Annotated in this window: 41 protein-coding genes, 3 pseudogenes and 1 riboswitch (1 of these 45 running past the window's edge); of the genes and pseudogenes, 20 read left to right on the top strand and 24 right to left on the bottom strand. The window is 69.6% G+C overall.

Going from position 1 to position 57,671, the window contains the following annotated elements:
• On the bottom strand, positions 1-638 hold the 5' end (the start) of the coding sequence (locus FNF32_RS10915) for an oligosaccharide flippase family protein (RefSeq protein WP_246087789.1). Its footprint begins 694 nt before the window's first position; only the first 638 of its 1,332 coding nucleotides appear in the window; the start codon lies at positions 636-638; the stop codon falls past the left edge of the window.
• Positions 639-739: 101 nt separating this feature from the next.
• On the opposite strand from FNF32_RS10915, the gene FNF32_RS10910 reads away from it, so the two are divergent.
• Complete coding sequence (locus FNF32_RS10910) at positions 740-2,002, top strand: glycosyltransferase (RefSeq protein WP_246087788.1); 1,263 nt, start codon at positions 740-742, stop codon at positions 2,000-2,002.
• On the opposite strand, the gene FNF32_RS10905 is transcribed toward FNF32_RS10910, so the two are convergent.
• The 4 genes from FNF32_RS10905 to FNF32_RS10890 all read right to left on the bottom strand — a co-directional run bounded on the left by FNF32_RS10905 (position 1,999) and on the right by FNF32_RS10890 (position 15,757).
• A complete protein-coding gene (locus tag FNF32_RS10905; protein ID WP_342778054.1) occupies positions 1,999-6,771 on the bottom strand; it encodes a MupA/Atu3671 family FMN-dependent luciferase-like monooxygenase in 4,773 nt (1,590 codons plus the stop codon). The two genes, FNF32_RS10910 and FNF32_RS10905, sit on opposite strands and share 4 nt — an antisense overlap.
• Positions 6,768-7,739 carry a glycosyltransferase family 2 protein gene (locus FNF32_RS10900; protein ID WP_131675435.1) on the bottom strand — a complete coding sequence of 324 codons (972 nt, stop codon included), beginning with the start codon at positions 7,737-7,739 and terminating at the stop codon, positions 6,768-6,770. Before FNF32_RS10900 ends, FNF32_RS10905 begins: the two co-directional genes overlap by 4 nt.
• A gap of 1 nt (position 7,740) precedes the next feature.
• Complete coding sequence (locus tag FNF32_RS10895) at positions 7,741-14,223, bottom strand: type I polyketide synthase (protein WP_281285670.1); 6,483 nt, start codon at positions 14,221-14,223, stop codon at positions 7,741-7,743.
• Between the two features lie 88 nt (positions 14,224-14,311).
• Entirely contained in the window at positions 14,312-15,757 is a 1,446-nt protein-coding gene (locus tag FNF32_RS10890) for a hypothetical protein (protein WP_131675403.1), read from the bottom strand.
• A 124-nt stretch (positions 15,758-15,881) separates the two neighbouring features.
• On the opposite strand from FNF32_RS10890, the gene FNF32_RS10885 reads away from it, so the two are divergent.
• Entirely contained in the window at positions 15,882-16,652 is a 771-nt protein-coding gene (locus FNF32_RS10885) for a WecB/TagA/CpsF family glycosyltransferase (protein ID WP_131675404.1), read from the top strand.
• Here FNF32_RS10885 and FNF32_RS10880 read toward each other — a convergent pair.
• The 6 genes from FNF32_RS10880 to nrdH form a co-directional block, all read right to left on the bottom strand.
• Positions 16,588-17,856 carry a glycosyltransferase gene (locus FNF32_RS10880; protein ID WP_131675405.1) on the bottom strand — a complete coding sequence of 423 codons (1,269 nt, stop codon included), beginning with the start codon at positions 17,854-17,856 and terminating at the stop codon, positions 16,588-16,590. The genes FNF32_RS10885 and FNF32_RS10880 overlap by 65 nt on opposite strands.
• A gap of 107 nt (positions 17,857-17,963) precedes the next feature.
• Complete coding sequence (locus FNF32_RS10875) at positions 17,964-18,614, bottom strand: 4'-phosphopantetheinyl transferase family protein (protein WP_143796633.1); 651 nt, start codon at positions 18,612-18,614, stop codon at positions 17,964-17,966.
• Between the two features lie 39 nt (positions 18,615-18,653).
• Entirely contained in the window at positions 18,654-19,628 is a 975-nt protein-coding gene (nrdF, locus tag FNF32_RS10870; protein ID WP_131674362.1) for a class 1b ribonucleoside-diphosphate reductase subunit beta, read from the bottom strand.
• A gap of 8 nt (positions 19,629-19,636) precedes the next feature.
• Complete coding sequence (gene nrdE / locus FNF32_RS10865; protein WP_131674363.1) at positions 19,637-21,781, bottom strand: class 1b ribonucleoside-diphosphate reductase subunit alpha; 2,145 nt, start codon at positions 21,779-21,781, stop codon at positions 19,637-19,639.
• Complete coding sequence (gene nrdI / locus FNF32_RS10860) at positions 21,763-22,206, bottom strand: class Ib ribonucleoside-diphosphate reductase assembly flavoprotein NrdI (protein ID WP_131674364.1); 444 nt, start codon at positions 22,204-22,206, stop codon at positions 21,763-21,765. The genes nrdE and nrdI overlap by 19 nt, the downstream gene beginning before the upstream one ends.
• A 7-nt stretch (positions 22,207-22,213) precedes the next feature.
• Positions 22,214-22,438 carry a glutaredoxin-like protein NrdH gene (gene nrdH / locus FNF32_RS10855; RefSeq protein ID WP_131674365.1) on the bottom strand — a complete coding sequence of 75 codons (225 nt, stop codon included), beginning with the start codon at positions 22,436-22,438 and terminating at the stop codon, positions 22,214-22,216.
• Positions 22,439-22,570: 132 nt separating this feature from the next.
• Positions 22,571-22,760, bottom strand: a riboswitch (cobalamin riboswitch).
• A gap of 185 nt (positions 22,761-22,945) precedes the next feature.
• Here nrdH and FNF32_RS10850 point away from each other — a divergent pair.
• Together FNF32_RS10850 and kynU are read left to right on the top strand one after the other, a co-directional pair.
• The gene (locus FNF32_RS10850) at positions 22,946-23,992 is read left to right on the top strand and encodes an LLM class flavin-dependent oxidoreductase (RefSeq protein ID WP_131674366.1); all 1,047 of its coding nucleotides are present in this window, start codon (positions 22,946-22,948) and stop codon (positions 23,990-23,992) included.
• Positions 23,993-24,005: 13 nt separating this feature from the next.
• A complete protein-coding gene (kynU, locus tag FNF32_RS10845; RefSeq protein ID WP_131674367.1) occupies positions 24,006-25,265 on the top strand; it encodes a kynureninase in 1,260 nt (419 codons plus the stop codon).
• A 31-nt stretch (positions 25,266-25,296) separates the two neighbouring features.
• Here the strand turns inward: kynU and FNF32_RS10840 are convergent, their stop codons facing one another.
• A complete protein-coding gene (locus tag FNF32_RS10840) occupies positions 25,297-25,938 on the bottom strand; it encodes a TetR/AcrR family transcriptional regulator (RefSeq protein ID WP_131674368.1) in 642 nt (213 codons plus the stop codon).
• 109 nt (positions 25,939-26,047) lie between these two features.
• Here FNF32_RS10840 and FNF32_RS10835 point away from each other — a divergent pair, with 109 nt between their 5' ends.
• The gene (locus FNF32_RS10835) at positions 26,048-26,707 is read left to right on the top strand and encodes a hypothetical protein (RefSeq protein ID WP_131674369.1); all 660 of its coding nucleotides are present in this window, start codon (positions 26,048-26,050) and stop codon (positions 26,705-26,707) included.
• Between the two features lie 31 nt (positions 26,708-26,738).
• Here FNF32_RS10835 and FNF32_RS10830 read toward each other — a convergent pair whose 3' ends face one another.
• The 9 genes from FNF32_RS10830 to FNF32_RS10790 all read right to left on the bottom strand — a co-directional run bounded on the left by FNF32_RS10830 (position 26,739) and on the right by FNF32_RS10790 (position 37,225).
• Entirely contained in the window at positions 26,739-28,292 is a 1,554-nt protein-coding gene (locus FNF32_RS10830) for a DHA2 family efflux MFS transporter permease subunit (RefSeq protein ID WP_131674370.1), read from the bottom strand.
• 13 nt (positions 28,293-28,305) lie between these two features.
• Positions 28,306-29,493, bottom strand: coding sequence for an HlyD family secretion protein (locus FNF32_RS10825; RefSeq protein ID WP_131674371.1), 1,188 nt, complete (start codon positions 29,491-29,493; stop codon positions 28,306-28,308).
• Positions 29,490-29,963, bottom strand: coding sequence for a MarR family winged helix-turn-helix transcriptional regulator (locus tag FNF32_RS10820; RefSeq protein ID WP_131674392.1), 474 nt, complete (start codon positions 29,961-29,963; stop codon positions 29,490-29,492). Before FNF32_RS10820 ends, FNF32_RS10825 begins: the two co-directional genes overlap by 4 nt.
• 89 nt (positions 29,964-30,052) lie before the next feature.
• On the bottom strand, positions 30,053-31,015 hold the full coding sequence (locus FNF32_RS10815; protein WP_131674372.1) for a LysR family transcriptional regulator: 963 nt from the start codon (positions 31,013-31,015) through the stop codon (positions 30,053-30,055).
• A 40-nt stretch (positions 31,016-31,055) separates the two neighbouring features.
• On the bottom strand, positions 31,056-32,729 hold the full coding sequence (locus FNF32_RS10810; RefSeq protein ID WP_131674373.1) for an ATP-binding cassette domain-containing protein: 1,674 nt from the start codon (positions 32,727-32,729) through the stop codon (positions 31,056-31,058).
• Between the two features lie 3 nt (positions 32,730-32,732).
• Positions 32,733-33,608, bottom strand: a complete 876-nt coding sequence (locus FNF32_RS10805; protein ID WP_221930700.1) for an ABC transporter permease — start codon at positions 33,606-33,608, stop codon at positions 32,733-32,735.
• Positions 33,609-33,631: 23 nt separating this feature from the next.
• Complete coding sequence (locus tag FNF32_RS10800; protein WP_131674375.1) at positions 33,632-34,597, bottom strand: ABC transporter permease; 966 nt, start codon at positions 34,595-34,597, stop codon at positions 33,632-33,634.
• Between the two features lie 79 nt (positions 34,598-34,676).
• Complete coding sequence (locus FNF32_RS10795; RefSeq protein ID WP_131674376.1) at positions 34,677-36,269, bottom strand: ABC transporter substrate-binding protein; 1,593 nt, start codon at positions 36,267-36,269, stop codon at positions 34,677-34,679.
• Positions 36,266-37,225, bottom strand: coding sequence for an N-formylglutamate amidohydrolase (locus FNF32_RS10790; RefSeq protein WP_131674377.1), 960 nt, complete (start codon positions 37,223-37,225; stop codon positions 36,266-36,268). Before FNF32_RS10790 ends, FNF32_RS10795 begins: the two co-directional genes overlap by 4 nt.
• 264 nt (positions 37,226-37,489) lie before the next feature.
• On the opposite strand from FNF32_RS10790, the gene FNF32_RS10785 reads away from it, so the two are divergent.
• Positions 37,490-38,161 (top strand): gamma-glutamyl-gamma-aminobutyrate hydrolase family protein, encoded by a 672-nt coding sequence (locus FNF32_RS10785; RefSeq protein ID WP_185961934.1) that lies wholly within the window; start codon positions 37,490-37,492, stop codon positions 38,159-38,161.
• Positions 38,162-38,364: 203 nt separating this feature from the next.
• Here the strand turns inward: FNF32_RS10785 and FNF32_RS10780 are convergent, their stop codons facing one another.
• A complete protein-coding gene (locus FNF32_RS10780) occupies positions 38,365-39,087 on the bottom strand; it encodes a TetR/AcrR family transcriptional regulator (RefSeq protein WP_131674379.1) in 723 nt (240 codons plus the stop codon).
• Positions 39,084-40,304 (bottom strand): acyl-CoA dehydrogenase family protein, encoded by a 1,221-nt coding sequence (locus tag FNF32_RS10775; RefSeq protein ID WP_131674380.1) that lies wholly within the window; start codon positions 40,302-40,304, stop codon positions 39,084-39,086. Before FNF32_RS10775 ends, FNF32_RS10780 begins: the two co-directional genes overlap by 4 nt.
• A 140-nt stretch (positions 40,305-40,444) precedes the next feature.
• On the opposite strand from FNF32_RS10775, the gene FNF32_RS10770 reads away from it, so the two are divergent.
• The 5 genes from FNF32_RS10770 to FNF32_RS10750 all read left to right on the top strand — a co-directional run bounded on the left by FNF32_RS10770 (position 40,445) and on the right by FNF32_RS10750 (position 47,008).
• A complete protein-coding gene (locus FNF32_RS10770) occupies positions 40,445-41,305 on the top strand; it encodes a CoA transferase (protein ID WP_131674381.1) in 861 nt (286 codons plus the stop codon).
• Between the two features lie 11 nt (positions 41,306-41,316).
• Positions 41,317-42,546, top strand: coding sequence for an acetyl-CoA C-acetyltransferase (locus FNF32_RS10765; RefSeq protein ID WP_131674382.1), 1,230 nt, complete (start codon positions 41,317-41,319; stop codon positions 42,544-42,546).
• The gene (locus tag FNF32_RS10760; protein WP_246087787.1) at positions 42,543-44,654 is read left to right on the top strand and encodes a 3-hydroxyacyl-CoA dehydrogenase NAD-binding domain-containing protein; all 2,112 of its coding nucleotides are present in this window, start codon (positions 42,543-42,545) and stop codon (positions 44,652-44,654) included. Before FNF32_RS10765 ends, FNF32_RS10760 begins: the two co-directional genes overlap by 4 nt.
• A gap of 99 nt (positions 44,655-44,753) precedes the next feature.
• Positions 44,754-46,436: an AMP-binding protein gene (locus FNF32_RS10755; RefSeq protein WP_131674383.1), complete on the top strand. Its 1,683-nt coding sequence runs from the start codon at positions 44,754-44,756 to the stop codon at positions 46,434-46,436.
• Positions 46,437-46,663: 227 nt separating this feature from the next.
• Positions 46,664-47,008, top strand: a complete 345-nt coding sequence (locus FNF32_RS10750) for an NAD/NADP octopine/nopaline dehydrogenase family protein (RefSeq protein ID WP_246087786.1) — start codon at positions 46,664-46,666, stop codon at positions 47,006-47,008.
• Between the two features lie 393 nt (positions 47,009-47,401).
• On the opposite strand, the gene FNF32_RS10745 is transcribed toward FNF32_RS10750, so the two are convergent.
• On the bottom strand, positions 47,402-49,429 hold the full coding sequence (locus FNF32_RS10745) for a TonB-dependent receptor domain-containing protein (protein ID WP_131674385.1): 2,028 nt from the start codon (positions 49,427-49,429) through the stop codon (positions 47,402-47,404).
• A gap of 159 nt (positions 49,430-49,588) precedes the next feature.
• Here FNF32_RS10745 and FNF32_RS10740 point away from each other — a divergent pair, with 159 nt between their 5' ends.
• From FNF32_RS10740 to FNF32_RS10695, 9 genes and pseudogenes are all read left to right on the top strand, one after another.
• A complete protein-coding gene (locus FNF32_RS10740) occupies positions 49,589-50,641 on the top strand; it encodes a hemin-degrading factor (RefSeq protein ID WP_131674386.1) in 1,053 nt (350 codons plus the stop codon).
• Positions 50,638-51,483 carry a heme/hemin ABC transporter substrate-binding protein gene (locus FNF32_RS10735; protein WP_131674387.1) on the top strand — a complete coding sequence of 282 codons (846 nt, stop codon included), beginning with the start codon at positions 50,638-50,640 and terminating at the stop codon, positions 51,481-51,483. The genes FNF32_RS10740 and FNF32_RS10735 overlap by 4 nt, the downstream gene beginning before the upstream one ends.
• Positions 51,484-51,557: 74 nt before the next feature.
• Positions 51,558-52,565 carry a FecCD family ABC transporter permease gene (locus tag FNF32_RS10730; protein WP_131674394.1) on the top strand — a complete coding sequence of 336 codons (1,008 nt, stop codon included), beginning with the start codon at positions 51,558-51,560 and terminating at the stop codon, positions 52,563-52,565.
• Positions 52,562-53,392, top strand: a complete 831-nt coding sequence (locus tag FNF32_RS10725) for a heme ABC transporter ATP-binding protein (protein ID WP_131674388.1) — start codon at positions 52,562-52,564, stop codon at positions 53,390-53,392. Before FNF32_RS10730 ends, FNF32_RS10725 begins: the two co-directional genes overlap by 4 nt.
• A gap of 248 nt (positions 53,393-53,640) precedes the next feature.
• Complete coding sequence (locus FNF32_RS10720) at positions 53,641-54,114, top strand: ATP-binding protein (RefSeq protein WP_131674389.1); 474 nt, start codon at positions 53,641-53,643, stop codon at positions 54,112-54,114.
• Between the two features lie 508 nt (positions 54,115-54,622).
• Positions 54,623-54,937 (top strand): recombinase family protein, encoded by a 315-nt coding sequence (locus FNF32_RS10710; protein WP_342778053.1) that lies wholly within the window; start codon positions 54,623-54,625, stop codon positions 54,935-54,937.
• Positions 54,900-55,484 (top strand): annotated as a pseudogene (locus FNF32_RS10705) (site-specific integrase); the annotation flags it as partial. The gene FNF32_RS10710 and the pseudogene FNF32_RS10705, both read left to right, overlap by 38 nt.
• Before the next feature lie 184 nt (positions 55,485-55,668).
• Positions 55,669-56,776: pseudogene (locus tag FNF32_RS10700) on the top strand (DNA modification methylase); the annotation flags it as partial.
• A pseudogene (locus FNF32_RS10695) lies at positions 56,773-57,594 on the top strand (DNA modification methylase); the annotation flags it as partial. The pseudogenes FNF32_RS10700 and FNF32_RS10695, both read left to right, overlap by 4 nt.
• Positions 57,595-57,671 lie beyond the last annotated feature (77 nt).

Raw genomic sequence — 57,671 nt, 5'->3', positions numbered from 1 at the left:
GCGATGCGGAAGCGGTTGCGGTGCCCGGGCAGCCCGACATGCATGACCACGACGCTGAGCGCGGTGCCAAGCACCCCGCCGATCACCAGCGCCCACACCGATTGCCAGATCAGCGCCAGCACCACGGTGATCGCGATCCCGCCCGCCTGCGTCAGCAGTTCGAGCGCCGTCAGCCGCCCGACCAGCAAGTGGCGCAGCGCGGTATCGACGCGGGTGGGCATCAGCCCGCCCAGGATCAGCGACAGCGCCGCGACCGGGAACGCCTCGGCGAAGATCGGCTCGCCGTAGAACCAGGCGACCGGCCAGGCGGCGACCGCCGCAACCAGCCACAGCACCCCGCCGCGGATGGCCTGCACGCTCCACACCGTGTCGAGGAACTCGGGCTCGTCGCCATGCGCGCTTTTCTGGATCGCGGGGCCGGTGCCCATGTCGCTGAACATGGTCAGCCCCATCACCAGCGCGTTGACGAGCGCCATGGTCCCGAACGCCTCGGGCACCAGAAGGCGGGTCAGGATCAGGTTCGACGCAAGCCGCATCGCCTGCGCACCGACATAGCCGAAGGTGGTCCAGGTCGAGCTTCGGAAGGCGCGCCCGCCAAGGCTGTCCTTGCGCCAGAACGTGAACAGTCGGGAAATCAATTGCGCGCAACCCTTCGGCTTTGCATCGCTGCGGGGAAAATCTGCATCTGTATGGACATTGCCCGGCCCCGACGCCAACCTGAAAACGCCCCAGATCGAGGATGACGATGAGTTTCGGCGACCGTCCTGCAACCGGCTCGGCCAACGGGCCTGCGGTCGGCTACGTCGTGAACACCTATCCCCGCCCGTCCCACAGCTTCATCCGGCGCGAGATCCGCGCGTTGGAGGCGGCGGGCTGGACAATCCACCGCTTCGCCATGCGCGGCGACGAAGCCGCGCTGGTCGATCCCGACGACATCGCCGAACACGCGCGGACCGAACATGTCCTGCAGGCGGGCACGGGGCGGCTGGGGCGCGACCTTGCGCGCGCCGCCGCCCGCGATCCGGCGGCCGCGCGCGCCGTGATGGCCGCCGCCCGCGCGGGCGGGGCGCGGCACCTGGCCTATGTCGCCGAGGCGGCGCGGGTGGCCGAACGGGTGCGGGCGCTGGGGATCGGGCACCTGCACGCGCATTTCGGCACCAATTCGACCGACGTGGCGCGCTATGCCGCCCGGCTTGCGGGCATCGGCTACAGCTTCACCACCCACGGCCCCGAGGAGTTCGACGCCCCCCGCGCCCTGCGCCTGGGCGACAAGATCGCGGACGCCCGCTTTGCCGTGGCGATCAGCCATTACGGCCGCAGCCAGCTGTGCCGCTGGGTGGGTCACGGCCACTGGGACCGCATCCACGTCGTTCATTGCGGGATCGAGCCCGCGCGCTTTCCCGCCCCCCCGCCGCTGCCCGCGATGGGGCCGTTGCGGCTGGTCGCGATCGGCCGCTTCGCCGAGCAGAAGGGGCACCTGGCGCTGCTGCCCGCGCTGGCTGTGGCGCGGCGGCAGGCCGACATCCACCTGACGCTGGTCGGCGACGGCGAGATGCGCCCCGAGATCGAGGGGCTGATCGCCGCCCACGGCCTTGGCCCGCATGTCACCCTGACCGGCTGGCTGGACGAGGCGGGCGTGCGCGGGAAGCTCGCCGAAGGCCACGCGCTGGTCCTGCCGAGTTTTGCCGAAGGGCTGCCGATGGTGGTGATGGAGGCGATGGCGCAGGGCCGCCCCGCACTCGCCACCGCCATCGCCGGCGTGCCGGAACTGGTGATCCCCGGCGACACCGGCTGGCTGGTCCCCGCGGGCGACGAGGGTGCGCTGGCCGAAGCGATGGTCGCGCTGGCCGGAACGCCGGTCGAGCGGCTGATCGCGATGGGGCTTGCCGGCCGCGCGCGCGTCCTGGCGCAGCACGATGTGGCGGCCGAGGCCGAGAAACTCGGCCGCCTGTTCAGCGCGGCCTGCGGCCCGGCCGCGCGCGGGCCGCACGCGCAGGCCTAAAGATCCCGCCCCTGCTGGCGCAGCGCCCGCCGCCGCGCCATCGCGTCGGACTGGGTGGAGGCCGCCGGGGCCGGAGCAGCAGCCGCAGCCGGGGCGGGCTGGGAGGGCGCCGGTTGCGGGCCCGGCTGCCCTGTCGCCTGTTGCGGTACCGGCGCCGGTTGCGCGGCGGCCTGCCGGGGCCGCGACGCGCCGCCCACATGGGCGGCAAAGTCGGCCAGCACCGGAAAGCGGAAGATGTCGGTGATCGACAGACGCGGCAGGTCCAGTTCCGACTTCATCGCGCGATGCACCTGCACGGCCAGCAGCGAATGCCCGCCAAGCGCGAAGAAGCTGTCGCGCGGCCCGACCCGGTCCAGCCCCAGGGTGCGCGCCCAGATCGCGCCGACCTGAGATTCGAACGCCGCCGGATCGCGCGGCTGCGGGCCGTCCACCTGCCCCGCGCCATGCGCGGGCGCGGCGGGAACGGCGGGTGCCGTGGCCGGGGCGGGCGTGCGCGGCGCGCTTGCCACCGCCGCCGGCAGGTCCATCCGCGCCAGCGTCTTGCGGTCGATCTTGCGGTTCGGCGTCAGCGGCATTTCCGGCAGCACGACGACGCGCGACGGCACCATCACCTCGGGCAGCACCTCGCGCAGGGCGGTCCGCAGCGCACCGCCGTCCAGATCGCCCGCGCCGGTCGCAAACGCCACCAGCGCCACGAGCCCCGCCTGATCGGTGCGGGCGACGACCACCGCCTCGCGCACCCCCGGCTGGCCTTCCAGCCGCGCCTCGATCTCGCCCAGTTCGATCCGGTGGCCGCGCAGCTTCACCTGGCTGTCCACGCGGCCCAGGAACTCGGGCACGCCGTCGTCGGTCCAGCGGACCAGATCGCCGGTGCGGTACATCCGCGCGCCGCCGCCCGCGAACGGGTCGGGCCGGAACGCGGCGTCGGTCAGGTCGGGGCGGTTCCAGTAGCCGCGCACGACCCCCGCGCCGCCGATCCACAATTCGCCCGCGACGCCCGGCGGCATCAGCCGCCCGCCGTCGTCCAGGACATACAGCGTCGTGTTGGCGATGGGCCGCCCCAGCGTCACCCGCCCGCCGCCGTCACCCAGATCGGCGGTCGTGGACCAGATCGTCGTCTCGGTCGGGCCGTACATGTTCAGGATGCGGGCACGGGTCAGGTCGCGCAGTTCCGCCAGCAGGGCGGGCGGCAGCGCCTCGCCCCCGAGCATCAGCGTCTGCAGCCCGCCGATGGCCCGCGCCGCGGTCGGATCGGCGACCAGCAGACGCGCCATGCTGGGCGTGCATTGCAAATGCGTGACCTTGTGGCGCCGCACCTGCGCGGCGATGGAAAAGTCGTCCTTCGCGGGCCCGGCCTCGGCATTCACCCGCGCGACCACATCGGCCAGCGGCCGCAGCGCGTCCAGCACCGTCGCGGTCGGGATGCCGTAGTCGATCAGACAGGCGATCTCGGTCACGCCGATCTCGCGGATTTCGGCCACGCGGGCGAGCGCGTCGTCCACCGTCCCGAACAGCCCGCTGTCGTTGAAGTAGCGCAGGAAGGCGAAGTCGAGGATCCCCTCCATCTCGTCGTCCGACAGCGCGCTGAGGTCGATGGCGTTCGCATCCTGCACGCCCGCCGGTTTCTTGAACGCGGGAAAGGCCCAGGCGTACTGCTTCACCAGCCCCGCGGCGGCGCGCAGATAGTCCTTCATCGGGCCGCGCGCGGTCTCTTCCGCCTCGTCGCGGGTGGCGGCGAGATAGGTGTGCAGCATCAGCGTGACGGTGAAGTCGGCCGGGTCGTGCCCCGCCTCGCGCAGCGCCGCGTGGTATTCGGTGATCCGCTGCCTCACGTCGGCGACGCTTTGCCCCAGAAGATGCGTGAGGACGTTCGCGCCGTGCCGCCCGGCCTCGGCCCAGGTCTGCGGGCTGCCCGCGACGGTGACCCAGATCGGAACCTCTTTCGACACCGGGCGGGGCTGGGTGACGACGCCGTGCATCGCCCCGGTGGCGGTCGGAAACTCGACCTTTTCGCCGCGCCACAGGCGGCGGATCTGGTCGATGGCCACGAACATCGCTGTCTTGTTCACGGGCGGCGTGTTCTCGGGCCGCAAGACGAAGTCGTCCGGCTGCCAGCCCGAGGCGATGGCGAGGCCGGTGCGCCCGTTCGTCAGGTTGTCGATGACCGCCCATTCCTCGGCGATCCGGGCCGGGTGGTGCAGGGGTGCCACGCAGCTGCCCGCGCGGACCGAGAGGTTGCGGGTAACGGCGGCCACGGCCGCGCCCGTCACCGACGGGTTCGGATAAGGGCCGCCGAAGGCGTGGAAGTGGCGTTCCGGCGTCCAGACCGCCTTGAAGCCATGGGCGTCGGCGAACTTGGCCCCTTCCAGCAGCAGGTCGTACTTGCGCGGGCCGACCCCGTCATCGTTGCCCCAGTAGAACAGGCTGAAGTCCATCGCGCCGCCCGCGCCCGCCCCGTCCGAGGTGCCGCCGACCGCCGCCTTCATCGCGTCGCCCGCCAGCACCACGGTCACGCCGCGCGAGAGGGTCCAGAAGATTTCCAGCACCGAGATGTCGAACGACAGGCTCGTCACCGCCATCCAGACGTCGCCCGCCTTGTGCGGGATGCGGTCGTCCATGCCGGCAAAGAAGTTCGCGGCGTTCCGATGCTCGACCATCACCCCCTTGGGCGTCCCGGTCGAGCCGGAGGTGTAGATGAGGTAGGCCAGGTTCTCGGCCTGCGCGCGATCCTCGGGCGGGGTGGCGGGCGCGGCCGCGACGCTTGCGTCGTCGAACGCGATGACGCGCGCCGCGTTGGCGGGCAGCTGACCGGTCAGGCCCGCGTCCGACAGGATCACCGCCGCGCCGGAATCCGCGATGTAATGCGCGATCCGGTCGGCCGGATAGCCGGGGTCCAGCGGCACGTAGGCGCCGCCCGCCTTCAGGATGCCGATCGCGCCCGCGATCAGGTCAGGGCCGCGCGCGGCGAACAGCCCGACCGGCTGGTCGGGGCCCACGCCCGCCGCGACCAGCGCATGCGCGATCCGGTTCGCCCGCGCGTCGAGCTCGGCGAAGGTGAGCTTGCGATCCTCGAACACCAGCGCGGTGGCGTCGGGGGTCAGCGCCGCCTGCGCCGCAAAGGCCGCGTGCATGGTCTGGGGCTGATGCGCCTTCGCGGTGTCGTTCCAGGGGCCAAGGATGCGGGCGCGGTCCTCGTCCGTCACCAGCTCGGCCGCGCGCAAGGCGGTGCCGCCCGCACCCGCCAGCCGCGCCATCAGCCGACCCAGCGCCGCGACGGTCCGCGCCGACAGGCGGGCCGCGTCAAAGGTCAGGACCAGCCGGTCGGCCGCGCCGTCGGGCAGGTGCAGAACCAGCCCGCGCCCGTCGCCCTTGACACCCGCAGGCGCGACAGCGGCGACCGGACGCGTCATGGCGGCAAGCTCGGGCATTCGCAGCGGCAGGTCCGACAGCCAGCCCGCGCCGTCGAGCGCCTGCCGCGCCTGCGCGACCTGCGCCGCGAGGCCGTCCAGCGTCAGGCCGGCATCGCCCGCATCGACGTGCAGCGGCACCCAGTCCGAGACATAGCCGGGCGCCGGGGTGTGGCGCAGGAGGGCGAGGTCGTGCGCGTCCAGATCGGCCGCCCGCGACAGCGCCGCGGCGAACAGGGCCGTGGCCTCGTCCGCGGACACCGGACGGGGCAGCGCGACCTCGCTGTCCTGCGGGGTGGCGGGGCCGTCATGGGGGGTCGCGTCCAGCACGGCGGCCGTCATCGCGATCAGCCGCTTGCGCCAGAACCCTTCGCGCGCGGCCGCGCCTGCCACCGCGTCGTCAAGCGCCTGCGCCTCGGCCCCGGCGGGTGAGGGCAGCACCCGGCCCGGCGACAGCGACGGCCGATCGTCCCGGCCGTCGGCGGGGACCAGCGCGTCCAGCCGCACCGCGCCGTCCGCGCAGGCGACCACGATCGCCTGATCCTCGCGCGACAGGATCGTGCCCGGCGCGCCTTTTCCCGCCGCGCCCTCGCCCGCCGCGCCATTGCCCGGCACGACCTCGGCCGCGCCGACGGCGATCACCCGCCCGTCCAGCGCGATCTTGGGCGTCAGCAGCGGGTTCGCATAGGGCCCGTGGTCAAGGCCCCGGACCAGCGCGACAAGCTCGGCGGCGGGCCGGCCGAAATCCAGCCGCCCCGCCGCCGCGGGCCGCTTGGCGCGTTCGAACAGGGTGCGCCGCGACAGGTCCTGCGCGGTGCCGGGAGCGTCGGTTTCCAGCAACCCCAGCAGCTCGGCGAAACTGCCCTGCCCCGCCTCCCACGCCTTGGCGTTCAGGGTCAGGGCGGTATCCTCGGCCTCGATGGCGAAGTCGCGCTGGACCAGCACCCGGCCCTCGTCGATCCCGCCCTCGATGCGGTGCCAGGTGATCCCGTGCCGCGTCTCGCCCGCGATCCGGGCCCAAGCGGGCGCGTTCAGCCCCGCATAGGCGGGAAGCGGGCCGTCATGGAAGTTGACCCCGCCCTTGCACGCCAGCCCCAGCACCGCGTCGGGCACCAGGTTCAGGTTGGCGATGCTCAGCACCCAGTCGACCGAGTTGCCCGCCAGAGCCCCGACCAGCGACCCGTCCCGCAGCGCGGCCGGCGCGTGGACCGCGATCCCGGCATCCCGTGCCCAGGCGGCAGTGCCGGCGTGGCGCGTCACGACCGCGGCGATGCGGTGGCCACGGGCGCGCGCGATCTCGCCGCACTCACGGGTCAGGGATTCGTTGCCGATCAGCAGCAGGTCGAGGGGCGTCATGGTCATCTCTTGCGTCGGTTGCCGGGGCCGGAGGAACGTCGAAGCGGAACCAGGCCGCGGCTGGCCACGGCGCGCAGCCCGCCCGCCGGGCGATCGTCGCGCCGCCCCAGCTTGGCGCGCAGCAGGAACAGCCAGCCGCCGCCCAGATGGGCCAGGTTCGCCGCAACCGCGCCGACCGGCCCCAGGTTCTTGCGGAAGTAATACTGCCGCGAATCGTACCAGTAGCCCGGGCGCGGGGTCAGGTCCTTGATCCCGGTCGAGACCGAGCCGATGTGCTCGACCACGCTTTCGGGCACGTAATGCGTGGGCCAGCCCGCATGCGCCGCGCGGCGGCACAGGTCGGTTTCCTCGTAATACAGGAAGAACGTCTCGTCGAAGCCGCCGATCTGGTCCAGCACCGACCGCCGCATCATCAGGCTGGCGCCCGCCGCCCAGTCCACCGGCCCCGCCGTTTCCGGCACCGGCATGCTGACGAGATGGCGGCGCAGGACCTTGGTCACCGGACCCGTGCGCGCCGGCCCCTCGAACTCGCTCGCGACCGAGGGAAAGCGGAACGCGGTCTCGTGCAGCACCCCGTCCTCGCCCATGATCCGGCTGCCCGCGAAGCCCACGCCGGGATGCGCGTCCAGGTAGTCGCGCAGGGCCCGGATCGCGTCGGGTTCGGGAAACGCGTCGGAATTGAGCAGATAGACGTAGTCCGGCACCCGCCCGTCCGACAGCGGGTCGAACATCGCCACGTTGTTGCCCGCGCCGAAGCCGCCGTTGCGCCCCGACTGCACCACCCGCACATCCGCAAGGCCCGCATCGGCGACGTAGCCCGAGATCTGTTCGTAGCTGCCGTCGCCGGAATCGTTGTCGACGACGGTGATCTGGCCCTTGATCCCCTTCATCGCCGCCACCGCGTGGTCGAGCGAGCGGATCGTCATCACCGCCGTGCGCCAGTTCAGAATGATGGTGTGAACGCTGCCCGCCATGTCACGCGGCCCCTTTCAAGATCTTTCGCGCGCCCGCATCGACGGCGGCGAGTTCCTGCGCGATCCGCGACGACAGGATGCGGACCGACGGCTCCAGCACCATCGAGTCGTGATCGCCCGGCACCTCTGACACCTTGAGCTGCGGCAGCCACGGGCCCCAGTCGTTGTCGGCGGTCACATATTCGCGCGCGGTGCTGACCCAGCGGTCGCCCGACACCTTCCAGCGCCGGTCGAGCCGGGGGCGGTACAACGTCACCGGCCCGTCCCAGCGCCGCATCTCGAATCCCGGCAGCCCGGCCAGGAACGCCGCGTGGACCGCGTCGTTGTGGAAGCTTTGCGCGCCGACCTGGGCGGGCGCCTGCGCGCGGCGGCGCAGTTCGCGCTGCCAGTCGCGGCGCTTGCGGATGTATTCCGTCACGAACCCGGCCTTCTGTTCGCGCATCTCGCCCATGCGGATCATCAGCCGGTCGCGCCGCGACAGCGCCGGCCGCATCGGGATCGGCGTGTCGAGCATGACCAGGTGCCCCACCTCGTCGCCCGCGGCCTCAAGCTGCCGCGCGATTTCCAACGCCGTAAGGCCGCCGCCGGAAAAGCCGCCGATCAGCCACGGACCCTCGGGCTGGACCTGCCGCATCTCGGCGATGCAGCTTGCCGCGGCCTCGGCAAAGCTTTCATGCGGCGCGTCCTCGCCGTAAAGCCCGCGCGCCTGCAGGCCATAGACGGGGCGCTGCGCCGACAGCCGCTGCGCCAGCGAGCGCAGGTTCAGGACGTTGCCGAACATGCCCGCGACGATGAAGAACGGCAGCCCGCCGCCGGGGGGGCCTGCGTTCATCGGGACCAGGTGGGTAAAGCGCGACGCGGGCGTGGCGGACACGAGGCGCGGGCGTTCGGGCGCATCCGCGCCTAGGCCTGCGGCCCGTTCTCCAGCAGCCGCCCCCTCGCCCGCCGCCGGGTCGATACCGGTTTCGGCGACGATCCGTTCGGCCAGCCGGGCGATCGTCGCCGCCTCGAACAGGGTCGAAATCGGCAGGTCGGCGCCGTAGCTGCGCCGGATCATCGCAAACAGGCGCACCGCCAGCAGCGAGTGCCCGCCAAGATCGAAGAAGCTGTCCTCGACCCCCACGGCCTGCACCCCCAGCAACTCGCGCCAGTAACCGGCGAGGGCGCGTTCAAGATCGTTTCGCGGCTCGACCATCGCGGTGTCGAGGTCGGGGCGTTCAAAGCTCGCCGCGCCGTCGGTGCCGGTGGCGCGGGTGTCGGCAAGCGCGTCTGCCTCGGCCACCAAGGCGGACAGGTCCATGCTGGACACGGCGACGACGGGGCGGCCGGCGGCCAGCGCGCGGCGCAGCGCCTCGGGCCCGTCGGCGCGGGGGATGCCCTGGGACAGCGCGCGGGCAAGGCGGCGGCGGCCGGGGTCCTGCGCCGCCTCGATGCCGGGGTCGCGGACCAGCTGCCCGGCAGGCGCCGCCGCGTCGAAGCCGCGTTCCAGGCGGCGCAGCGTCAGCCCCTCGGCCTCGACCAGCACCTCGCCCGAGGGCGCGGCGATGGTGATGTCGAAGCGCGCGAACCCGTCCTCGGCGCGGTTGCGGTCGGCGTTGCGGACCCAGCTCAGCACCTCGGCCGGCAGGGGCGCGCGCACCGTGACGCGGCCATAGGAAACCGGCACCCACACGGTCTGCGGTGACCAGCCTTCAATCAATTCCATGGCCCAGCCGGTCGCGATGTCCATCAGCGCCGGGTGCAACAGCCAGCCCGCATCCAGATCGGGCAGCGCGTGGTCGGGCAGCACCAGCCGCGCCAGCCCCTCGCCCTCACCCAGCGCATAGCTGCGAAGGACGCGCCAGCGCGGGCCGAAATCCAGCACCTCTTCCTGCGCCGACCGCATCGGATGGCCGCGATCCGCGACCGTGCGCGGCATCCGCGCGGCCAGCGCCGCCGGGTCGATCCGGTCCAGCGCGCCCGCATCCGCGCCGACGATCCGGCCGGTCGCGGTCCGCAGGCGCACCCCGTCCTCGTCGGTCGCGGCCAGCACGTCGAAACGCCGCCCGTCGCCCTGCGCGGTCAGCGTGACGCGCAGCGCCCGGGGCCGCCCCTCGTCCACGGTGAAGGGGCTGAGGAAGGTCACGTCCTCCAGCGCATAAGGAATGCGGCCGTTTCCGGCCGCGACCGCCTGCGCGGCGAGCTCCAGAACGCCGGTGCCGGGCAGCAGCGCCCCGCCGCCGTCGCGCAGCCGGTGTTCGTCGATGACCCAGTCCGCGGTGGACAGGCTGCCGTCGAAGCTGACCCCTCCCGCCCCGTCGGTGCGGCTGGAAAGAAGCGGCGATCCCGCGACCCTGCTGCGCGCGCCCTCGCCCGCGCCCGCAAGGGCGGCGGCGGCCATCCCGGTGTCGGCCCAGATGCCCCAGTCGATCGCGACCGTGCGCCCGAAGGCGTGCGGCTGGCCCGCGGCCACCGCGTTCAGGTATTCGTTCGCGGCCACGTAATCGACCTGCCCCGCCGGCGCGATCGCCGTGCTGGTGGACGAGAACAGGACCGCGAGCGTCAGCGGTTTCGCCGCGAACACGTCCATCAGCGCGCGGGTGCCGTGCAGCTTTGCGGCCAGCACGTCCTCGACCCCGCGCTCGGTCTTGGTCAGCAGCGGCGCGTCGTCCACCAGCCCCGCCGCGTGCAGCAGCACGTCGATCCGGCCCAGGCGGCGCTCGACCTCGGCCACGGCGGCGGCGAGGGATTCGCGGTCGGCCACGTCGCCCGCGACCGCCACCACCTCGGCCCCCTCGGCCCGAAGATCGCGCAGCGCCGCCAGCCTGCGCCCGGTCGCCGACAGCGGATCGGTGGCGATGACGCGGTCCCAATCGGCCTCGGGCGGCAGGGGGGAACGCGACAGCAGCGCAAGCTTGCAGCCCCGCCGCCGGGCAAGGTCACCGCCAAGCGTCAGACCGATGCCGCCCAGGCCGCCGGTTATCAGGACAACCGCGCCCTGCGGCACGTCGGCGGCCGCGCCGCCAGTCCTACCGTCAGCCCCCAGCGGCGAGCGCACCCAACTACGGGCAAAGCGCCGCCCGGCGCGCCAGGCGGCGACGCGCGGGCCGCCCTGCGACAGCAGATCCTCGGCCAGCCGGTCGGCGCGGTCGTCTGGCCCCGGCCGCAGACGGCCGGGCGCGTCGATATCGACCAGCCGCGCGTCCAGCCAGTCCATCTCGCGCGGGCCGACGCCCACCGGGCCCAGCGCCAGCGCGTTTTCCGGGAACGGCACCGCCTCGTCCGCCACGCCCAGCGCGCCGGTCGTGACCACCACCAGGTCCAGCGGCTTTTCCGCGCCCTCGTCGGCCAGCGCCTGCAGAAGATACAGCAGGCTGTAGAACCCCTGCTCCATATGCCGGTGCAGCAGGCTGGACCCGGCGCGCGCGGTCTTGCGCGGATCGGACAGCCACAGATGCGCGACCCTGTCGGGCAGGCGGTTCTGAAGCATCAGCGCCGCGACCAGCAGGTCCACGTCCGCGCGGCCCAGTTCGGGCGAGATCTGGAACCGGTCGGGGCCAAGCTCGGCATAGCCGTCGCCCGCCACCACCTCGACCACCTGCTGCCCGGCGGCGCGCAGCCGGGCGACCACGCCGTCGCCCAGACCCCCCTCGTCCACGAAGACGAGCCAGCTTGCCTCGGATGCGGCGACCGGGCGGCCGTCCGCGCCGATCTCGACATCGGGCGCGCTTTGCCGCCAGGCGGGGCGCCAGCCCCAGTCGGCGATGTCGTCGGCGCGGGTCGGGGGTTCGGCGGCCGCATCCTCGATCCGCGGCGCGGCCGGTTCGATGAAGTAGCGCCGGCTTTGAAAGGCATAGGTCGGCAGCGGCACCCGGTTGCGCGGCCCCTCGCCCCAGAGCGGGGTCCAGTCCACCGGCGCGCCCACGGCCCAAAGCCGGCCGAGCGCGGTCACGAACCATTCGTCGTCGGCGATCGCATGGTCGCGGTGGCGCAGCGCGCTGACGACGCGGTTCGCGGCCACCCCGTTCGCCTGGCTCAGCGCGCTCATCGCGCGGCCCGGTCCCATCTCGACGATCACGCGCGCGGGGTCGTCCTTCAGCGTGGCGGCGCAGGCGGCGAAATCGACCGTGCCGCGCAGATGCTGGACCCAGTATTCGGGGTCGGTCGCCTGCTCGGCCGTCAGCCACGCGCCGCTGCGGTTCGACACCACCGGGATCGCCGGCGCGGAAAGCGGGATCGACCGCAGGAAGGCGCGCCATTCGTCCAGGATCGGGTCGAGCATCCGCGAATGCGCGGCGATGTCGATGGCGATGCGCTGACACTCGATCCCGCGTTCGGTGAGCGTGGCCTGCAGCGCGTCCAGCCGGTCCACAGGCCCGGACACGACGCTGAGCGCGGGGCCGTTGACGGCGGCGAGGTCGAGCCCCTCGCCCCCGATGGCGGCGGCTTCGGCCATCGCCTCGGCCGCGGGCAGCGACACGCTGAGCATGCCGCCCGGCGGAACCCGGTCGAACAATTGCCCGCGCAGCAGCACCAGCCGGACCCCGTCGCGGAACCCGAACACGCCGGCAAGGCAGGCGGCGGTGTTTTCGCCCATGCTGTGCCCGCCCAGCGCCGACGGCTGGACACCCCACGACATGAACAGCTTCGCCAGCGCGTATTCGACGATGAAGAGCAGCGGCAGCTGGATCGACGGGCGCTTGAGCGCGGCGTCGGCATCGGCCTCGGCACCCTTTTCGGGCAGCCACAGCGGGCGCGGATCGGTGCCCGTCAGCTCGGTCAGGATCGCGAGGCCCTGGTCCATCCAGTCGCGGAACTCGGGCTCGGTCGCGTAAAGATCGCGCGCCATCCCCGCGTATTGCGCGCCGCCGCCGGGGAACATGAAGGCGACCGACGGCTCGGCCGCACCGGGAACCAGGTCGTGGCTGAAGACGCGGCGCGTATCCTCGGCCCCGAGCAGGTCGGCGGCGTGGGTCGCGTCGCGGGCGACCAGCACCCGGCGCTTGTCGAAGTGGCGGCGCCCTTCCTTGAGCGTCCACGCGACATCCGCGAGGTTCGCCTGCGGGTTCGCGCGCAGATGCGCGGCCAACGCCGCGGCGTTCCCGTCAAGCGCCGCGCGGCTGCGGCCCGACAGGACCAGCAGCTGGAACGGCCAGTCGGATTCGGCCCCTTCCCCCCGCTCGGGCGCCCTTTCCACCACCGCATGCGCGTTGGTGCCGCCGACGCCCAGCGAGTTCACCGCCGCGCGCGCGGGCCGGCCGCGATCCGGGAACGGCGTCAGCGCGTCGTTCACGCTGAAGGGCGAGGCGTCGAAGTCGATGACCGGATTCGGCGCCTCGTAGTTCAGGCTGGGCGGCATCTGCCCGTGGTGCAGCGCCAGCGCGACCTTGATGAGGCTGACGCCCCCCGCCGCCGTATCCAGGTGGCCGATGTTGGTCTTGACCGACCCGATCCGCGCCACTGCTTGCCCGCGCGCCGTGCGGTCAAAGGCATCGGTCAGGGCCGCGACCTCGATCGGATCGCCCAGCGCAGTGCCGGTGCCGTGGCATTCGACATAGTCGATGCCGTCCGCGCCGACGCCAGCCGCCGCGTGCGCCTGCACGATCGCCTGCGCCTGCCCGCCGACGCTGGGGGCGAGGTAGCCCGCCTTGTCCGCCCCGTCGTTGTTGACCGCCGTGCCCTTGATGACCGCCCAGATGTGGTCGCGGTCGCGCACCGCATCGTCCAGGCGGCGCAGCATCACGACCGCCGCGCCGCTGCCGAAGACCGTGCCCTCGGCCCGATGGTCGAAGGCGTGGCAGTGGCCGTCGGGCGACAGGATCTCGTTGGGGTTGAAGACGTAGCCGCGCCCGTGCGGCAGCTCGATCGTGACGCCGCCCGCCAGCGCCGCGTCGCATTCGCCGTTCAGAAGCGACTGGCACGCCTGATGCACCGCGACGAGCGAGGTGGAACACGCCGTCTGCACGTTCACGGACGGGCCGCGCAGGTCGAAGACGTGGCTGACGCGGGTGGCGAGGAAGTCCTTGTCGTTGCCGGTGTGGCGCAGAAGGAACGTGCCGGTCCCGTCCACGAGGTCGCGGTTCGACATGACGTTGACGTAGAAATAGCTGCCCATCCCGCAGCCGCCGAAGACGCCCACCGGACCCAGGCTTTCGGGCGTGTGGCCCGCATCCTCGATCGCCTGCCAGCAGCATTCCAGGAACTTGCGGTGCTGCGGGTCCATGATCGCCGCGTCCTTCGGGCTGAGCCCGAAGAACTCGGCGTCGAAATGGTCGAACCCGTCCAGGATCGCGGCGGCGGGGACATAACGCGGATCGGCCAGGCGCGCGGGCGATTCCCCTCGTTCGCGCAGCTGCTCGGGCGAAAGCCGGGTGATCGATTCAACCCCGTCGCGCAGGTTGGTCCAGAAATCCGCGACGTTCAGCGCGCCAGGCACCTGAAGCGCCATGCCGACGATCGCGATGTCGCCGACGGAATCGGAAGAAAACGAAGAATCAAGCGTCACCGGAGGCACCGCGCATGAAAGATCGGGAACAGACAGCGTAAGCAAGGTAGCGGCACGGCAATATTCCGCCAAGTGCCTCGTGTGAAAATCAGAGGATCGTCCGCAATCCGGGCACAGTCACGCCCCCGCCTCCGACCCCATCCCCGACCCCGACCCCGGCCGATCCAGACCCCGGCAGCGCCAAGCCCGGCCGCCCGCCCCGGCCCGGAACGATCGGCGTCGCCGTGCGGCCGGCCGGCACCCGGCGCAGGTATTCGACCCGGCCGACGATGATCCCGGCCAGAAGATAGGTCAGCGGCGTCAGCGTCGCGTTGGGGATCAGGTCGATCAGCATGGTCGCGTGCATCAGGACCAGCGCCGCCAGCAACGGCTCGGACCGGACGGCGCGGGTGCGCCAGGCCATGAAGACGGGCAGCGTGTACAGCCCGAACTCGATCACGTAGCCGGGCAGCCCCTGCACCCCCATCGTGATGATCCACGCGCCGTCCGGGATCGTCACGTATTCGCCCGACACCGGATCGACGATCAGGTTCCGCCCGAAGCTGCCCCATCCGGTCCACAGCTTTTCGGCCGCGCGGGCGAGCAGCAGATCCTCGTTGTGCAGCCGGAACGCAAGCGACAGCGCGCGATCGGGGTCGAGGGCGTTGGCGGCGGCGATCAGCCCCTCGACCGGAACCAGCCCCGACAGGCGCAGCAAGGGGAAGGACAGCACGATCATCGCCAGCACCGCCGCGACCGTCAGCTGGATGCGCGCCGGCGCCAGCAGCACCAGCGGCACCACGGCGAGCGCGTAAAGGATCGGCGCCATGCTCTTGCAGATGACCAGCATCACGGCCATCCAGCCCACGATCGCCAGCGCCCGCAGGTCGAGACGCTGCGCGCGGGCCAGCGCGGCGGCGGCGATCAGCGCCGAAAAGGTGAACAGCGCGACCCAAAGCCCGTGGGTCATGAACACCATCGGACGATAGCCGCCATAGCGCATCATCTGCCCGAAATCATGGGCGAAGTAGCCATAGATCCAGACGTTGATCTGCGGGCTCAGCCGCACCTCGACCAGCATCGGCAGCGAATAGATCAGCCCGCCGGTGAGAAGCGCGCGCAGGATCAGCCGCTCGCTTCCGTCCTCGGCCAGCAGGTTGCGGCCCATCAGCAGCGGCACGACCACGACCGCCTGCCGCAGCATCACGTTGAATGCGTCATAGGCGCTTTGCGCGGGGCGATAGGTGATCCCTTCGATCAGCGGCTGTTCGTTGCCGAAGATCGAATCCCACGGCCCGACGATCCACAGCACGATCAGGATCTTCATCAGCGGGTTCGAGGGCATCTGCAGCACCCGGTAGCCCAGCAACATCGCCATGATCGCGGCCGCGATGTTGGGCAGGGTCGTCTTGTCCATGTCGGGCACCACCGGCAGCGCGATGGCAGTCAGCGGCGACAGGAACATGTAGGCGCCGAGGATCGACCAGACAAAGGCGCGCCGCACCTCCATCCGCTGGAAGAGGACGGCGGTCACGACCGGCCACGCGACCAGCATCAGAAGGGCGAGTGCGTTGCCGATTGCCGGCCTCCGTTCGAGGTTTCTTCCGTTGCGGGGCGGCCATGCTATAGACCGGATGCGCGGCGCGGGCAAAGCCTGTCCGCAGCCCCACGGCTATCGCATGGCGGAGGTTAAGGTGAAGTTCACGGCCGGCGACGACACGATCCGCATCACCTGCCCCGACCGCGACGCGCTTCTGGCCGAGGTGCGGGTCAGGCTTGCCGCGCGGCGCGGCTTTACCCTGGCCACGCTGAACGTCGATCACCTGGAAAAGCTGCGCCACGACGCGCGCTTCCGCGCGGCCTATCGCGCGCACGACCTGGTGGTGGCGGACGGCAATCCGATCGTGTGGCTGTCGAAAATCGCGCGGCGGCCGGTCAAGCTGGTGCCCGGGTCCGAACTGGTCGAGCCGCTGGCAAGGATCGCGGCCGAGACGGGCGCGCCGGTGGCGCTGATCGCGGGCAGCATCCAGGCCGCGGACGCCGCCGCCGCGCATCTGGGCCGGATCGCGCCGGGGCTGGACGTGGTGATGACGGCCGCACCGGGCTTTCCCTTCGACCCCGAAGGACCCGAGGCTCAGGCGCTGGTGGAACGGCTGAAATCCAGCGGCGCGCGGCTGTGCCTGCTGGGCGTGGGCGCGCCGCGGCAGGAACGCTTCGCCGTCCTTGCCGCGCGCGCCCTGCCGCAGACGGGGTTCGCGTCGGTGGGCGCGGGCCTCGATTTTCTTGCCGGGTTGCAGAAGCGCGCCCCCGCGGCGGTGCGCGGCGCCAGGATGGAATGGTTGTGGCGCGCGTTGTCGAGCCCCCGGCGGCTTGGGCCGCGCTACGTCAAGGGCGCGGCGATCCTGCCCGGTCATCTGCGCGACGCGCTGCGGTTGCGCGGGCAGGACTGACGCCCGCGCCGCGCGGGGGCCTGCGCGCGACCTCGGCCAGATGATCCATCCGGCGCGCGAACTCGCGGTCGAAATCGTGGACGCGGGCGAAGGACAGGGCGCGCCCCGCCGCCTGCGTCACCTTGCGGGGATCGGCGGCAAGGTCGGCGGCCAGCCGGGCGATCCGCGCGGGGCGGCCCATCGGCACGACCCAGCCTCCGCCCGAATCCTCGGCCATCGGCTGCCACATCTCGTTGGCCGTGCCGATCACCGGCAGGCCGCAGCCCATCGCCTCGAGATAGCTGCACGACGGATCGCCCTGGCGGTGGCAGCTGAGAAACACGTCGGCGTCGCGCCGCATCGCGGGCACCAGCACGCTGTCGAAATCGACCGGCGCGTGCAGCCGCACCCGATCGCCCAGGCCCGCGCCGGCGATCCCCGACGCGATCGCGTAGGACAGGCTGCCCGCGCCGTAGATGTCGAGCGTGAAGTTCACCCCTGCGTCGCGCATCGCGCGGGCGGCGGGGATCAGGTCCTGCGCGCCCTTCATCGGCTCAAGCCGGCCCGAGGTGATGAGGCGCAGGGGCCGGCCCGGCGTCTGCGCGCGGTCCCCCATCGCCTCGGCCCGGCGCGCCATTTCCGCGTCGCTGGCCATCGTCGCCGCGCGCATCCGCCCGTCCAGGTAGAAGCAGCCCTTGCGGTCCAGCGGACCGTAGGCGTGGGCGGCGGGATAGCCGTTGAACTGCAGCGCGGCCGCGTGCCGGAACGCGCGCCTGCGCCGCCGTTCCTCCATCAGGACCCAGCCGGCCGACTTCGCCCGCGCCACGGTGTCCCGGCCGGGGTCCAGCGCGGCTGTCCGCAGCCGTGTCTGCAGCGTGTATTCGATCGCATAGACCAGCCGCGCGCCCACCGCGTCGCACACGGGACCAAGGCCGGTCTGGTCGTGATCGTCGCCCGACGCCAGCACGACCGCCGCGCCGGCAAGATCCTCGGCCGTGACCGGCTGGTGTTCGGCAAGCAGGGTCAGTTCGCCCGGCACCTCAGCCCGCGCGACAATGCGCGAGAACGGCAGCGGCCGCTGCGAGGTCCGCAGCAGCACCCGCACCGGCCCGTCCCAGCTTTCGACGTGGCGCTGAAGGCCGGTCAGGAACTTGTCGTCGGCGCGCAGCGCGCCGTCAGGCTCGGCGATGACGTGCACCGAGGGGATGAGGATAAGCAGCGACATCGGTGAGAGGGCCTGCGTATGAAGGGGGGCCTGCGTATGAAGGTTGCCTGATCGTTACGTGAAGCCGAGGATTTGGCAACGACGCGATGAGAAATCGGCGATCGTGGTTAGCGCCACAGGACCGTGAGCACATGCCCGGCGGCGACCGCCTGCCCGGCCCGCAAGACGGTGCCGCGCGGCCAGTCCGGGCCCCAGTCGTCGCTCAGCGTCAGGACGGGGGCGCCGCCGTCCTTTGCGTAGGTGGCCGCTGAAAACTCCCTGATCTGGCGGGTTTCGGGGAACAGCGCCTTGTAAAGCGCCTCTTTCGCCGAAAAGGCGCGGGTCAGTTCGACGCCGGGCGGCAGGTCCGAGGGCGAAAGACCTTCGGGGACGATCTGCGGGCCGATCTGGGTCGCGAGCGCGCCGGGCATGATCGGCTCAAGATCGAGACCCAGGATGCGGACGGCGCCCGCGGGCGCGACCACGGCGGCGGCCACGTCGTCGGTGTGGGTGATGCTGCCGATCCAGCCAGGCGGCCACAGCGGCAGGCGGTCGGCGCCCATGCCGACCGCGGTGATGCCGGACCCGGCCGCCGCAAGCGCCATCGCCGCGGCGCGCCGGCCGGCGGCGAAGCCCGCCTGCCTGCGTGGCGCGGCCCGCGCGAGGTCCGGCGGCAGGCTGGCCGCAACGTCGCCCGCTATTTCGCCCACGGCCGAAAACCGCAGCGCCGCGCCGGGCGGCAGGGTCAGGCGCGCGGCCGCGTCCTCAAGCGCCCGCATGCCGCGACCCGTCCACAGCCCCACCCCTTGACGGGCCGATCAGAAATCCCAGTCCTCGTCCTCGGTCGCGACCGCCTTGCCGATGACATAGGACGACCCCGACCCGGAAAAGAAGTCGTGGTTCTCGCTGTCGGGCGACAGCGCGGCGAGGATCGCGGGGTTCACCTCGCACACGGCGGGCGGGAACAGCCCTTCGTAGCCCAGGTTCTGCAACGCCTTGTTGGCGTTGTAGTGCAGGAACGCCTTGACGTCCTCCGTCAGGCCGATGCCGTCGTACAGTTCCTCGGTGTATTTCGTCTCGATCTCGTACAGGTCGAACATCAGCGAGAAGGCAAAGTCCTTGAGCGCGTCGCGCTCGGCCTGCGAAAGCCGCTCGGCGGCGCGCTGGAACTTGTAGCCGATGTAATAGCCGTGGATCGCCTCGTCCCGGATGATGAGGCGGATCAGGTCGGCGGTGTTCGTGAGCTTGGCGCGGCTCGACCAGTACATCGGCAGGTAGAAGCCGGAATAGAACAGGAAGCTTTCCAGGAACACCGATGCGATCTTGCGCCGCATCGGGTCCGCGCCCGCGTCGTATTCGTCAAGGATCAGCCGCGCCTTGGCCTGCAGATGCGGGTTGTCCTCGGACCAGCGGAACGCCTCGTCCACGTCGCGGGTCAGGCACAGCGTCGAGAAGATCGAGGAATAGCTGCGCGCGTGCACCGCCTCCATGAAGGCGATGTTGGTCAGCACCGCTTCCTCGTGCGGGGTCTGCGCGTCGGCCAGCAGCGCGGGCGCGCCCAGCGAGTTCTGGATCGTGTCGAGCAGCGTCAGCCCGGTGAAGACGCGGATCGTCAGCTCGCGTTCCTCGGGCCGCAGCGTCGCCCAGCTTTGCACGTCGTTCGACAGCGGCACCTTTTCCGGCAGCCAGAAGTTCACGGTCAGGCGGTTCCACACCTCAAGGTCCTTGTCGTCCTGAAGGCGGTTCCAGTTGATCGCGCGCGGAATGGCGCGGGTCGTTTGAATGTCTTTCATCGGCGGCCTCACAGGGTGCAGGAGACGCAGCCCTGAACCTCGGTCCCTTCAAGGGCCGTCTGGCGCAGGCGCACGTAGTAGATGGTCTTGATGCCCTTTTTCCAGGCGTAGATCTGGGCGCGGTTGATGTCCCGGGTCGTGGCCTCGGCCGGGAAGAACAGCGTCAGCGACAGCCCCTGGTCCACATGCTCGGTCGCGGCGGCGTAAACGTCGATGATGGCGTTCGGGCCGATCTCGTAGGCGTCGCGGTAGTATTCCAGGTTGTCGTTCCGCATGAACGGCGCGGGGTAATAGACGCGGCCGATCTTGCCTTCCTTCCTGATCTCGATCTTGGACACGATCGGGTGGATCGACGAGGTCGAGTTGTTGATGTAGCTGATCGACCCGGTCGGCGGCACCGCCTGAAGGTTGCGGTTGAAAAGCCCGTCGGCCATCACCGCGTCGCGCAAGGCCGCCCATTCGTCGCGCGTGGGCAGCGTGACACCCAGCCGCGCGAACAGGTCGGTGATCGCGCCGGTTTCGGGCAGCCAGTCGGCTTCGGTGTATTTGCCGAAGAAGCTGCCGTCGGCATAGGCCGACCGCTCGAACCCGGCGAAGGTCGTGCCGCGCTCGCGCGCCAGCGCGTTCGACGCGCGCAGACAGTGGAACGCCACGGCGGCAAAGTAGCAGCGGGTGAAATCCACCGCCTCGGCGCTGTCGTAATGAACCCCTTCGCGGGCAAGGAACCCGTGCAGGTTCATCTGGCCAAGACCCACGGCGTGCGCCTCGTCGTTGCCGCGGCGGATCGACGGGACGCTGTCGATCGCCGACATCTCGGACACCGCCGTCAGCGCCCGGATCGCGGTTTCCACCGTGCCGCCAAAGTCCGCGCCGTCCATCGTCGCCGCGATGTTCAGGCTGCCGAGGTTGCAGGAAATGTCGGTGCCCATGCGGCTGTAGCTGAGGTCGTCGTTGAACGCCGACGCCTCGTTCACCTGCAGGATTTCCGAACACAGGTTCGACATGGCGATGCGGCCCGCGATCGGGTTGGCGCGGTTCACCGTGTCCTCGAACATGATGTAGGGATAGCCGCTTTCGAACTGGATCTCGGCCAGCGTCTGGAAGAACGCGCGGGCGTTGATCTTGCGCTTTCTGATGCGCTTGTCGTCCACCATCTCGTCGTATTTCTCGCTGACCGAGATTTCCGAAAACGGGACGCCATAGACCTTTTCCACGTCGTGGGGCGAGAACAGGTACATGTCCTCGTTCCGGCGGGCGAGGTCGAAGGTCACGTCCGGGATCACCACGCCAAGGCTCAGCGTCTTGATGCGGATCTTTTCGTCCGCGTTCTCGCGCTTGGTGTCGAGAAAGCGCAGGATGTCGGGGTGGTGGGCGTTCAGATAGACCGCCCCCGCCCCCTGCCGCGCGCCCAGCTGGTTGGCGTAGCTGAACGAATCCTCCAGCAGCTTCATCACCGGGATCACGCCCGAGGACTGGTTCTCGATCCCCTTGATGGGCGCGCCGTGCTCGCGGATGTTGGTCAGCATCAATGCGACGCCGCCGCCGCGCTTGGAAAGCTGAAGCGAGGAATTGATCGCCCGGCCGATCGATTCCATGTTGTCCTCGATCCGCAGCAGGAAGCACGAGATCAGCTCGCCCCGGCTTTTCTTCCCGGCGTTGAGGAAGGTGGGCGTGGCGGGCTGGAACCGGCCCGAGATGATCTCGTCCATCAGCCGCATCGCCAGCGCCTGGTCGCCCCGCGCCAGCGCCAGCGCCACCATCACCACCCGGTCCTCGTAGCGCTCAAGGTAACGCTGCCCGTCGCGGGTCTTGAGCGTGTAAGAGGTGTAGTACTTGAACGCGCCGAGGAAGGTCGGGAAGCGGAACTTGCGGGCATAGGCCGCGTCCCAGATCGCGTGGACGAACTCGCGCGGATACTGGTCCAGCGTCTCGGCCTCGTAATAGCCCTCGTCCACGAGGTAGCCGAGCTTTTCGTTCAGCGAATGGAAGAACACGGTGTTCTGGTTGACGTGCTGCAGGAAATACTGCCGCGCGGCCATGCGGTCGGCGTCCAGCCGTATCTGGCCGTTCTCGTCGTACAGGTTCAGCATCGCGTTCAGCGCGTGATAGTCGCCGGTCGCGGACTTCGCGGTGGTCAGGCTGTGGTCAAGCATTCCAGTTTCCCCGTTTGCGCCATGGGCACGGTGCCCCAGAAGCGCGCCAGCCCCGCCCTTACGCGGGCCACGTCGTTGGTCGTTCCCGCAAGCTCGATCCGGTCGAGCAGCGGCACGTCGCACTTGCCGGCGATGACCCGGCCCGCCAGCGCGAAGGTCGCGCCGAAGTTGCGGTTGCCCATCCCGATCACGCCCCGGATCAGGGCGCGGCGGGCGGGGTCGTTGAGAAAGCGGATCACCTGTTTGGGGACCGCGCCCCGCCCCTCGCCATCGGCGAAGGTCGGGCAGATCAGGATATAGGGGGCGGCGGGCATCGGCAGGTCGTCGTCCGCCGCGATCGGGATGCGGTCGCTGGGCACGCCCACTGCCGCCACGAAGCGGCCGGTGTTGCCGGACCGCGACGAGAAATGGACCAGCCCGCCCATGGCTCGATTACTGGACGAGACGGCCGATCAGGTCGGGCCGGAAGCCGGTCCAGTGGTCGTCGCCCGCGACGACGACGGGAACCTGGCGGTAGCCCATTTCGGACACGCGCGCGAAGGCCGCGTCGTCCAGCGTCAGGTCGATCACCTGGAACGACAGGCCGCGTGCCGACAGCGCGCGGGTGGTGGCGGTGCATTGCACGCAGCCGGGCTTGGAATAGACGGCGATGGTCATCGGTTCGGTGTCCCTCTGTCTCGTTCTTGTTCGTTCCGGACGGGCGGGCACCGGGCAGGCGGACATGGGCGACACCCCGGCCACGCGGCCAGCCGTCATCCACGCGCGCCCCCAAGGCCCTCCGCCTTATGGTCGTCGCTTCGTGCCGTGGCAGGTCTCCTGGCTCGCGGCTGGGCGCTCGGCTGGCCTTCCCGGGGGTCGTCCCCAGTGGCGGATCAGCTTCGCTTGCCGCTTACAGTTGCGGGGGCAGCGCCGGCGTTCGACCGGACTTCCCTCTTAGCCTTCGACTTGCGTCTCGGGAACCAAAGCACCTTCATCTTGGGGTAGAGGGCCGCGATCTGTCAATATGTCGTAAACATGTCGTCAGCCTGTTCGCCTTCTGAGCGAAAAATGCCACAGGGTCGCGGCGACTTCGGCGGCCTCCGGCGCGGCTCTGCCATTGCCCCCGCGCCGCCCTCGCCGCATCTTGGCCCCGGTCGCTGCGGCGGCATCGGGAAGGGGGCGGAAATGGCCACGATCTCACTCGGGCTCGACACTTTCGGGGACGTGACGGTTGGCGACGATGGCGCGCCGACGCCGATGGATCAGGTCTTGCGCGACGTGGTCGAGCAGGCGGTGCTGGCGGACGAGCTTGGGATCGACTTCATCGGCCTGGGCGAACACCACCGGTCCGAATACGCCGTCTCGGCGCCCGAGATCGTGCTGGCGGCCATCGCCGGGCGCACGCGGCGCATCCGGCTCGGCACCGCCGTCACCGTCCTGTCGACCGACGATCCGGTGCGGGTGTTCGAGCGGTTCTCGACCCTGAACGCAATCTCCGGCGGACGGGCCGAGCCGATCGTGGGGCGCGGGTCGTTCACCGAAAGCTACGCCCTCTTCGGGTTCGACCTGAACGACTACGAGGCGCTGTTCGAGGAACGGCTGGACCTGTTCGCCCGCCTGATCCGCGAGCCGCGCGTGACCTGGCACGGCCTCACCCGCGCGCCGCTGACCGACGCCTCGGTCTATCCGCCGCTGGGCCCCGAGGGGATGCCGGTCTGGGTCGGCGTCGGCGGCTCGCCGCAATCGGTGATCCGCGTGGTCCGCCACGACCTGCAGCTGATGCTGGCGATCATCGGCGGCGACCCGCGCCGGTTCCGCCCGTTCGTGGACCTGTACCTGCAGGCCTGCGACAAGATGGGCCGCGCGCCCCGCCCGATCGGCGTCCATTCCCCCGGCTTCGTGGCGGAAACCGACGAGGACGCGCGCGAACGCTTCTGGCCCCACTACCGCGAGGCCAACGCCCGCATCGGCCGCGAGCGCGGCTGGCCGCCCACCACCAGGGAACGCTTCGTCTCCGAGATCGAGGACGGCGCGCTTTATGTCGGATCGCCCGAGACGGTCGCGCAAAAGATCGCCCGGAACGCCACGGCGCTGGGGATCGGGCATTTCGACCTGAAATACGCGACCGGTCCCGTGCCGCACGCCGACCTGATGACCTGCATCCGCCTGTATGGCGAACAGGTGATCCCCCGCGTGCGCGAGATCCTCGACGCGCAACCCGCCACAGCATGACCCGGAACCGACCATGTCCACGAACCCCACCTTGCCCCTGACCCGCGCCGACGCCCAGGCGATGGACGCCGCCGACCCCTTGGCCCGCTACCGGGCCGAGTTTTCGCTGCCCGACGGCATCATCTACCTTGACGGCAACTCGCTCGGCGCGCTGCCGCGGCGGGTATCCGGGCGCATGCGGACGGTGGTGGACGCGGAATGGGGGCAAGGCCTGATCCGGTCGTGGAACGACGCCGGCTGGTACAAGGCGCCGCAGCGCGCGGGCGCGGCCATCGCGCGGCTGGTGGGGGCGGATGCCGACGAGGTGATCGTGTGCGATTCGACCTCGGTCAATCTCTACAAGGTGCTGATGGGCGCGCTGCGGATGCGGGCGGGGCGGCGGATCGTCATTTCGGAACGCGGCAACTTCCCGACCGACGTCTATGTGAGCGCGCGGGTGGCCGAGCAGACCGGGTGCGAGCTGCGGACCTTTGACCCGGCCGACATTCCGGCGGCGATCGCCGAGGCGGGGGACGACCTGGCCGTACTGCACCTGACGCAGGTGAACTACAAGACCGGCGCGGTCCACGACATGGCGGCGCTGACGGCGCAAGCGCAGGCGCAGGGCGCGCTGGCGATCTGGGATCTCGCCCACAGCGCCGGCACGCTTGCGGTGGACCTGAACGGGTGCCGCGCCGATTTCGCGGTCGGCTGCGGCTACAAATACCTGAATGGCGGCCCCGGCGCCCCGGCCTTCGTGTTCGTGGCCCGCCGCCATCTCGACACGCTGTGGCAGCCCATCGCCGGCTGGCACGGCCACGCAAGCCCCTTCGGCTTCACCGAGGATTTCGCCGCCGATCCCGGCATCGCCAGGATGCTGGTCGGCACCGCGCCGCAGCTGTCGCTGCTGGCGCTGGAGGAGGCGCTGACCGTGTTCGACGGCATCGACATGGCCGCGCTGCGCCGCAAGGGGCAGGCGCTTGGCGATCTGTTCATCCGGCTGGTCGATCAGGAACTGTCCGCCCACGGCTTCGGCCTTGCCAGCCCGCGCGACGCGGATGCGCGCGGCTCGCAGGTGTCGCTGACCCACCCGCAGGGCTATGCGATCATGCAGGCGATCATCGACCGCGGCACCATCGGGGACTTCCGCGCCCCCGACATCCTGCGCTTCGGCTTCGCCGGGCTGTACGTGGGCTATGCCGATGTCTGGGACGCCGTGGCGATCCTGCGCGAGGTGATGGACACGGGCGCGTGGGACACCGCCGACTACCGCGCCGTCAAGGCGGTGACCTGACGGCCGGCCCGCCCGGACCAGCCCGGCCCGGCTAAAGCCTGGCCCCGATCACCGCGATGAACAGGTTCAGCGCCCCCTCCATCGCGTCGGGCGGGTCCTTTTCGATCTTCCATTCGCGGAAATGGCCGTCGATCCACATCCGCGCGACGCCATAGACGAAGGCGCGCGCGGCAAAGATCAGGTCGTCCACCGGCACGTCGTCCCGCAGCCTGCCCTCGCGGCGGCCGCGCCCGATCAGATCGGCCATGGCGACGCGGATCGCCTCGTTCTCGGCGACAAGCGCGTCCGAGCCGTGAAAGTCGATCAGCGAGCGCGAACTGACGACCTGGAAGTGGGTCGGGTTCGTGCGGGCCCATTCAAGATAGCCGCGCCCGATCGCCCGCAGCGCCTCGACCGGGTCGGCGTCGCCGACCGCCTCGACCTCGGCCCGCACGGCCGCCGTCAGGCGGGCCATCGCCTGCTCGGCCACGGCGGTCAGAAGCGCGGTGCGGTTGCTGAAATGCCGGAACGGCGCGCCGGGCGACACGCCCGCCTTGCGCGCAACCTCGCGCACCGACAGCGCGTCCACGCCCTTTTCGTCGATAAGCGCGATCGCGGCCTCAAGCAGCGCCTCGACCAGATTGCCGTGGTGATAGCCGGTTCGTTTCGCGGGGACAGGCGGAGTCGTCGTCACGGACCGACACCTGTCACGCCGCCGCGCCCATGTAAACACCGCTTAGATTCGCTTGACCCACGTCCAGAATCATGTAATCACCGATTACATGTCAGGCAAGGAGGTAGCGATGCACGGATCCTGGTTGAACGGTTGGCGGCTGACGGCCCTGGCGGGGCTGGGCGTGGCGGCGATGGCCGCAGCCGCGATGGCAAGCGCGCCCGATCCGGTGGACGGCGCGCGGCTGGCGATCCGGCTGACGGCGCGCACCTCGCTGCTGCTGTTTCTCGCCACCTTCACCGCCTCGGCGCTGGCGCGGCTGGCCCCGTCGGCGTCCACCCGCTGGCTGCGCGCGAACCGCCGCTATCTGGGCGTCGGCTTCGCCATCTCGCATTTCGTCCACCTGGGGGCGATCGCGACGCTGGCGCGGCTGGACTATGCCGTGTTCCTGCAACTGACCAACGTGGTCAGCTACGTCGCCGGCGGCCTTGCCTATCTGCTGATCGTGCTGATGACGATCACCTCGTTCGACCGCACCGCCGCGCTGATCGGGCCGCGCGCCTGGGCGTGGCTGCACACCGGCGGGCTTTGGTACATCTGGTTCTCGTTCGCGCTGAACTTCGGCAAGCGGGTGCCGCGCGACACCGCCTATCTCGTCCCGGTCGCCCTGCTGCTGGCCGCGCTGGTCGTCCGCCTGCTGGCCGCGCGCAAGCGGGGGGCCAGCGCCCGAGACGCCGCAGGGGCCGCGCGGTCGCCCTATGTCGGGCCGGGGCCGGCTGCGGGGGTGTAATCAGAGTCCACGCCGCACGGTACGCGCCGCGTCACTCCATATGAACGGGCGCGGCTTCGGCCTGCGGGCGGCGCAGCAGCAGCGCCAGCGGCACCGCGCACATCGTCACGATCATCATCAGCTTGAAGTCGTCGATATAGGAAATCATCAGCGCCTGCTGGTTGACCAACCCGTCGATCTGCGTCAGCGCCGCGACGCCGCCCTGCACCGCCTGCGGCGACAGCGCCTGCAGCGACGGGTTGAACGGGTTCACCGCCGCGCCGAGTTCCGCGTGGTTGATCTGCACGTTGCGGGTCAGCATCACCGTCACGACCGAGATCCCGATGGACGAGCCGATGTTGCGGACAAGGCTGAACAGGCTGGTCGCGTCGGCGCGGAAGCGGGCGTCGAGCGTGGCGAACGCCACCGTGGACAGCGGCACGAAGACAAGGCCCAGCCCCATCCCCTGCACCAGCCCCGAATGGATGATCGGCCCCGCCCCCATCTGCGGCGAAAAGCCCGTCATCATGTCCAGCGACAGGATCGTCAGCGCCAGCCCCGCGACCACCAGCAGCCGCGCATCGACCATCCGCACCAGCCGCCCCACGAGGATCATCGACAGCATCGTCCCCACCCCGCGCGGCGCCATCACGAGGCCGGTGGTGATCGTCGGGTAGCCGAAGATGTTGGACAGCATCGGCGGCAGCAGCGCGAGGCTTGCCAGCAGGATCACCCCGATCACGAAGATGAAGACGAGACCGGTCAGGAAGTTGCGATCGGCGAAGATACGGGGGTCGATGAACGGCTCGCGCGAGGTCGCCAGATGCACGCCGAACACCCAGAAGCCGGTCAGCGTCAGAAAGCCGTAGATCCAGATCTCCACCGCGGCGAACCATTCGACCTCGGCCCCGCGGTCGAGCATCAGCTGCAGCGCGCCGATCGCCACGGTCAGCATCGCGAAGCCGAAGAAGTCGAAGCGGCGCGGCCGGATCGGGCTTTTCGGCAAATAGGCGAGGCAACCCAGCAGCGCGAGGATGCCGACCGGCAGGTTGATGAAGAACACCCAGCGCCAGTTGAAGCTTTCGGTCAGCCAGCCGCCCAGCGTGGGACCGATGATCGGCCCGACCATGATCCCCGCGCCCCACATCGCCATCGCCTGGCCGTGGCGTTCCTTTGGGTTGATGTCCAGCAGGAACGTCTGCGACAGCGGCACGATCGCCGCCCCGAACACCCCTTGCAGGATGCGGAACCCCACCATCGAGGTCAGGCTCCACGACACGCCGCACAGCATCGAGGCGACGACGAAGCCCACGACCGAGGTGATGAACAGCTGCTTGCGGCCGAACCGGTCCGACAGCCAGCCGGTCATCGGCGTCATGATCGCCGCCGCCACGATGTACGAGGTCAGGACCCAGTTGATCGTGTCGCGCGAGGCGCCGAGATCGCCGGTCATCGACGGCAGCGCCACGTTGGCGATCGTCGTGTCCAGCACCTGCATGATCGTGGCGAGCATCACCGACACGGTGATGAGCCCGCGATGGGGCACGGCATCGGGCCCGGTCCCGTCGGTCGTCGTGGCCTGCGCGGCCTGCGCGCGCCCCGTCATGGTGCCCGCGTCCTCAGCCGAGGCCCGGCACGTGCGGAAGCTGGCGTTCGACGCCGGTGTCCACCGTGACCGCCGCGCTCGCGCCCGAGACCAGCGGCGGCGCGCCGTCCGGCCCTTCGGACGCGCCGGATGCGTCTAGCCGCAGGCGAACGGGCACGCGCTGCGTCACCTTGACCCCGTTGCCGGTGGCGTTCTGGGCGGGCAGCAACGAGAACTCGGCGCCCGTGCCCGCGCCCACAGCCTCGACCCGCGCGGGAAAGCTTTTGCCGGGCGCCATGTCGAACTCGATCTCGGCCGTCTGGCCGGGGGACAGATGGGCGAGCTGGGTTTCCTTGAAGTTGGCGTCGATCCAGACGTCGCCGGTTTCCACCAGCGAGAACAGCGGCGCGCCCGCGCCCACGAACTGGCCGGTGCGGAACGCGGCCGCCTTGTAGATCACGCCGTCGGCCGGCGCGTGGACCGTCGCAAGGCTCAGGCTGTAGGCCGCCTTGTCCCGCGTCGCCAGCGCCGCCTGCACCGAGGGATGGTCGTCCACCGGCGCCTCGGCGTTATCGCCCAGCGCGGCAAGCGCGCTCGCGGTCGCGCGTTCGCTGGTCGTCAGCTGGTCTTGCGCGGCCCGCAGCGCGTGCCGGACCTCGTCCAGCACCGCCGTCGTCGCCACGCCGCGCTTGCTCAGCGCCGCCTGGCGGTCGAACTCGGTCTGGCGGAACTCGACATCGCTGCGCGCGACGTCCTCCTGCGCCAGCGCCTGCCGCCACGCGGCCTTCATCTGCTCGACCCCCAGCCGCGCGCCCGACAGCGCCGCCTCGGCCTCGGACAGGGCAAGGCGCGCGGGCTCGGCGTCCAGGCGGAACAGGACGTCGCCCTTGCGGACCGCCTGGTTGTCGGACACGTTCGCCTCGACCACGCGGCCGGACAGGTCGCTGGCAATGGAGACGGTCGCCACGTGCAGATAGGCGTTCTCGGTTTCCTCGTAGCGCCCGCCAGACAGCCACAGCCACGCGGCCCCGGCCAGAAGCGCCAGCGGCACGACCAGCATCAGGAGGACGCGGCCGCCCTTGCGGCGGGGCTTGGCGGGCGTGGCGGCGGGCGCAGGTGCAGCGGGCGTCGCGGCGGGCGCGGAAACGGGTTCGGCCTGTGGCGCGGGCGCGTCAGGTTTCAGCGATTGCGGCGCGGGGGTGATGCGGGTCGGGGCTGTCATTGTGCGTTCTCGCAAGGGGATGTGGCGCGGTCGGGCGAAACCGGACCGGACAGATTGGCGACGATGGTGGACAGCGCCGCGATGAGCGCGCTGCGGTCCGCAGGCGCGACGCCCGCCAGCGCCTCGTCGATGACGTCGTCGGCCATGCCGCGCAGTTCGTCGAAGGCGTGGTTCGCCTTGGCGGTGGGGACGACGACATTGACGCGCCGGTCGGCAGGATCCTTTTCGCGCCGGACCCACCCCCCCTCGACCATCCGGTCAACAAGGCGGGAGACGCTGATCGGCTCGATCTCGAGCAGTTCGGCAAGGCGGATCTGCGGCGCCCCGCCCTCGCGCATCAGGCGCACGAGCAGGCGCCACTGCGCCGAGGGCAGTCCAAGGTCCTTGCTGCGCGCCTCGAACCGCTTGCGAAGAAGCCGGCCCGCGTCATGCAGCAAAAGTCCCAGATTGTTGACCGCGACCGATTCCATGTGGATCGTATATGGTAAGCATTGCTTATGGTTCAAGTGACGCAGGCCACCGCTCGCCGGGGCCGGAGATCGGCCCGGCAGCGCCCGCTTCAGGCGCCGAGCCGCACCATCGCGGCCAGCCGCGCATCGGCCCCGACCGCGCCGTCCACCACGGCCGCAAAGCAGCGCGCCACCAGCTCCTGCGTTTCCGACCCCGCAAGCAGCGTCGGGAACGACAGGTGAAAGCCCGTCCGCGCCTCGAGCCCCTCGACCGGCTTCCAGACAAGGCCCGGCCGGTTCCGGCAGGTCAGCGCCGCCATCAGCGCGTTGTTGAACGAGACCGCGTTGTTGAGCCCCGACATGTGCATCGAAAAGCTGGCGAAAGGCGATTGCAGCAGGACCTTGCCGCTGACCCGGTGGCGGGAAAACAGGTCGCGGTAATACGCGAACAGCGGATCGCGCCGGGACGGCAGGATGAAGTCCATCCCGCTCAGGTCAGACAAGGTCAGCCGGTCGGCCGCGGCAAGTGGATGGCCGTCGCTCATCACGCAGACCTGCCGCGCGTCGCATTGCAGCAGGTTGACGATGTTGGGGTGCGGCAGCGGCCGGGTGTGGAAACCGAGATCGGCGTGGCCTTCGGCGACCGCGTTCGTCATCTCGTCGATGGCGTGCGAGGCGACGTGGTAGCTGCCCGACGGATGCAGGCGGTGCATTTCCGTCAGCAGCGGCGGCAGGATTTCCGTCACGACGGACATGGTCGCGGAAATGCGGACATGCGGCAGCAGCTTGTCGGACCGGGGGCGCAGGTGCATCTCGACCCGGTCAAGCAGGGCAAGCAGGTCCGACACGTCGTCGTGCAGCCCCTCGGCGCGGCTGGTCGGAAAGATGCCGCCGTTGCGGCGCACGAACAGGGGCAGCCCCACCGCCTGTTCCAGCCCGGCGATCAACTGGCTGACGGCGGGCTGCGACATGCCCATGTCGCGCGCGGCGGCCGAGACCGAGCCGGTGCGCATCACCGCCGCGAACGCCTCGATGTGCTTGAGCCGGCGGATGCTTCTGGATGTCGGGCTCACCCTGTCCCCCCCCCGGGGGCGCCGTCCTGCCGCGCCCCGCTCAGGTTTCGGCCATGCGCGGCATCGAGGCAAGCAGGTCGCGCGTATAGGCGTGGCGCGGGCGCAGCAGAACTTCGTCCGCCGCGCCCGCCTCGACGATCTCGCCCTTGCTCATGACGAGGACGCGGTCGCACATTTGGCGCACCACCGCCAGGTCGTGGCTGACGAACACCAGCGTCAGGCCCAGCATCTCGCGCAGGTCTTTCATCAGGTTCAGGACCTCGGCCTGAACCGTCACGTCCAGCGCCGATGTCGGCTCGTCGCAGAAGATCAGTTCGGGGCGGAACGCCAGCGCCCGGGCGATGCCGATGCGCTGGCGTTCGCCGCCGGAAAACGCATGCGGCATCTTGCCGGCCGCGTCGCGCGGAAGCTGCACGACCTCCAGCAGGTCGCCCGCGAGCCGCCGCGCATCGCGGGCCGCGACAAGGCCGTGGGCGACCAGCGCATAGGTCATGTTCACCGCCGCCGACATGCGCGGGTTCAGCGAGGAATAGGGGTCCTGGAAGATGCATTGCAGCGACCGCGCCAGCGCGGCCCGGTCGCGCCGGCCGGGTTGCAGGCTGCGGCCGCGAAAGGTGATCGCGGCGCCCGCGTCGGGCTGCTGCAGACCCAGGATGCAGCGGCCGATGGTGGACTTGCCGGAACCGGATTCGCCCACGATCCCCAGCACCTCGCCCGCGCGCACGTCGAACGACACGTCCTTCAGCGCGACGAACGCGTCCTGCCCGCTGCGGGGCGGGGCGGGATAGGTCTTGGACAGGCCGCGCACGGACAGAAGCGCCGACCCGGACGGGGCGAAGCCGTCGCGCGCGGTCCTGAGATACGCGATCCCGCGTTCGCGCCCGGGACTGTCGGCCTGCCGTTCGATCACGTCGAAGCGGTCGAGCCGGCGGTCCATCGGCGGAATCGCCGCCATCAGCTGGCGGGTATAGGCCGCGGCCGGATGCAGCAGCAGCTGGCGCGTCGCCCCTTCCTCGACCAGCTCGCCGCGCCTGAGGACCTGCACGCGGTCGCACATCTGCGCCACCACGCCCATGTCGTGGGTAATCAGCAGGATGCCGATCCCTTCCTTGCGCGCCATGCGTTCCAGCGTCGCCAGAACCGCCTTTTGCACGGTCACGTCCAGCGCCGTCGTGGGCTCGTCGGCGATCAGCAGCGCGGGCCTGGCGCAGATCGCGATCGCGAACACGATCCGCTGGCACAGGCCGCCCGAAAGCTGGTGCGGGTATTTCGACAGCCGTTCGGCCGCCTGCGGCACCTCGGCCTGTTCCAGAAGCTCGACCGCATAGGCGCGCGCGGCCGCCCCGCGCCGCCCGGTATGGGTGACGATGGATTCCAGCAGCTGCTCGCCGATGGTCAGGACCGGGTTCAGCGCGGTCATCGGGTTCTGGTAGATGTAGCCGACCTTACGCCCCCGGATCGCCTCGACATCGCGCGCGCGGGTGATGTCGTGGCCCGACAGGCGGATGCGGCCCGCCTCGATCGTCGCGTTCTCGCCCATCAGGCCCAGGACGGCCTTGCCGATGGTGGACTTGCCGGCGCCGCTTTGGCCGACGATGCCCACGATCTCGCCGGGCGCCATCGTCAGCGAATAGTCGCGGATCGCCTGAAAGCCGCTGCCGTCGGCAAGGCGATAGGCGATGGTCAGGTCGTCGATCTGCAGAAGCGGCGTCATACCTTAGTCCTTCGCGCGCAGAAAGGGGTTGGCGTGGTCGCGCATCCGGTCGGCCACGACGTTGACGCACAGCACCATCGCCACCAGCACGAGGCCGGGGATCATGCTGATCCACCACTTGCCCGACAGCAGGTATTCGTTGCCGTTGGCGATCAGCAGTCCCAGCGACGGCTGGGTGATCGGCACCCCGACGCCCAGGAACGACAGCGTCGCCTCGGCCACGATCGCGCCCGAGATCGCCATCGGCAGCAGCACCAGCACCGGCGTGATCGAGTTCGGCAGCAGGAAATGCAGCATGATGCGCCACTCGGATATCCCGCCGAGGCGGGCGGCGGCGATGTAGTCGCGCTGCATCTCGGTCAGGGCCACGGCGCGCACCACGCGGGCGGTCTGCGCCCAGATGCCGATGGCCAGCGCCACGATCACCTTGTCCACGCCGGTGCCGAAGATCGCGAGCAGCATGATCGCCAGCAGGACGCCCGGAAAGCTGACCGTCAGGTCCACCGCCCGCATCACCAGCGCGTCGATCCACCCCCCGCGCAGCGCCGAGACAAGGCCCAGCAGCACCCCCGCCGTGATCCCGGCCGCGACCGCGACCACCGCGACCAGCAGCGATATCCGAAGCCCGTAAAGCACCGCCGACAGGATGTCGCGCCCAAGCGAGTCGGTCCCCAGATAGGCGATCCGCCCGTCCATCGTCTGGGTCATCGGCGGCAGCAGGCCGTCCATGATGTTGAGCTGCATCTGGTCATAGGGGTTCTGCGGCGCGATCGCGGGGGCAAGCAGCGCCAGCGCGAGGAACAGCCCCATCCCGACCAGCCCGGCGGTCGGCAGGGCGTGACCCCGAAAGATCGCGCGCCAGCCGGCAAATCGTGGCACCTGCGGTTCGGTCATTGGCTCGCTCATGAATAGCGGATGCGCGGGTCGAGCAGCGCGTAAAGGATGTCGACGACGAGGTTGATCGCCACGAACATGACGGTGATCAGGATCATGTAGGCGACCACGACCGGCCGGTCGGACCGGTAGATCGAATCCAGCAGCAGCTTGCCGATGCCCGGCCACGAAAACACCGTCTCGGTTACGGTCGAAAAGGCGATCAGGGCGCCCAACTCCAGCCCCGTAATGGTGACGATGGGGATCAGGATGTTTCTCAGCAGGTGGCGGTTGACGAGCCGCCAGCGCGGGATGCCCTTGGACCGGGCGAACATCATGTAGTCCTGGAACATGACCTCCTCGGTTCCCGAACGGGTCAGGCGGGTCTGCATGCAGACGATTGCAACGGCGAGGTTCGCGGCCGGCAGCAGCATGTGGCGCAGCCCGTCGATCGTCAGGAACGACCAGCCGGCGCCCAGCAGCGGCACCGTGTCGCCGCGTCCCGACGCGGGCAGCCAGCGCAGCCAGACCGAGAACACAAGGATCAGCAGCAGCGCCTGCCAGAAGTTGGGGATCGAGTAGCCAACCGTGGTCGCAAAGCTGACCGCCCGCGTCGCCGGATGCCGCCGGTTCAATCCCGACCAGATTCCCAGCGGGATCCCGATCGCGACGCCCAGCACCATCGCCAGGCACACCATTTCCAGCGTGGCGGGCAGCCGTTCGAAGATCAGGTCGAGAACCGGGCGGTTGTAGACGTAGGACTGCCCGAAGTCGCCGGTCAGAACGTTGCCCAGAAATGCGAGGTATTGCAGCGGCAGCGGCCGGTCGAGGCCCAGCGAACGCGCCAGCGCCTCGCGGTCGGCGGCCGTGAAGTCGTCGCCGGCGAGAACCGCGACCGGGTCGCTGACCATGTACATCCCGACGAACACGAGAAGGGACATGATGAACAGCAGGACGGCGCTTTGACCGATCCGCCTGATGATGAAGCTGGCCATGTCCCCTTCCCCCCGCCGTTCCCCGTCAGGCGGCAGGCCGCCCGCGCCGACCCTTAGGGCCGGGCGACCTGACGTCTGCCTATTTGCGGTGGACCATTCCGGCCATCGTGCGGCCGTCGGCGTTGCCCGTGACCGCAAGGTCGGCGCGATGGCCCCAGACCTCGTGGTTGTAGTAAAGCGGGATGCCCGGCATGTCCTCGACCGCCCGGGCCATCGCGGTGGCGATCAGCGCGTCGGCCTTGGCATCGTCGGTTTCGACCGCCCACGCGCGGATCGCGGCCTCGAAGTCGGGATCGGCATAGTTCGACATGTTGGCCGAACCGAGACCCAAGTCCGCGTCCTTCTGCGCGAACGCGCCCGAGATCAGCTGCGCCGCCCCCTGCGGGTGGCCCCAGCCATACATGAACGCGCCAAGCTCGCCGTCCCCCCGGCGGGTAAGGAACACCGACCAGGGCTCGGTCTTGAGCGAGACCCTGACCCCCAGCCGCGTCCAGTACTGCGCCAGCGCCTGCGCCACCACCGTGCCGTTCAGATAGCGGTCGTTCGGGACCGAAAGCTCCATCGAGAAGCCGTCGGCAAAGCCCGCCTCGGCCAGCAGCTTTTTGGCGGCGTCGGCATCGTAGGGCAGCGGCGGCATTTCGGGCGCGCCGTCCATGTAGCTGGGCGCGAACTGGTTGGCGGCGGTCGCGTTGCCCTGGAACAGCCGCCCGACGATCGCGTCGCGGTCGATCGCCATCGACAGCGCCCAGCGCACACGCGGATCGGCCAGGGGCGCGGCGCCGTTCGCGGCGGTGACGCCCGGCGCGCCGTCCGCGCTGATGTCCAGCACGATGAAGATCGTCTGCAGGCCGGGGGTGGAACTGGTCGCGAACTGGTCGTCACGCTCGATCACCGCGATATCCTCGGCGCCGGGCTTTTCGATCACGTCGTAATCGCCCGCCAGCAGCCCCGCGATGCGGGCGCCGTTGTTTGCGACCGACCGGATCTCGACCTGGTCCCATTCGGCCTTGGCCCCCCAGTAACCGGCGTTCGGCACCAGCGTCGCGTCGCCCGTGGCCTGGAACTGCTGCAGCAGATAGGGCCCCGTGCCGATCGCGGCCTTGCCGCTGTCGAAATCGGCCTGCGCCGGATAGCTGGCCGCGATCCCGCAATCGCCCTGGCCGTCATAGGCGATGTCCGCAGTCACGCCGTTCGCCTGCGCGGACAGGATCTTCAGGAACTTCAGTTTCTGGAACAGGATCGGATAAGGGGCGGTCGTCTCGAACCGGACCGTGTGGTCGTCCACCGCCACCACGTTCCTGACCGGGCCAAGTGACGAGGTCAGCACGTTCGGCTTGCCGTTCACCGGGTGCATCATCCGGCACATGCTGAACACCACGTCGCGGGCGCCGAACGGCATCCCGTTGGAAAACTTTACCCCGTCGCGCAGCTTGACGACGGCGGCGGTCGGGCTTTCCCACTGCCATTGCGTCGCCAGCAGCGGCTTGTTGTCGAGCGCGACCAGCGTCTCGAAGATGTGCTCGCCCAGGCCCGCGGTCTGGCTGTCGCTGTAGGGATAGGGATCGACGCTGATCGGCGCCGTCGCATAGGCCATGCGCAGCGTCTCGGCCGCCGCCGGCGACGCCAGGGTCGAGGCTGCGATCAGCAGCGCAAGGGTTCCGGACCTGTTCATGCTTTCTCCCGTTTTTCGCTTGCGTGTCGTTCGTCGTCGTCGTCGGTGGTGTCGGCGGCGGCGGCGGCGGCGGCGGGGCGTGCCCGCTGTCCCAGGAACCGGGCAAGGTCCGTCAGCGCCTCGCCACAGTCGGCCTGCATCCGCGCGAACCGGCCCGATCGGTCCCGCGTCTCTTCGTCCATGTAAAGGTCGCGGCGCAGTTCGACCTGCAGCGCGTGCTGGTCGATTTCCGGCCAGCCGTAGCGCAGCGTGACCTCGCCGCCCGAGAACCGCTTGTTCATCCCGACTTCGTAGCCCAGCCGCTCGAACGACGTGGCGAGCCGCGTGGCGATAGCCAGGTCGCAGCATTCGCCGTGCCGCGTTCCGATGTCGATCTGGGGACGGATGCGCCCGCCCCGCCGGGCCGAATCGAACTTGGTCATCGAATGGCAATCGAGCAGGCAGACCGTGCCGAACCGGCGCCGCGTCTCATCGACCAGCCGGGTCAGCGCCTGGTGATAGGGGATGAAGCAGGTGGCGAGCCGGCCCTTCGCCTCGGACAGGTCCAGCTTGCGGTCGTAGATCGGCTTTCCCTTCGCCCGCGACCAGAACAGGGTCGAGCCGTCGATGCGCGCGGTCGGCTGCAGGCGGCCGTACCAGCCGTCGGGGTCGGCCAGCATGTCGGGGTCGATGTCGTGCTGGTGGCGGTTCACGTCCACATAGGCGCGCGGAAAGTTGGCCCGCAGCGTGCTGATGCCCAGCGCCCGCGCGGCGGTCCCGAACAGCTCGTCCACATAGCGGTCGGCGGGGAAGTCGATTTCGGCAAAGCTCAGGTCATCGCGAAAGCCGAAGTCCGGCGGATAGACGTCGCCGCTGTGGGGAAAGGCCAGCACAAGCGGCAGCGTCGGCGATTGCGCCCCGGTCAGGGTGATCGGCGCGGCCGCCTGTTCGGGCGCAAGGGCTGGCTGGTTCGGCACGTCTCACTCCTCACGAAGATGCGCCGATCCGGTCGGACATTGGGGCAGCTAAGCGGATCGCAAAGGGCCGGAAAACCTCATTGACGAATGCGCTGGGCTCATAAGGCGGGGTTATAGGATTGCGAGGGATAGGGCGGGTTCCTATCCAGATTGGAACCTGAGTAACGCCGTATTCGGCGCAGATCGGCCCGTCGGGAGCGCCAGATTTGCATTGGCGCGGCGAATGACCCGCTCCCGCTCCCTGCGGACATGATGGAGACTCCGATGCCCCAGACCACCAACGTCGCAATCTCGCTTGGTGCCGCGACTGACCCGGTCCCCTATGTCCGCGCGGTCGAGGCGGCGGGGTTCGCGGCCCGGGTCTTCACGCCCGGCGGCCGGCTGCCGACGCTGCCCATGGACATCGGCGCGATCGTCTTCGGCGGCGGCGCGGCGGTGATGCCGTCGCGGTTCGGGCAGGACCACGATCCCGCCATCAAGCGCGCGGTGGACGAGGATCGCGACGCGATGGAATGGCATCTCGCCGACCAGGCGCTCGCCCGCGGCCTGCCGGTGATGGGGATCTGCCGCGGGATGCAGTTCCTGAACGTCTATTTCGGCGGCACGCTGTGCCAGAACCTCGCCGCAGGATCATGGCAGGACGACCACCGCCCCGACCTGCCCCGCGACGCCGAGACGCATGCCGTGATCGCGCGCGGGGGGCGGGTGAGGGACTGCCTTGGCGACCGGCCGTTCATGGTCAACAGCATTCACCGGCAAGGCATCGCGGACCTGGCCGCGACGTTGACGGCCACCGCGACGACCGGGGACGGGCTGATCGAGGCCTGCGAGGATCCATCGCGCAACATCGTGGCGGTGCAGTGGCATCCCGAGGAGCTGGCGCCACGCAACCCGGCGCATCTGCGGCTGTTCGCGTTTCTGGGCGGCGGGGAATGAGCGCGCGCCGTTTGAAAGTTCCGTCCTGATCGCAGCCGCGTCGTCCGGCGCCAAGGCCGGTCACAGCGTCCAGACGGTTTCGCAAAGCTCGGCGATGCCCGCATAGAACGCCTCGTGATAATCCTTGCGGTAGGTGACGTAGTAAGCCAGCGCCGGTAGCGGCCATGGCCGGGTGAAAGCCCCTTGAATGGGGCCCCGCTTGCCTACTGCCCCCGCTCCTGCACGGCCCGGTCGGCAGTCAGAAGCTTTACCCAATTTTCCAGATAGGCATCGAACAGCCCCTCGGGCGCGCCCAGATGCACGTCCGAGGCCATGCCGCGCATCAGCCACTGGCTCAGCATCATCATGCGGCCGACGGCGGCGCCCGCCTGCGGTCTGGGCGGGGCGTCGACCTGTCCCCCCGGCTCCATCTCGTTGATCACGCGATAGGCTTCGGTCCACAGGCGCGACAGGATCTCGGCCAGTTCGGGCGAGCGCCGGCTGGCAAGGCTCAGCTCGGCCAGCATGACGCCTTCGCGGGTCCTGAAAACCTCGTGCCACAGGCCAAGGCAAAAGGCCCGCATCGGGTCGCGCGTGCCGCGGGCCGCACGCCAGAGCCGCGCGATCGTGTCCTTGAGATCGCCGATCAGCTCGGTCGCCGCCGCCTCGACAAGGGCCGACTTCGACGCGAAATGGTGCAGCGGCGCCCCGCGCGAGACGCCGGCGCGCTGGACCACCAGCCCCAGCGTGAGGTCCGCGTAGCCGTGATCGGCCAGGGTCGAAAGCGTCGCCTCGATCAGGCGATGCTTCATCGCGGCGCTCCGCTCGCCCTGGGTGCGCCTGTCGGCCTTTTGGCCGTCGGCCGCATCGTCCTCGCCGCCCTTCCCCTTCCTTTCGGAAGGGGCGTTGCCCGTGGAAAGGGCGGCGATCTCGGCGGTTCTGGTCACAGCGCGCGGGATATCAGTTCCTTCATGATATCGTTCGTGCCTCCATAGATGCGGTGCGCGCGGTTGTCCACGAACGAGCGGGCGACCGGATATTCCCACATGAAGCCATAGCCGCCATGCATCTGCACGCACTGGTCGGCGACGCGGCTGCACATCTCGGACACCCACATCTTGGCCCCGGCGGCGGCGACCGGGCTCAGCGTTCCCGCGACCTCGGCCTTGACGCATTCGTCCACGAAGGTGCGCCCGACGCTCAGCTCGGTCTGCAGTTCGGCCATCCGGTGACGCATCGTCTGGAACGCTGCGACGGGGCGGCCGAAGGCCTGCCGGTTCTTGACGTAGTCGCGGGCCAGATCGAAGGTCGCCTCGGCCGACGCCTGCGCCTGGATCGCGATCAGCAGACGTTCCCAGGCCAGCTGCTGCATCAGCATCATGAAGCCCATGCCCGGCGCGCCGAGGATGTTTTCCTTGGGCACCTTCACGTCGTCGAAGAACAGCTCGCTGGTATCCTGCGCGCGCATGCCCATCTTCTTGAGCGGCTTGCCCTTGGTGAACCCGGGCGTCCCCGCCTCGACCAGGATCAGGCTGGTGTCGGCGCTGCCCTTGCCCGACGAGCCGGTCTTGGCGACGACGATCACCAGGTCCGACAGGTAGCCGTTGGTGATGAAGATCTTGGACCCGTTGATGAGGTAGTGGTCGCCCTTGTCCTCAGCCTTGGTGCGGATGCTTTGCAGGTCCGAGCCGGTGCCGGGTTCGGTCATCGCGATCGCGCCGACCATCTCGCCGGTGGCGAGTTTCGGCAGGTAGTGCCGCTTTTGCGCGTCGCTGCCGTAGTGCAGGATGTAGGGCGCGACGATCTCGGAATGAAGCGAGAAGCCCGGACCGCTGGCCAGAACCCGGCCCTGTTCCTCCATTACGATGGTCGAGAACAGCCGGTCGGCGCCAAGGCCGCCGAACTCCTCGGGGATGGCCACGCACAGAAGTCCGGCCTCGCCCGCCTTGTTCCACAGGTCGCGCGCGACGTGGCCCTGGGCCTCCCACGCTTCCCAATGGGGATAGACCTCGGTCTCGAAGAAGCGGCGGACACCGCGGCGGTAATCCTCGTGCTCGGGCCCGTAGATGGTGCGGGGCAGAAGCTTCGGCGTCTCGGGCGTGGCAGTGAACTCGTGACGGGGCGGTGCTGCGGGCGGTGCTTCGGGCGATGCTGCGGCGTCCATGAAAGGCTCTCCGTTGATGTTGGCGCGACCGGGTGAGGTGCTTGACAACTTACATTCTGATCGTTCAGCATGTTGAAGGGACGAGAGCGCCTTGTCAACGATGCGCGATACGGCGGCCAGCAGCGCCGCAAGGGGGAAAGATGACAGACGCCGCCACTGGCGCGCCGAGCCGGAACGGGCATCAGAACGAGCGGCCGCTTGCCGGTCTGGTCGCGGTATCGCTGGCCCAGAACCTGCCGGGACCGCTGGCGCTGGAGATGCTGGCGGCCGATGGAATCGGCGCGATCAAGGTCGAACCGCCGTCCGGGGACCTGCTCAGCCATGCCGCGCCCCGCTGGTATGCGGAACTTGGCCAGGGGATCGACACCCGCCAGATCGACCTGCGCAGCGAAGCCGGCAAGGCGGAACTGGACCGCCTGCTGGGCGGTGCCGACCTGCTGATCACCAGCCAGCGGCCAAGCGCGCTCGCCCGTCTGGGCGTCACCGTCGAATCGCTGGCGCGGGTCAATCCACGGCTCTGCTGGGTCGAGATCGTCGGCGACTGCGACGCGCCTGAGGTGCCGGGCCACGACCTGACCTATCAGATCGAGGCCGGGCTGGTCGCGCCGCCCGCCATGCCCCGGACGCTGGTGGCCGACCTTGCCGGCGCGCGCGACGCGGCCCGGACGGCGCTGTTGCTGCTGCTTGGGCGTGAGCGCGGATCGGCGCTGCGGCACCGCCGCGTCGGGCTGCGCCAGGCGGCGCAGGACTTTGCCGCGCCCGTCCGCCACGGAATGACTGGCGACGGCGGCATCCTGTCGGGCGTGATCCCCGGCTATCGCATCTATCGGCTGGCGGACGGCTGGGCCGCAGTCGCCGCGCTGGAACCGCATTTCGCCGCCGCCTTCTCGAACGAAGTCGGCGCGGACCCCGAATCGTTCTTCGCCGCCCGGACGGTCGCCGACGCCAGCGCGCTTGCGCAGGCACACGACCTGCCGATCAGCGCAATCCACGCTTCCTGAAAGGTTTAGGAATGGAAGAAGTCTATATCTACGACGCCGTCCGCACCCCGCGCGGCCGCGGCAAGGCCGGCGGCGCGCTGAACGAGATCAAGCCGACGGCGCTGGCCGCGGGCCTGCTCGACGCGCTCAAGGAACGCAACGATCTCGACACCTCGCGGGTCGATGACGTTGTCCTGGGCTGCGTCAGCCCGGTCATGGACCAGGGTTTCGACATCGGCCGCGGTGCGGTCCTGCTGTCGTCCTGGGACCACGCGGTTCCCGGCGTCCAGATCGACCGCTTCTGCGCCTCGGGGCTGGAAGCGGTGCAGCAGGCAGCGCAGCGCATCCGGTCGGGCTGGGACCAGCTGATCGTCGCCGGCGGCGTCGAAAGCATGAGCCGCGTGCCCATGGGCGCAAGCGGCGGGTCGCTGTTCGATCCGGCCAGCGCGATGAAGATGTATTTCGTGCCCCAGGGCATCAGCGCCGACCTGATCGCCACGATGGAAGGCGTCACCCGCGAGGACGTGGACGCCTATGCCGTCGAAAGCCACCGCCGCGCCACGGCCGCGTGGGCCGAGGATCGCTTTGCCGGCAGCATCGTGCCGGTCAAGGACATGAACGGCATCACCATCCTTGAACGCGACGAGCTGCCCCGCGCCGACGCCAGCACGGAAACGCTGGGCGGTCTGCGCACCTCGTTCGCCGAGCAGGGCGCGATCGGCTTCAACGCCGTCGCCCAGATGAAATACCCCGAGGTCGAGCGCGTGGACCACGTCCACACCGCCGGCAACAGCTCGGGCATCGTGGACGGCGCGGCGCTGGTCCTGATGGGGTCCGAGGCGATCGGGCGCGAACTGGGCCTGAAGCCGCGCGGGCGCATCGTCAGCATCGGCCGCGTCGGGACCGAGCCCACGATCATGCTGACCGGCCCGACCCCGGCCAGCGAAAAGGCGCTGGCCTCGGCCGGCCTGTCGGTCGAGGACATCGATCTGTTCGAGGTGAACGAGGCGTTCGCCATCGTCCCCATGCAGATGATGCGGAACATGGGCGTCAGCCATGACAAGGTGAACGTCAACGGCGGCGCCATCGCCATGGGCCACCCGCTGGGTGCCACCGGCGCCATCCTCGTCGGCACCGTGCTGGACGAGCTGGAACGGCAGGACAAGCGCTATGGCCTCTGCACGCTCTGCGTCGGCGGCGGCATGGGCAACACGGTGATCGTCGAGCGCGTCACCGATTTCGTGAACGGAGAAACGAAGTGACCGAGAGCAGCGTGAACCACATCACCATCGAGGTCGACGACAGCGGCATCGCCACCTGCACCATGGACTGGCCGGGCCAGGTCAACCTGATGGACGCGGGCTTCGTGCCGTCCTTCGCCGCCACGGTGGACCGGCTGGCGCAGGACGACGTCAAGGGCGCGATCCTGCGGTCGGCCAAGAAGTCGTTCTTCGCCGGCGGCGACATCACCGCATTCGCCAACGCGCAGCAGCAGCCGGCGGAAGCGATCTTCGAGGAAGTCGAGACGATCAAGGCGCAGCTGCGCCGGATCGAGAAGCTGGGCAAGCCGGTCGTCGCGCTGATCGAGGGCGCGGCGCTTGGCGGCGGGTTCGAACTGGCGCTCGCCTGCCACGCCCGCATCGCGGTGAACGATCCCCGCACCAAGCTGGGCCTGCCCGAAGTGCAGCTTGGCCTGCTGCCCGGCGCGGGCGGGGTCGTCCGCATGGTCCGCATGCTGGGCCTGCAGGCGGCGCTGCCGATGCTGGCCGAAGGCAGGCAGATCGCGCCGCAAGAGGCGGCCGCGCAAGGGCTGGTTGACCTCGCCGACGACCGCGCCGACGCCGAGGCCAAGGCGCGGGCGTTCATCGCCGCGAACCCCAAGCCGGTGAAGCCGTGGGACGCCAAGGGTCACAAGCTGCCGGGCGGCGCGCCGTTCATGTCGCCCTCGGTCATACAGCTGCAGATGGTCGCGCCCGCGATGCTGACCGCCAAGGCGCTGCGCACCATGCCCGCGCCCGAAGCGATCCTGGCGGCCGCCCTTGAAGGGGCGCAGGTCGATTTCGACACCGCCCTGCGGATCGAGACGCGCTATCTCGTCAAGCTGCTGAAGGACCCGGTCGCTCATAACCTGATCGGCACGTTCTACACCGACCTGAACGCGCTCAAGTCGGGCGACGCCCGCCCGACCGACGTGGACAAGCTGGTCGTCGGCAAGCTGGGCGTTCTGGGCGCCGGCATGATGGGCGCGGGCATCGCCTATTCCGCCGCGATCAAGGGGATCGAGGTGGTGCTGATCGACACCGCTCAGGACCGCGCCGACAAGGGCAAGGGCTATTCCGAAAAGCTGCTCGCCAAGCGCGTTTCGCGCGGGCGGATGGACCAGGCGGAAAGCCAGGCGGTGCTGGACCGGATCACGGCCACGACCGACTTCGCCGCGCTGCAGGGCTGCGACCTTGTCATCGAGGCCGTGTTCGAGGATCCCGCGATCAAGGCCGACGTGACCCGGAAGGCCGAGCCGTTCCTGGCGGACGGCGGCATCTTCGCATCGAACACCTCGACCATCCCGATCACCGACCTGGCCAAGGCCAGCGCCCATTCCGACCGCTTCATCGGGCTGCACTTCTTCAGCCCCGTGGACAAGATGCAGCTGGTCGAGATCATCCGCGGCAAGGAAACCAGCCCCGACACCGAATCGCGCGCGATCGACTTCGTGCTGCAGATCGGCAAGGTCCCGATCACGGTCAACGACGCGCGCGGGTTCTTCACCAGCCGCGTGTTCGGCCAGTACATCAGCGAAGGCGCCGCGATGATCGCCGAGGGCGTTCCCCCGGCCATGATCGAGAACGTCGCGCGGCAGGCGGGCATGCCGGTCGGCCCGCTCGCGGTGCTCGATGAGGTGACGCTGACCCTGCCGCTCCAGGTCGAAAAGACGGCGGTCGCCTCGGGTGCCGCGGCATCGAACCAGCGCCATCCCGGCATGCTGGTGCTGGAAAAGATGGTCGCGAACGGCCGCAGCGGCCGGGCAGCCGGCGGCAAGGGCTTCTACGACTATGCCGAAGGGGCCGAGAAGCGTCTGTCGCCCGAACTGGCGCAGCACTTCCCCGCCGCCGAAAGCCGTTTCGACCCGGCCGAACTGCGCGACCGGCTGCTTTACGCGCAGGCCGTGGATGCGATCCGGGTCCAGGTCGAAGGCGTGCTGGACAGCCCGCGCGAGCTGAACATCGGTTCGATCTTCGGCATCGGCTTCCCGGCCTGGACCGGGGGCATCCACCGCTTCGTCGACCAGATCGGCCGCGAGGCGTTCACCAAGCGCGCGAACGAACTGGCCGACAAACACGGCGAGCGGTTCCGCATTCCCGCCGGCTGGTAACCTGACAGACAACGGCCGGCGCGACCTCGCGCCGGCCGCTTCGTTCGACCCCGGCGGGCAGGGCGTGCCCGGACGCAGCTCATGACACAACGAGGAACGATGGCACGACAGTCCGCCCCCACCCTGCTGCACAGCTTCCTGCACTGGGAAAAGACAAAGCCCGACGGCGTCTTCCTGACCCAGCCCACGACCGACGGCGTGACGGACTACACATGGGCCGAGGTCGGCGACCAGGCCCGTCGCCTTGCCGCCTGCATCCGGTCCCTGGGCCTGCCGGCGGGCAGCCATGTCGCCCTGCTGGGCAAGAACAGCGCGCACTGGGTCATTGCGGACGTCGCGATCATGATGGCCGGGATGATCAGCGTTCCGCAATATCCCACCATGTCGGGCGGAACCGCGCGCTACGTCCTCGACCACGCCGAGACGAAACTGCTCATCATCGGCAAGCTGGACGGCACCAGCGACAACTGGCCCGAGATCAAGCAATCGCTCCCGCCCAACCTGCCGCTCGTCGCCCTGCCCATGGCGCCTTCCGAGGCCGGCACCAGCTGGGCCGAAGTCATGGCCCACGCGCCGCTCACCGATGTCGCGACGCCCGGCAAGGACGACGTGGCCACCATCGTCTATACCTCGGGCAGCACCGGCCGCCCCAAGGGCGTGGTCCACAGCTTCGCCTCCATGCTGGCGATCCAGCGGGGGCTCGAGGGCCGCAACGGCGTCCTGCCCTCGGACCGGCTTCTGTCGTACCTGCCCCTCGCTCACGTGGCCGAGCGCATGATGGAGGGGATGGCCCTTTACTACGGGCTGCACATCTTCTTCACCCAGTCGCTTGCGACCTTCTCCGAAGACATCGCCCGCGCCCGGCCCACCGTGTTCCTGTCGGTGCCGCGGCTGTGGACCAAGTTCCGCCAGGGCGTGGACGAGGCGCTGCCGCCGCGCAAGCAGGCGATCCTGTTCGCGATTCCCGGCGTGTCGCGGCTGATCAAGCGCAAGATCCTGCGCAAACTGGGGCTGGATCAGGTCCGCATGGCCGCGTCGGGAACAGCCCCGATCTCGCCCGACCTCATCCACTGGTACAAGCGGCTGGGGCTGCAGGTGCTGGAAGGCTACGGCATGTCGGAAAACTTCGCGATGTCGCACTTCACGGAACACGGCCGCATTGTCCCCGGTCAGGTCGGGACCTGTTTTGAGGGGGTCGACGCACGGATCGACGAGACGGGCGAGATTCTCGTGCGGAGCCCGGGACAGATGCTGCGCTATCACCGCGAACCCGAACTTACGGCCGCGGCCATGACGCCCGACGGCTTCCTGCGGACGGGCGATCGCGGGACGATCGACCGCCACGGCGCGCTGACGATCACCGGGCGGACCAAGGACATCTTCAAGACCGCCAAGGGGAAATACGTGGCCCCCGTGCCGATCGAGAACGCGATCCAGCTGCCGGGGATCGAGGCGGTGTGCGTCATGGGCGCCGGCCGCAGCGCCCCCATCGCCCTGCTGCTTCCCTCGGCCGAGAAGCGGGCGGAGCTGGCGGACCCGGCGGCACGCGCAGCGATCGCGGCGCTGATCCGCAAGGAACTGGCAGAGGTGAACACCACGCTGGAACCCCACGAGCGTCTGGGCCTCGCCGTGCTGGTCGAAGACGACTGGACCCCCGGGAACGGCTGCCTGACCCCCACGCTGAAGATCGTGCGCGCGAAGCTCGAAGAGGAGTACGGCAAGGCCGAGTTCCCGCCGACCGACCCGCGCGTGGTCGTGCTGGGCGGGGCTGCCCGCGACTGAGATATCAGCGAGAGTTACTTCACGCTTCACAGCGTGGGGCTTTGCGTGAGCGATAAGCCACCATGCTTTTGCGCCGGCCGCCAAGCGGCACGGCGCAAAAGCTCATCGGCAAATGCTACAGATGTTGATTGCTCGTAAGGGGACGCCTAGTCGCGGTTGCCCCGCGCCGTGTTGATCACCGGCGGGCTCCGGTAAGCCTTGCCATTGCCGACCGCTTCGGCCTGCAGGTGCGGACGGTTTTCCAGCATTTTTCGTTGTCGTTTCACGTTCCCGAGGGGAGCGTTCACGAGATGAACCAGCAGATGTTCCGGCGTGGCGACGCGGGGACGGGCCCGTCGACGATGGACAGCCGCTACATTTTCGAGGACGTGCCGTACGGGCTTGTCTCGACGGCGCTGCTTGGCCGGATCGCGGGGGTTCCTGCGCGGTTGCACGAGGCCGGGATCGCGCTGTTTTCTGGCGCGGTGGGGCGCGACCTGGCGGGTGACAACGACCTGCTGGGGCCTTTGGGGCTGGAGGAGCTGGACGTGCGATCGCTGGAGCGGCTTTGCCTGCGGGGGTTCGGGGGCTGATCTGCGGCTGAGGACAGGTGGCGGCAGTCTCGGGTCAGGGGCGGCCGCCGCTGCCGGTGGACAGGCAGGCGGGTGGAGCTGGCAGTGGAGACCGCGATGAATGCCGTGATCGGGGTACCCGTGGACAGCTGACCTAGCGCGATCGAGGGCGCCTGCAGGACCTGCAATCCGTCCCTATACCGCCCGCTGCTGAGACCCGGTTCGCCCGTGTCCTCGTATCCCGCACGCCGCTTCCGCTCTGCGCGCCGCCCCTACCCTGCGGGTCCATAGCCTAATCCAAAGCCAAGGCGATTTCCGACAAGCAAAAACCCCGCGGCGGATGCAGCGGGGTTGGTCTTCTTTTTGGTTGCGGGGGCAGGATTTATTCCGGTCAGGCTTAATCCTGTGCCTTCGTCAGAACGCCCGCGTGAGCGACACGGCGAAGTTCCGGCCGGGCGCCGGGCCGGTGGTCCAGGTCGCCGGCACGTAGGTTTTGTCGAGCGCGTTGTCGATCCCGAACCTCATCTGCACACCCGAAAGCGAACCCTGCTGCGGGGACCAGATCGCAAAGAGGTCGTGAACCGCATAGCCTCCGCGATGCGTCCCGTCGGCCTTGTCGCGGCCGGCGGCGAAGGTGCTGAAGCCGCCGACCTTCCAGGCGGGGCCTGCCTGCCAGGAGGCGCCGATGCCGATCCGGTCGTTGGGAAGCGAGTCCACGACCTCGCCGTCGCCGTCTTCCCCGGCCACGACGGACAGACCGGCGTTCAGCGACAGCGGGCCGCTGGCGTAGCTGGCCTCGATCTCGCCGCCTTTCAGCGTCACCTCGGCCACGTTGACATAGGCTGGGACCGGGAAGGGCGCGTTGGTGCGGGTGATGCGGTCGGTGATGTCGTTGTGGAACAGCGTGACCTTGACCGCCGCCTCGCCGCCCGCGCCGAACAAGTCCTGTCCGCGCCAGGAAAGGCCGATCTCGGTATTGACGCCGCGTTCCGGCTTCAGGTCGGGCGAGGGCGCGCCGCCCATGAAGCTGTCGTAAAGCTCGTCGGCGGTCGGCAACCGCTCGACCCGCGCGAGGGAGCCGAACGCCGACCAGCTGTCGTTCAGCCGGTAAATCGCGGCGATCTGCGGCTCGATGGCGGTTTCGCTGACCTTTTCGTCCGTGGCGGTGACGCTGCCGGCCGGCGTCGTCTCCTGATGCTCGACGCGCAGGCCGGTATTGATCGTCAGCCGTCCCCTTGTCAGTTCCGACAGCGCATAGGCGGCCTGCCTATCGGTCGTCGCCTCGGGATGCGAGGACGAGGGCACGGTCGATGTCCGGTCCTGGGTCGATATCTCGGCGCCGAAGGTCAGGTAATGTTCGACCTCGCCCGTGGACAGGTCGGCCACGTTGACCGCCTTCAGCTTCCACAGCCCGTAGCTGCGCTCGCCCAGCAGGCTGGGCATGATCGGCTCGTCGGGATCATCGCCCTGCTCGATCCGCTTCAAGGTGTCGCTGTAGGACAGCGTCACCGCGACATCGACGAAGGGGTTGTCCGTCGGATCGTATTCCCAGATCGCGCGAGCCGTGTGGTCCTCGGTCAGGATGTCGCCGACCCCCCAGCCCGAAAAGCCGGGGAACAGGCCGATCTGGGGTCCTTCCTGCTGGTTGAAGTCCTGATCCTCGCCGTCCGCGCGAAGGCCGACATAGCTGAAGCGCAGCCGCTGCTCGTCGTTCAGGTCGTGGTTCAGCTTCAGCAGCAGGTTCGGCGCCAGCGAGTTCGACCGGATTAGCCGGTCGCCGTCGGGGTCGGTGCTGTCGCCCAGGTCGCGCAGCGCGAAGGCGGCCAGCGCCGTCGTGCGCTCACCCGCGCGCCAAGCGCTGGCGATGCTGCCGAAGCGGGTGTCGGGGTTCGTGGCGTAACCCAGCTTGACGCGGCCACCGACCTTGCGGCCTTCGGTCAGCAGGTCCTCGGGCTCGATCGTCTCCATAGCGACGACGCCGCCGAGCGCGCCCGAACCGTAGAGTGTGGACGACCCCGGCCCGCGCAGCACCTCCACCCGCTTGAGGAAGTCGGGTTCGACGAACAGCGAGCCTTGCCTGTAGCTTTCGTAGTACTTCTGCTCGCCGTCCAGCAGTTGCACGATCGACGACTCCGACGCGGCGATCCCCTCGCCGATGCCGCGGATGTTGAAGGACTGCCCGAAGAAGCTGGACGAGCCGACGCCGGACACGCCCGGCACAACGTCCAGCACGTCGCCGATGGTGGCGGGCTCGATCGCCGTCAGCTCGTCCTCGTCGATTACCGTCACCGCTTGCGGCACGCCCGAGGCGACGCGCGGCTGGCCCGCACGCAGGACTATGGTGTCCAGCGTCAAGCTGTCGGATTCCTGCCCCAGGGCAGTCAGAGGGGTAAGGAAAGCGGCACCGGCAAGCAGCACGGCGCGGCGGGCAGTCATGGTCATCTTTGGCTCCCATGCCACGAGGATCTACAGGGGAATCTCCGTGGCTGCGGGAGGCGGCTGCGGGTTCCGTCTTGCGTTGGGTAGAGAACCCGATAGTTTCAGTCAAGAACGTGCCGCGTCCGTTTGATGCAGTAGCTGAGTGAGCCCCGGAAGGACGACATGACCGATCAAAGCCCGATCAAAACCGCTGCCGACCCCTCCGCGCTGCGGGCCGAGCTGGCAAATTCTACCGTCCGCCCGCATGACCTCGCCGCAAACCTCGGTATCCCCGAGGGAGCGCTGGTCGCCGCCCGCGTGGGTCATGGTGCGGTGCGAATCGACGCGACGCCCGACCGGCTGATCCCGCTGGTCGAGCCGCTGGGCGAGGTCATGGCGCTGACCCGCAATCCCTCGTGCGTGATCGAGAAGGTGGGCGTCTATCGGGACTACCACCCCGGCAACCACGCCGCGATGACGCTGGACAAGGAAATCGATCTGCGGATCTTTCCGTCGCGGTGGGTCCATGCCTTCGCGGTCGAGGTGCCGGGCGAGGCCGGCCCGCGCCGTTCTGTGCAGGTGTTCGATGCGACGGGCGATGCGGTCCACAAGATCCACCTGCGCGCCGCGTCCAACCTTGCCGCGTGGGAGACGCTGAAGCAGGCGCTGGCAGTCGAGGATCAGTCGGACAGTGCGGCTTTCACCCCTCGCGCCGCTGTCGAACCGGCGAAATCCGCGCCCGAGAAGATCGACATCCTCCGGCGCGAATGGACCCGGATGACCGACACGCACCAGTTCAACACGCTGGTCCGCAAGATGAAGATGAACCGCCTCGGCGCCTATCGCATCGCGGGCGCGCCCTTCACCCGCCCGCTTGCTCCCCAGGCGCTGTCGCTGTTGCTGGAGCAGCTGGCTGGCGACGGCATGGGGTCGATGATCTTCGTCGGCAACATGGGCTGCATTGAGATCCATTCGGGCCCGATCCATACGCTGAAACCGACGGGTCCGTGGCTGAACGTCATGGACCCGCGATTCAACCTGCATCTGCGCGCCGATTATGTGGCCGAAGTCTGGGCGGTGGAAAAGCCCACCCAGCGCGGGCCGGCAATCTCGGTCGAGGCATTCGACGCCCGAGGCTCGCTGATCCTGCAGGTCTTCGGCCTGCGCGCCGACCGGGCCGGTGATCCCGAGGCATGGGCGGCCCGCGTCGCAGCCCTGCCGGAGCTTGCGGCGTGATCCGCGCCGTTCTCGGCCTCGCCTTCGCGGTGGCGCCGCTTGGCGCGGCGGCGCAGGAACGGGTGGTCTCGCTGGGCGGCTCGGTGACGGAGATCGTAGCGGCGCTTGGCAAGGGCGACCGGCTGGTCGGCCGCGACACCACCTCGACGATGCCGGAGACTGTCCGCGCGCTGCCCGACCTCGGTTATGTCCGCGCTCTGTCGCCCGAAGGCGTGCTGTCGGTCCGCCCCGACCTGATCCTAGCCGAGGAAGGCGCGGGTCCGCCGGCCACGGTCGAACTGCTGCGATCCGGCGGCGTGCCGTTCGTCACCGTGCCCGAGGCTTTCGACGCGGAAGGCGTGGCCGAGCGCATTCGCGTCGTGGGAAATGCGCTCGGGGCCGGGGACCGGGCCGAGGCGCTCGCCGCCGCCGTGACCGATGAGCTGGCGCAGGTCACCGCCAAGGCGGAGGGCCAACCCCATCGCCGCGTGCTGTTCGTGATGGCGGCGGACGGAGGGCGCATCCTCGTCAGCGGCACCGGAACCGCGGCGGACGCGATGATCCGGCTTGCGGGCGGCGTTAACGCGGTCGCCGGGTTCGAGGGCTACAAGCCGCTGACCAGCGAGGCGCTGGCCGGGGCCGCACCCGAGGTGATCGTAATGATGAACCGGGGCGCCGCGGATCCGGAAAGCGAGCCGGACGACGACAGTGCGATCAACGGATTGCTGTCGAACCCCGCACTGGCAGCCACCCCTGCGGGACGCGAGCGGCATGTAGTGCGGATGGACGGGCTCTATCTTCTGGGCTTCGGTCCGCGCACCGCCGACGCGGTGCGCGATCTGTCCCGCGCCCTGGCGGAGTGACGGACGTGGTTGCCGCAGATCCCGCCGCCATTCGAATCGAGGCCGACGGCGATCGCGGCGGGCTTGCCCGGCGCATGACACTGGTTCTGGTCGCAGCGGTGCTGACGGTATCGCTTCTGTCGCTTGGCGCCGGGGCATCGGGCGTGTCGCTGGTCGATACACTGGCGGCGCTGTCGCGCGGCGAGGCCCTGGAACCTTCCGAAAGCCTTGTCCTGTTCCAGATCCGTCTGCCCCGCCTCGTGATGGGACTGCTGGTCGGCGCGGCGCTGGCGGTGTCGGGCGCGGTGATGCAGGGGCTCTTCCGCAACCCCCTGGCCGATCCGGGACTGGTCGGCGTGTCTGCCGGCGCGGGCCTGGGGGCGATCACGGCAATCGTGCTGGGCGGGGCGCTGCCCCCTGCGCTCGCGGCCGTGGCCGGAGTGCATCTGGTCCCGCTCGCGGCCTTCGTCGGCGGGCTCACCGCGACGCTGGTCCTTTATGCCATTGCTTCACGACATGGCCGGACCTCGGTCGCAACAATGCTGCTGGGAGGGATCGCCCTGGCAGCGCTGACCGGTGCGGCCTCGGGCCTGCTGATCTATCTCGCCGACGACAGCCAGCTGCGCACGCTCACCTTCTGGAGCATGGGCAGCCTCGCCGGGGCCAGCTGGCCGCAACTCATCGCCGCCGGCCCGCTGATGATGGCGGCGCTGGTCGCCGCGCCGTTCCTCGCACGCGGGCTGAACGGCCTCGCGCTGGGGGAGGCCGCGGCGTTCCACATGGGCCTGCCGGTAGAGCGCACCAAGCGCATGGCGGTGCTGACCGTCGCCGCCTCGATCGGCGCTGCGGTGGCGATATCTGGCGGGATCGGCTTCGTTGGCTTGGTGGTGCCGCATCTCTTGCGGCTTGCAACCGGGCCGGATCACCGCCGCCTGTTGCCCAACGCGGCGCTTCTCGGGGCGGTGCTTCTGGTGCTCGCCGACCTCATCAGCCGCACCATCGTCGCGCCCTCGGAACTGCCGATCGGCATCATCACCGCAATCGCCGGGGGGCCTGTCTTCATCGCCATCCTGCTGCGCCAGCGCGGAGTGCTGGACCTGTGAGCCTGATTGTCCGCGATCTCTGCGTGAAGCTCGGCCGTCGCGACGTGCTGACCGGCATCAACCTGACCGCCCGCGCGGGCGAGGTCACTGCGATCATCGGCCCGAACGGGTCGGGCAAAACGACGCTGATGCGGGCGATCACCGGAGAGCTCTCCTCCACGGGCCGGCTGACCCTGAACGGCCGCGACATGCGGGGCACGGCTGCGTCCCTGATGGCGACCATGCGCGCCGTGCTGGCACAATCGACGCCGCTGTCATTTCCCTTCACCGTCGCCGAGGTCGTGCGCCTTGGCGCCGAGGCGGGCGGCGCCAGGAACACCGGGTCGGCCATCGAGCAGTCCCTTGCCCGCGTGGACCTTGCGGGCTACGGCGGCCGCTTGTTCCAGCAGCTGTCGGGAGGCGAGCAGCAGCGCGTTCATCTGGCGCGGGTACTGGCGCAGGCGGGACCGGCAGTTGGTACCGATGGCCCGCGCTGGTTGCTGCTGGACGAGCCGGTGAGCAGCCTTGATATCGGCCACCAGCTGATGGTCATGCGCCTCGCGCGCAGCTTTGCGGCCGAGGGTGGCGGTGTGATCGCGGTGCTGCACGATCTCAATCTCACGGCGGCCCACGTCAATCACGTGCTCCTGCTGCATGGCGGCCGGGTGGCGGCCTTCGGAACACCGGGCGAGGTTCTGACAGCACCGCGCCTCAACAAGGTCTACGGGTGCGAACTTCAGGTGCTGCCGCTGTTGCAGGGCATGATGGTGGCCCCTGTAGCCTCACATTATCAAGATGGGGCGCCCCGAATATCAACGGGCGCGCCGGCGCCCCGTCCGGGCTACTAGTAATCGCGAGCGCAGGATCACCTTGACGTTTCCCACTTCATCTCCGTCGGCGAGCCGCCCATCGCCATCGACCGCACCGGGCCGCTAGACCACCGGATGCGGTATCGGCTGATCGGCAAGGCTGCGAGAGGGGTGCTCGGGTCAGCGAATCCGGTTGTTCCCGCACTGCTCTACCTCCTGAAAACTGAACCGTTTGAAGCTGTAGTTTTCGGCTAGGCTGCCCCGGCGGACAGGCCGAGACGGCCGAGGTGCAGCGCTCGGTCCTGTTCTTCGGCGAGCCGGGCACCGGCAAGTCCTTCCTCGCCCGTGCCATGGCCGGCAGCGCCGGCGCCAAGCTGGTGCACGGTGGCTTCGTTCAGTGGCAGGCTGCCGGCCATCTTGGCCAGATGCTGGGGGCGATGCGCCGGACCTTCGCCGAGGCCCGCGCCGCCGCTCCCGCGGTCCTCGTCATCGACGAAATCGATGCCGTGGGAAGCCGGTCGGCACCCGACACCCACAACGAGAACTACCGCAGGCAGGTCATCAACGGCTTTCTCGAGGATCTCGACGGGCTCGCCCGGATGCCGGGCGTGCTCGTCGTCGGCACCTGCAACCACCCGCAGGCGATCGACCCGTCGGTGCTGCGGCCGAACGTTTTCGGCAGCAAGGTTCAGGTGCCGCCGCCCGGGCGGCAAGCGATTAAGCGGACGCTACGCGACGGGCCTCATGCGCGCTGGACTTGAACCTGACGCCAGAGCAATCGCGCGGCTTACCCGCGCCGGCAGTGGCCAGAGCGCCGCGACGATCGACGCCACGCTCCGCGCCGCCGGTCCAGCGCCCGGGCAGCACGACGGAAGCTGCGGGTCGACGACCTGGTCGCGGCGCTCGGCGACCGTTCGGCGCAGCCGGCAACCGAGCATCGCATCGCTCTGCACGAGTGCGGCCACGCTATCGTCGCGACCGCGCTCGGCATCGGTCGCGTCACCCGCCTCTTGCTCAAGCCGGAGGGCCGCAAGGCCTGGACCGCCCGCGTGGCCCATACCGGCCTGCTCCGCGACTGGCACGCTGACCTCGCCCGGACGATGGCGGGCCGGGCGGCCGAGCGGTTGATCCTCTGCAATATCTCGTCGGGCGCTCGCGGGCAAGTCCGCGGACGGGCTGACCTACGGCTACAAGGCGGTCACCCGGTTCAACGCGGCAGGCGAACCGGTCCGGGGCGACCGCGCGATCGATCCGGCTCAGGCGGTAGTGATGCGACGGATCTTCGAGGATTACCCCAAGGGTACCTCGCCGCAGAAGATCGCCGGCCCGAATGGCGGACACTGGGGCACCTCGACGATCCTCGGCAACCGCGAGCGCGGCACCGGGATCCTGAACAACGAGCTCTACGTCGGCCGCCGGGTCTGGAACCGGCTCCGCTACGTCAAAGATCCGGGCACAGGCAAGCGGATCTCGCGCCTGAACTCGGAAAACGACTGGGTCATCACCGACGTGCCGAGGTTGCGGATCGTCGACGACACGCTGTGGGAGCCGCGAGGAAATCCGCAGGCTGGCCGAGGCGCTTGACGCGGCCGAGGACCGCCGTGCGACCGACACCATCCGTCTCTGCATGCTGACCGGCGCGCGCGTGGGCGAGGTGCGGCAGGCCCGGTTCGAACATTTCAACCTTGAGCACCTGAACTGGACGAAGCCCGCCAGCATGACCAAGCAGCGCAAGATCCATCGGCTGCCGATCTCGGATGAGGCGGCGGCGATTGTGCGCCAGCGCCAGCTGCTGGTGCCGCGCGGCTGCCCGCTGCTGTTTCCCGGCGACGTGCCCGGCCAGCCGGTGAAGGAAATCCGCTGTTTCTGGACGGCGATCCAGAAGACGGTCGGCATTCACGATGTGCGGATCCATGATCTGCGTCACGCCTTCGCGTCGCTTCTGGTCAGCGGCGGTGCTTCGCTGGAGATGATCGGCAAGCTGCTGGGTCACAGCCAGATGCAGACCACCCAGCGCTATGCGCACCTGATGGACTCGCCCTTGCGGGCGGGTGTCGATGCGGTGGCCAGCGCGTTCCGGCCCCGGCCGAAGCTGGTGCATGATGCCGATGAGGCGCGGAAGTCGGCCTGACCGCCGCGCGTCACCGGTTCGAGCGATCACGCGGATCCCCGCAGCGCCTTCCAGATCGGGGTGAGCCGGCGGCGGATCGTGCGTTCATCCGGCACCTCGCCGCTCTCGCTGGTGGCGACGAACCAGTCCTGCACCTCGCCCAGCCATTCGGCCTAGGTCGCGGGCAGACCCTGATCGTGGACACGGCGAGTTGATCGCCGGGCACGGCCGGGTGCTGGCCGCCACCCTGCTCGGGCTGAAGGACGTGCCGGTGATCCGGCTCGGCCATCTCGACGAGGCCGAGCGCCGCGCCTACCGCATCGCCGACAACAAGCTGACCGAGCTCGGCGACTGGGACGAGGCGATGTTGCGCGACGAGATCGCGGGGCTGCTGGCCGAGGATTTCGACCTGTCGCTGCTGGGCATCACCGACGCGGATCTGGATGCGCTGCTGCGCGACCCCGAGGCGCTGGGCGGCGACGGCCCGGTCGAAGGCGAGGACGACATTCCCGGACAACCGGTCACGCCGGTCTCCGTGCCGGGCGACCTTTGGCAGCTGGGATCGCACCGGCTGATTTGCGGCGACAGCACCTCAGCCGATGTTGTCGGCCGGCTGCTTGGCGAGGTGAAGCCGCTGCTGATGGTGACCGATCCGCCCTATGGCGTGGAATACGATCCGTCCTGGCGCAACCAGGCGGGTGCAGCAAAGACCAGACGCACCGGCAGGGTCCTGAACGACGACCGCGCCGACTGGCGCGAGGCCTGGGCGCTGTTCCCTGGCGATGTCGCCTATGTCTGGCATGGAGCCCTGCACGCGGCGACCGTGGCCGAAAGCCTCACCGCCGCTGGCTTTGCCATCCGGTCGCAGATCATCTGGGCCAAGGACCGGCTGGTGCTGAGCCGCGGCGACTATCACTGGCAGCACGAACCCTGCTGGTATGCGGTGCGGGCCAAGGGCAAGGGGCATTGGGCATTGGGCAGGAGATTGGAAGCAGACGACGCTCTGGGCCATCGCCAACCGCGATCAGGATGCCGACGCCGTGCACGGCACCCAGAAGCCGGTGGAATGCATGCGCCGCCCGATCCTGAACAATTCCAGCCCCGGACAGGCGGTGTTCGAACCGTTCATGGGATCCGGCACCACGCTGATCGCGGCGGAAACCACCGGCCGCGTCTGCTACGGCGTCGAGATGAACCCGGCCTATGTCGACGTCGCCATCGAACGCTGGCAGTCTTTCCCTGGCGAGGACGCGGTGCTGGCGGAGACCGGCGAGAGCTTCGCCGCCCTCAAGGCCAAGCGGCTCCCGGCATGAAAGCGCCGCTGCTGCCGGGCCGGATCGAACATTAGCGGCTCGCCCACCTCAAATCCTACGCCCGTAATGCCAAGATCCACGACGCCGACTAGGTGGCGCGCATCGCCGCGAGCATGGCCGAGTTCGGCTGGACCGTTCCTTGCCTCGTCGCCGCCGACGGCGAGTTGATTGCTGGGCATGGCCGCGTCCTCGCCGCCGCGCACCTTGGTCTGGCCGAGGCGCCGGTGATCGTCCTCGGACACCTGACCGAGGCACAGCGGCGAGCATATCGCATTGCAGACAACAAGCTGACCGAACTGGGCGGCTGGGACGAGGCGCTGCTGCTGGAGGAACTGCGCAGGCTGCTGACGGAGGATTTCGACCTCGGGTTGATCGGGATTCCCGACGATGAACTGGACGCCCTGCTTCATGTCGACAGCGAAGACCGCGCGCCCATCGACGATGACACAGCCGACACCATCCCCGAAGCTCCGCCCGAACCGATCACCCGCCCCGGCGACATCTGGGCGCTGGGCCAGCACCGGCTCTGCTGCGGCGACGCCACCGACCCCGCCGCGGTGGCCAGGCTGACGCAGGGCGATCAGGCCACGCTGATGTTCACCTCTCCGCCCTATGCCCAACAGCGCGACTACGGCGCCGCGAAGGAAAAGCTCGGCGATTGGGATGCGCTGATGCGGGGCGTGTTCACCGCAGCTCCGGTCGCCGACGACGCGCAGCTGCTGGTCAACCTCGGCCTCGTCCATCGCGACTGTGAATGGCTGCCCTATTGGAAAGACTGGGTGGAATGGATGCGCGCCTCTGGCTGGCGGCGGTTCGGCTGTGACCTGCCCCCCACGCGATCCCTCAGTCTGATGTAGAGTCTGCCCCACCTGAAGGAGCAGACGAATGAGGAAAA

It is taken from the genome of Paracoccus marinus, assembly GCF_007018965.1.
Lineage (GTDB): Bacteria > Pseudomonadota > Alphaproteobacteria > Rhodobacterales > Rhodobacteraceae > Paracoccus > Paracoccus marinus.
This window is presented reverse-complemented; position numbering and strand designations above follow the sequence as displayed.

What these genes read in the sequence shown, in the direction of transcription:
- FNF32_RS10795 (WP_131674376.1), bottom strand. Translation starts at nt 36,269, where the DNA reads ATGAACAGGTCCGGAACCCTTGCGCTGCTGATCGCAGCCTCGACCCTG.
- FNF32_RS10885 (WP_131675404.1), top strand. Translation starts at nt 15,882, where the DNA reads ATGGCGGAGGTTAAGGTGAAGTTCACGGCCGGCGACGACACGATCCGC.
- FNF32_RS10740 (WP_131674386.1), top strand. Translation starts at nt 49,589, where the DNA reads ATGACCGATCAAAGCCCGATCAAAACCGCTGCCGACCCCTCCGCGCTG.
- FNF32_RS10770 (WP_131674381.1), top strand. Translation starts at nt 40,445, where the DNA reads ATGACAGACGCCGCCACTGGCGCGCCGAGCCGGAACGGGCATCAGAAC.
- FNF32_RS10745 (WP_131674385.1), bottom strand. Translation starts at nt 49,429, where the DNA reads ATGACCATGACTGCCCGCCGCGCCGTGCTGCTTGCCGGTGCCGCTTTC.
- kynU (WP_131674367.1), top strand. Translation starts at nt 24,006, where the DNA reads ATGTCCACGAACCCCACCTTGCCCCTGACCCGCGCCGACGCCCAGGCG.
- FNF32_RS10765 (WP_131674382.1), top strand. Translation starts at nt 41,317, where the DNA reads ATGGAAGAAGTCTATATCTACGACGCCGTCCGCACCCCGCGCGGCCGC.
- FNF32_RS10825 (WP_131674371.1), bottom strand. Translation starts at nt 29,493, where the DNA reads ATGACAGCCCCGACCCGCATCACCCCCGCGCCGCAATCGCTGAAACCT.
- FNF32_RS10710 (WP_342778053.1), top strand. Translation starts at nt 54,623, where the DNA reads ATGCGACGGATCTTCGAGGATTACCCCAAGGGTACCTCGCCGCAGAAG.
- FNF32_RS10810 (WP_131674373.1), bottom strand. Translation starts at nt 32,729, where the DNA reads ATGACGCCGCTTCTGCAGATCGACGACCTGACCATCGCCTATCGCCTT.
- nrdE (WP_131674363.1), bottom strand. Translation starts at nt 21,781, where the DNA reads ATGCTTGACCACAGCCTGACCACCGCGAAGTCCGCGACCGGCGACTAT.
- FNF32_RS10905 (WP_342778054.1), bottom strand. Translation starts at nt 6,771, where the DNA reads ATGACCATGACGCCCCTCGACCTGCTGCTGATCGGCAACGAATCCCTG.
- FNF32_RS10775 (WP_131674380.1), bottom strand. Translation starts at nt 40,304, where the DNA reads ATGGACGCCGCAGCATCGCCCGAAGCACCGCCCGCAGCACCGCCCCGT.
- FNF32_RS10880 (WP_131675405.1), bottom strand. Translation starts at nt 17,856, where the DNA reads ATGTCGCTGCTTATCCTCATCCCCTCGGTGCACGTCATCGCCGAGCCT.
- FNF32_RS10835 (WP_131674369.1), top strand. Translation starts at nt 26,048, where the DNA reads ATGCACGGATCCTGGTTGAACGGTTGGCGGCTGACGGCCCTGGCGGGG.
- FNF32_RS10850 (WP_131674366.1), top strand. Translation starts at nt 22,946, where the DNA reads ATGGCCACGATCTCACTCGGGCTCGACACTTTCGGGGACGTGACGGTT.
- FNF32_RS10755 (WP_131674383.1), top strand. Translation starts at nt 44,754, where the DNA reads ATGGCACGACAGTCCGCCCCCACCCTGCTGCACAGCTTCCTGCACTGG.
- FNF32_RS10830 (WP_131674370.1), bottom strand. Translation starts at nt 28,292, where the DNA reads ATGACGGGGCGCGCGCAGGCCGCGCAGGCCACGACGACCGACGGGACC.
- nrdF (WP_131674362.1), bottom strand. Translation starts at nt 19,628, where the DNA reads ATGAAAGACATTCAAACGACCCGCGCCATTCCGCGCGCGATCAACTGG.
- FNF32_RS10820 (WP_131674392.1), bottom strand. Translation starts at nt 29,963, where the DNA reads ATGGAATCGGTCGCGGTCAACAATCTGGGACTTTTGCTGCATGACGCG.
- nrdI (WP_131674364.1), bottom strand. Translation starts at nt 22,206, where the DNA reads ATGGGCGGGCTGGTCCATTTCTCGTCGCGGTCCGGCAACACCGGCCGC.
- FNF32_RS10730 (WP_131674394.1), top strand. Translation starts at nt 51,558, where the DNA reads ATGACACTGGTTCTGGTCGCAGCGGTGCTGACGGTATCGCTTCTGTCG.
- FNF32_RS10800 (WP_131674375.1), bottom strand. Translation starts at nt 34,597, where the DNA reads ATGGCCAGCTTCATCATCAGGCGGATCGGTCAAAGCGCCGTCCTGCTG.
- FNF32_RS10890 (WP_131675403.1), bottom strand. Translation starts at nt 15,757, where the DNA reads ATGCTGGTCGCGTGGCCGGTCGTGACCGCCGTCCTCTTCCAGCGGATG.
- FNF32_RS10875 (WP_143796633.1), bottom strand. Translation starts at nt 18,614, where the DNA reads ATGCGGGCGCTTGAGGACGCGGCCGCGCGCCTGACCCTGCCGCCCGGC.
- FNF32_RS10910 (WP_246087788.1), top strand. Translation starts at nt 740, where the DNA reads ATGACGATGAGTTTCGGCGACCGTCCTGCAACCGGCTCGGCCAACGGG.
- FNF32_RS10900 (WP_131675435.1), bottom strand. Translation starts at nt 7,739, where the DNA reads ATGGCGGGCAGCGTTCACACCATCATTCTGAACTGGCGCACGGCGGTG.
- FNF32_RS10785 (WP_185961934.1), top strand. Translation starts at nt 37,490, where the DNA reads ATGCCCCAGACCACCAACGTCGCAATCTCGCTTGGTGCCGCGACTGAC.
- nrdH (WP_131674365.1), bottom strand. Translation starts at nt 22,438, where the DNA reads ATGACCATCGCCGTCTATTCCAAGCCCGGCTGCGTGCAATGCACCGCC.